At 63.0% G+C, this 42730-nt stretch carries 38 protein-coding genes, 2 tRNA genes and 1 pseudogene; 19 read left to right on the forward strand and 22 right to left on the reverse strand.

From position 1 onward, the window contains the following. Nucleotides 1–120, forward strand: a pseudogene (locus KLP40_RS21740) (IS701 family transposase); the annotation flags it as partial. Nucleotides 121–271: 151 nt separating this feature from the next. After that, nucleotides 272–1219, forward strand: coding sequence for an ADP-ribosylglycohydrolase family protein (locus KLP40_RS19480; RefSeq protein WP_215595513.1), 948 nt, complete (start codon nt 272–274; stop codon nt 1217–1219). Between the two features lie 21 nt (nt 1220–1240). Here KLP40_RS19480 and KLP40_RS19485 read toward each other — a convergent pair whose 3' ends face one another. The 3 genes from KLP40_RS19485 to KLP40_RS19495 all read right to left on the reverse strand — a co-directional run bounded on the left by KLP40_RS19485 (nt 1241) and on the right by KLP40_RS19495 (nt 2727). Then, nucleotides 1241–1960 carry a GAF domain-containing protein gene (locus KLP40_RS19485; RefSeq protein ID WP_215595514.1) on the reverse strand — a complete coding sequence of 240 codons (720 nt, stop codon included), beginning with the start codon at nt 1958–1960 and terminating at the stop codon, nt 1241–1243. 269 nt (nt 1961–2229) lie between these two features. Then, nucleotides 2230–2303: transfer RNA gene (locus KLP40_RS19490), tRNA-Asp, on the reverse strand. A gap of 350 nt (nt 2304–2653) precedes the next feature. Then, nucleotides 2654–2727: transfer RNA gene (locus tag KLP40_RS19495), tRNA-Asp, on the reverse strand. 260 nt (nt 2728–2987) lie between these two features. On the opposite strand from KLP40_RS19495, the gene KLP40_RS19500 reads away from it, so the two are divergent. From KLP40_RS19500 to KLP40_RS19520, 5 genes are all read left to right on the forward strand, one after another. Beyond that, the gene (locus KLP40_RS19500) at nt 2988–3935 is read left to right on the forward strand and encodes an acetyl-CoA carboxylase carboxyltransferase subunit alpha (protein ID WP_215595547.1); all 948 of its coding nucleotides are present in this window, start codon (nt 2988–2990) and stop codon (nt 3933–3935) included. A gap of 93 nt (nt 3936–4028) precedes the next feature. Beyond that, nucleotides 4029–4877, forward strand: a complete 849-nt coding sequence (locus KLP40_RS19505; RefSeq protein ID WP_215595515.1) for an MBL fold metallo-hydrolase — start codon at nt 4029–4031, stop codon at nt 4875–4877. A gap of 196 nt (nt 4878–5073) precedes the next feature. Beyond that, nucleotides 5074–5841: a patatin-like phospholipase family protein gene (locus KLP40_RS19510; protein WP_215595516.1), complete on the forward strand. Its 768-nt coding sequence runs from the start codon at nt 5074–5076 to the stop codon at nt 5839–5841. A 91-nt stretch (nt 5842–5932) separates the two neighbouring features. Beyond that, complete coding sequence (locus KLP40_RS19515; protein WP_215595517.1) at nt 5933–6502, forward strand: 1-acyl-sn-glycerol-3-phosphate acyltransferase; 570 nt, start codon at nt 5933–5935, stop codon at nt 6500–6502. A gap of 70 nt (nt 6503–6572) precedes the next feature. After that, a complete protein-coding gene (locus tag KLP40_RS19520) occupies nt 6573–7154 on the forward strand; it encodes a hypothetical protein (protein WP_215595518.1) in 582 nt (193 codons plus the stop codon). Nucleotides 7155–7413: 259 nt separating this feature from the next. Here the strand turns inward: KLP40_RS19520 and KLP40_RS19525 are convergent, their stop codons facing one another. Next, complete coding sequence (locus KLP40_RS19525) at nt 7414–8091, reverse strand: DUF4159 domain-containing protein (RefSeq protein WP_215595519.1); 678 nt, start codon at nt 8089–8091, stop codon at nt 7414–7416. 133 nt (nt 8092–8224) lie between these two features. On the opposite strand from KLP40_RS19525, the gene KLP40_RS19530 reads away from it, so the two are divergent. Both KLP40_RS19530 and KLP40_RS19535 read left to right on the forward strand, forming a co-directional pair. Next, nucleotides 8225–8923, forward strand: a complete 699-nt coding sequence (locus KLP40_RS19530; RefSeq protein WP_215595520.1) for a hypothetical protein — start codon at nt 8225–8227, stop codon at nt 8921–8923. 77 nt (nt 8924–9000) lie between these two features. Continuing rightward, on the forward strand, nt 9001–10434 hold the full coding sequence (locus tag KLP40_RS19535) for an RtcB family protein (RefSeq protein ID WP_215595521.1): 1434 nt from the start codon (nt 9001–9003) through the stop codon (nt 10432–10434). Here KLP40_RS19535 and KLP40_RS19540 read toward each other — a convergent pair. Next, on the reverse strand, nt 10431–11150 hold the full coding sequence (locus KLP40_RS19540) for a 16S rRNA (uracil(1498)-N(3))-methyltransferase (protein WP_215595522.1): 720 nt from the start codon (nt 11148–11150) through the stop codon (nt 10431–10433). The genes KLP40_RS19535 and KLP40_RS19540 overlap by 4 nt on opposite strands. Before the next feature lie 131 nt (nt 11151–11281). Between KLP40_RS19540 and KLP40_RS19545 the strand changes: the two genes are divergently transcribed. Continuing rightward, the gene (locus KLP40_RS19545) at nt 11282–12382 is read left to right on the forward strand and encodes an SDR family oxidoreductase (protein WP_215595523.1); all 1101 of its coding nucleotides are present in this window, start codon (nt 11282–11284) and stop codon (nt 12380–12382) included. Between the two features lie 80 nt (nt 12383–12462). Here the strand turns inward: KLP40_RS19545 and KLP40_RS19550 are convergent, their stop codons facing one another. Then, complete coding sequence (locus tag KLP40_RS19550) at nt 12463–13248, reverse strand: S1/P1 nuclease (RefSeq protein WP_215595524.1); 786 nt, start codon at nt 13246–13248, stop codon at nt 12463–12465. Nucleotides 13249–13399: 151 nt separating this feature from the next. After that, the gene (gene pckA, locus KLP40_RS19555; RefSeq protein WP_215595525.1) at nt 13400–15016 is read right to left on the reverse strand and encodes a phosphoenolpyruvate carboxykinase (ATP); all 1617 of its coding nucleotides are present in this window, start codon (nt 15014–15016) and stop codon (nt 13400–13402) included. 255 nt (nt 15017–15271) lie between these two features. Here pckA and KLP40_RS19560 point away from each other — a divergent pair, with 255 nt between their 5' ends. Then, nucleotides 15272–16894 (forward strand): peptide MFS transporter, encoded by a 1623-nt coding sequence (locus KLP40_RS19560; RefSeq protein ID WP_215595526.1) that lies wholly within the window; start codon nt 15272–15274, stop codon nt 16892–16894. Between the two features lie 107 nt (nt 16895–17001). On the opposite strand, the gene KLP40_RS19565 is transcribed toward KLP40_RS19560, so the two are convergent. From KLP40_RS19565 to KLP40_RS19625, 13 genes are all read right to left on the reverse strand, one after another. Continuing rightward, a complete protein-coding gene (locus KLP40_RS19565; RefSeq protein ID WP_215595527.1) occupies nt 17002–17841 on the reverse strand; it encodes an aldo/keto reductase in 840 nt (279 codons plus the stop codon). 151 nt (nt 17842–17992) lie between these two features. Then, a complete protein-coding gene (gene groL, locus KLP40_RS19570) occupies nt 17993–19639 on the reverse strand; it encodes a chaperonin GroEL (protein WP_215595528.1) in 1647 nt (548 codons plus the stop codon). A 51-nt stretch (nt 19640–19690) separates the two neighbouring features. Next, nucleotides 19691–19981, reverse strand: coding sequence for a co-chaperone GroES (gene groES / locus KLP40_RS19575; RefSeq protein WP_119656410.1), 291 nt, complete (start codon nt 19979–19981; stop codon nt 19691–19693). A 360-nt stretch (nt 19982–20341) separates the two neighbouring features. Beyond that, nucleotides 20342–20749, reverse strand: a complete 408-nt coding sequence (gene secG / locus KLP40_RS19580; RefSeq protein ID WP_215595529.1) for a preprotein translocase subunit SecG — start codon at nt 20747–20749, stop codon at nt 20342–20344. Then, nucleotides 20750–22351, reverse strand: coding sequence for a hypothetical protein (locus KLP40_RS19585; RefSeq protein ID WP_215595530.1), 1602 nt, complete (start codon nt 22349–22351; stop codon nt 20750–20752). It lies immediately after the preceding gene. Between the two features lie 161 nt (nt 22352–22512). Beyond that, nucleotides 22513–22989, reverse strand: a complete 477-nt coding sequence (locus tag KLP40_RS19590; RefSeq protein ID WP_246559042.1) for an LptE family protein — start codon at nt 22987–22989, stop codon at nt 22513–22515. 127 nt (nt 22990–23116) lie between these two features. Then, on the reverse strand, nt 23117–24442 hold the full coding sequence (locus KLP40_RS19595) for a sigma-54 interaction domain-containing protein (protein WP_215595531.1): 1326 nt from the start codon (nt 24440–24442) through the stop codon (nt 23117–23119). A 1-nt stretch (nt 24443) separates the two neighbouring features. Then, nucleotides 24444–24887 carry a four helix bundle protein gene (locus KLP40_RS19600; RefSeq protein WP_215595532.1) on the reverse strand — a complete coding sequence of 148 codons (444 nt, stop codon included), beginning with the start codon at nt 24885–24887 and terminating at the stop codon, nt 24444–24446. A 40-nt stretch (nt 24888–24927) separates the two neighbouring features. Beyond that, nucleotides 24928–26391: a tRNA (N6-isopentenyl adenosine(37)-C2)-methylthiotransferase MiaB gene (gene miaB / locus KLP40_RS19605; RefSeq protein WP_215595533.1), complete on the reverse strand. Its 1464-nt coding sequence runs from the start codon at nt 26389–26391 to the stop codon at nt 24928–24930. Nucleotides 26392–26609: 218 nt separating this feature from the next. Continuing rightward, nucleotides 26610–27884 (reverse strand): anthranilate synthase component I family protein, encoded by a 1275-nt coding sequence (locus tag KLP40_RS19610; protein ID WP_215595534.1) that lies wholly within the window; start codon nt 27882–27884, stop codon nt 26610–26612. Between the two features lie 218 nt (nt 27885–28102). Next, on the reverse strand, nt 28103–29608 hold the full coding sequence (locus KLP40_RS19615) for a tetratricopeptide repeat protein (RefSeq protein ID WP_215595535.1): 1506 nt from the start codon (nt 29606–29608) through the stop codon (nt 28103–28105). A 64-nt stretch (nt 29609–29672) separates the two neighbouring features. Then, nucleotides 29673–30422 carry a zinc ribbon domain-containing protein gene (locus KLP40_RS19620; RefSeq protein ID WP_215595536.1) on the reverse strand — a complete coding sequence of 250 codons (750 nt, stop codon included), beginning with the start codon at nt 30420–30422 and terminating at the stop codon, nt 29673–29675. Beyond that, nucleotides 30412–31512: a Nif3-like dinuclear metal center hexameric protein gene (locus KLP40_RS19625; RefSeq protein ID WP_246559043.1), complete on the reverse strand. Its 1101-nt coding sequence runs from the start codon at nt 31510–31512 to the stop codon at nt 30412–30414. The genes KLP40_RS19620 and KLP40_RS19625 overlap by 11 nt, the downstream gene beginning before the upstream one ends. A gap of 319 nt (nt 31513–31831) precedes the next feature. On the opposite strand from KLP40_RS19625, the gene lpxK reads away from it, so the two are divergent. The 4 genes from lpxK to KLP40_RS19645 all read left to right on the forward strand — a co-directional run bounded on the left by lpxK (nt 31832) and on the right by KLP40_RS19645 (nt 36210). Beyond that, nucleotides 31832–32896: a tetraacyldisaccharide 4'-kinase gene (lpxK, locus tag KLP40_RS19630; RefSeq protein WP_215595537.1), complete on the forward strand. Its 1065-nt coding sequence runs from the start codon at nt 31832–31834 to the stop codon at nt 32894–32896. Next, nucleotides 32889–34925 (forward strand): putative porin, encoded by a 2037-nt coding sequence (locus KLP40_RS19635; RefSeq protein WP_215595538.1) that lies wholly within the window; start codon nt 32889–32891, stop codon nt 34923–34925. Before lpxK ends, KLP40_RS19635 begins: the two co-directional genes overlap by 8 nt. Before the next feature lie 131 nt (nt 34926–35056). Continuing rightward, nucleotides 35057–35647 carry a tRNA-(ms[2]io[6]A)-hydroxylase gene (miaE, locus tag KLP40_RS19640; RefSeq protein WP_215595539.1) on the forward strand — a complete coding sequence of 197 codons (591 nt, stop codon included), beginning with the start codon at nt 35057–35059 and terminating at the stop codon, nt 35645–35647. A 95-nt stretch (nt 35648–35742) separates the two neighbouring features. Next, nucleotides 35743–36210 (forward strand): hypothetical protein, encoded by a 468-nt coding sequence (locus KLP40_RS19645; RefSeq protein ID WP_215595540.1) that lies wholly within the window; start codon nt 35743–35745, stop codon nt 36208–36210. 162 nt (nt 36211–36372) lie between these two features. Here the strand turns inward: KLP40_RS19645 and KLP40_RS19650 are convergent, their stop codons facing one another. After that, nucleotides 36373–37644: an asparagine synthetase B gene (locus KLP40_RS19650; protein WP_215595541.1), complete on the reverse strand. Its 1272-nt coding sequence runs from the start codon at nt 37642–37644 to the stop codon at nt 36373–36375. 205 nt (nt 37645–37849) lie between these two features. Here KLP40_RS19650 and KLP40_RS19655 point away from each other — a divergent pair, with 205 nt between their 5' ends. The 4 genes from KLP40_RS19655 (at nt 37850) to KLP40_RS19670 (ending at nt 40916) form a co-directional block, all read left to right on the forward strand. Continuing rightward, nucleotides 37850–39088 (forward strand): ABC transporter permease, encoded by a 1239-nt coding sequence (locus tag KLP40_RS19655; RefSeq protein WP_215595542.1) that lies wholly within the window; start codon nt 37850–37852, stop codon nt 39086–39088. A 37-nt stretch (nt 39089–39125) separates the two neighbouring features. After that, entirely contained in the window at nt 39126–39473 is a 348-nt protein-coding gene (locus KLP40_RS19660; protein WP_215595543.1) for a hypothetical protein, read from the forward strand. Nucleotides 39474–39816: 343 nt separating this feature from the next. Further along, a complete protein-coding gene (locus KLP40_RS19665) occupies nt 39817–40047 on the forward strand; it encodes a hypothetical protein (RefSeq protein WP_215595544.1) in 231 nt (76 codons plus the stop codon). Between the two features lie 278 nt (nt 40048–40325). Then, nucleotides 40326–40916, forward strand: a complete 591-nt coding sequence (locus KLP40_RS19670; RefSeq protein ID WP_215595545.1) for a hypothetical protein — start codon at nt 40326–40328, stop codon at nt 40914–40916. 251 nt (nt 40917–41167) lie between these two features. Here the strand turns inward: KLP40_RS19670 and mtaB are convergent, their stop codons facing one another. Beyond that, nucleotides 41168–42514: a tRNA (N(6)-L-threonylcarbamoyladenosine(37)-C(2))-methylthiotransferase MtaB gene (gene mtaB, locus KLP40_RS19675; protein WP_215595546.1), complete on the reverse strand. Its 1347-nt coding sequence runs from the start codon at nt 42512–42514 to the stop codon at nt 41168–41170. Nucleotides 42515–42730 lie beyond the last annotated feature (216 nt).

Genomic DNA, 42730 nt, shown 5'->3' on the forward strand with positions numbered 1-42730 from the left:
TGGGCCCGCCTCAAGCACCTGGCCTACCAAGCCAACACCACCGTCTACCAACTCAAGCAAGGACTGCTCGACGACTACCTGCGCCGCGAGCTGGCTCAGCCCACACTCCGGTTTGCGTAAGTCCTATCTACGTGTAGCGTTTTGGTTATTTTTGCCGAGCCTGCTGCCGGGGCCTACAGCTGTTCTGGCGCAGCGGCGGCTGTTGCTGCCGATTAGCCATTGGATCTTTACCTTGCCGCCCACATTATCCCGGTATCCCAACCCACTATATATGTCCGATTCCTCCCCCGAAGCCCAGTTTCGCGCCGCCCTGCTGGGCCTGGCCGTGGGCGACGCCTTGGGCGTGCCCGTGGAGTTCCAGAGCCGCGCCGCCCGCCGCCTCGACCCCGTGGCAGCCATGCGCGCCTACGGCACCCATAACCAGCCCGCCGGCACCTGGTCCGACGACGCCTCGCTCACGTTCTGCCTGGCCCAGGCCCTGGCCGATGGATTCACGGTGGGGCTGACCGCCGAATACTGCCGCCGCTGGTACTACGAAAACCTCTGGACGCCCCACGGCTCGGTGTTCGATATCGGCATCACCACCCGCGAGGCCCTGAACCGCCTGCAAGCCGACCCCGACCTCATTCTGGCCGGCGGTACTGACGAATATAGCAACGGCAACGGCGCCCTGATGCGGATTCTGCCCCTGGCTTTCTATCAGGCCGAGGCCCCGCTGGCGGAGCGTTTTCAGCTCATCCGGGAGGTGTCGGCCATCACCCACGGGCACATTCGCTCGGCGGTGGCCTGCCTGCTGTATCTGGAAGTGGCCCGCCACCTGCGGGCCGGTCGGCCGCCGGCCGCCGCCTACGCCGCCATGCGCGAGCAGGCCCCGGCCCAGCTCCATAAGCTGAAGATTCCGACCCACGAGACCGACCATTTCGAGCGCATCCTCAGCGGCCGTCTGCCCGACGTGGCCGTCACCGCCATCGACAGCGGGGGCTACGTGCTGCACACCCTGGAAGCAGCGCTCTGGTGCCTGCTGCGCCACGAAACCTACGCCGAAACCGTGCTGGCCGCCGTCAACCTCGGCGACGATACCGACACCACCGGCGCCGTCACCGGCGGCCTGGCCGGGCTGTACTACGGCGAGGCCGCCATACCGCCCGAGTGGTTGGCCGTGCTGGCCCGCCGCGCCGACATTGAGGAACTGGCCGCCCGGGCGGCGGCGGCCGTCTGAGGAGGGGAGTACGGAGCGCGGCTAGTTGTGACGCATCTGCAGGGAGCCGCCCACAAACTGGTCAACGTAGTCGATGATTTCGTTGACCACCCGGTACTCGAAGTTCTGGTCGCCGCCGCGGGCGACCGGACCTTCGCCGGCCCGCGGCCGCCGCAGCAGTTCCGTGATGCGGTCAATGGCGTACTGCAGCGACTGAAACGCCAGCTGCAGCTGCAGGTTGGTGGGGCTGGGGTCCTTGATGGAGGCCAGGCGCAGCTCCACCGTGCGCATCACCACCGAGGCCAGCCGCTGCAACAGGTCCTTTTCCTGGGCGGTGAACGTGCGGGGCTGGTGGTCAATCACGCAAAGGGCCCCGATGGCCTGGCCGTTTTCGTCGAGCAACGGCGAGCCGGCGTAGAAGCGCAGCTCCAGGGCCTGGGCCACTTCCGGGTTGACGAGGGCGCAGGGAGACTTCTGCAGGTTTTCGAACACCACCGTATCGCTCTTGAGTACTACCACCGAGCACAGGCTGTCTTCGCGGGGCACGGCCGTGGCGCCGGGCAGCCCGGCCTGGGCTTTAAAGTGCACTTGGTCGCGGCTGACGAGGGAAATCAGGCTGATGGGGGTGCCGAAAAGTTTGGCAACCAGGGCGGCCAGATCATCAAAAAGTTTTTCCGGGGCAGTACCGGCAATATAAAAGCCGTGCAGGGCTTGTTGCCGCCGGGATTCGTCGGCGGTGAAAAGAGAGGTGCGGTCAACCATTGCAGGAGGCAGAAACTACGGAGGAGCTTACGAGAGAGCGGAAAACCGGCCGCAGCCCCAATGGTTCGGGGGCCGGACCAGCGGCAGCGCAGGGCGGCCAAAGTCCCCGAAGATACGAAAAGGCCGCCAGCAGGCGCGGCGACCAAGCTCGGCCGTAGGGCAGAGGGTAAGCCGGAGCCGCCAGCAGTTTACTGGCCTGCGTTCGGGGGGGAGTAGGGAACAGGCTGGAAAAAGCAAAAGGCCCCTCAGCCGAAGCTGAGGGGCCTTTGCGGTCCGGACGGGACTCGAACCCGCGACCTCCGCCGTGACAGGGCGGCATTCTAACCAACTGAACTACCGAACCAGTTCTCAAACCGGGGCTGACCGTGCGTCGTTTCCGTTTTGATGATGCAAATATAGGAGGCCGATTTGGGCTGTGCAAACAAAAACCTGCCCTATCTGCCCATGAAGGCGGTTTTTGAAGTGATATACCGCTGTCAGTAAATAGGATAGCTCCGAAAAAAAATACTTGAAAAATAATGGCCGCGCTCCGCAAAGGCCGGATTTGGGGGTGGGCGGAAGGTGGAATTGACGCCTGATCACCCCACCTCAGCGTAACTGCTTCCCGGCACTGACCGGCGCGGGTGAATCCGCCAGCGGCACCAAATGCCGGAAAAAGCAAAAGGCCCCTCAGCCGAAGCTAAGGGGCCTTTGCGGTCCGGACGGGACTCGAACCCGCGACCTCCGCCGTGACAGGGCGGCATTCTAACCAACTGAACTACCGAACCAGTTCTCAAACCGGGGCTGACCGTGCGTCGTTTTCCGTTTTGATGATGCAAAAGTAGAGGGCCGAACCGAGCTGCGCAATACCCAACCCGAAAATAAATGCCGAAAACGCCCCGAAAATTCGTGGAGGGCTGTTTATCAGGCAGAAAGTTTTTCTCTGCAATCGGCGGGGGCGGGCTGTGGGCGGTATCGGCCCCGTCGCTTACCTTTGCCAGTATCTCAATTCCCCTTCGCACCCCCCTGAAGCTCTTTAGTTGTGGCCCTGCTCCTCGATTTTGAACAACCCATTGCCGCGCTCGAAGGCAAGCTCCGCGAAATGCAACAACTGGCCCTCGACAGCCAGGTGGACGTATCGGAAGCGGTAGCGGCGCTCGAAGCCAAAATCAAAACCCTTAAGAAGGAAACCTACGCCAACCTCACCCGCTGGCAGCGCGTGCAGCTCTCGCGCCACCCCGAGCGCCCCTACACCCTCGACTACATTCAGGGCATGACCCAGAAGTTCGTGGAGCTGCACGGCGACCGGACCGTGGCCGACGACAAGGCCATGGTGGGCGGTTTTGCCGAAATCGACGGCCGTTCGGTGATGTTTATCGGGCAGCAGAAGGGCCGCAACACCAAGCAGCGCCAGTTCCGCAACTTCGGCATGCCCAACCCCGAGGGCTACCGCAAGGCCCTGCGCCTGATGAAGCTGGCCGAAAAATTCGGCAAACCCATCGTCACGCTCATCGACACGCCCGGCGCGTTTCCGGGCCTGGAGGCCGAGGAGCGGGGGCAGGGCGAGGCCATTGCCCGCAACCTGAAGGAGATGTTTCTGCTCAAGGTGCCCGTTATCTGCATCATCATCGGCGAGGGCGCCTCGGGCGGGGCCCTGGGCATTGCCATCGGCGACCGGGTGCTGATGCTGGAAAACACCTGGTACTCCGTGATTTCGCCCGAGTCGTGCAGCAGCATCCTGTGGCGCAGCTGGGATTACAAGGAGCAGGCCGCCGAAGCCCTCAAGCTCACGGCCACCGACATGCTGGGCAACCAGCTCGTGGACGCCATCGTGAAGGAGCCCCTCGGCGGGGCCCACACCGACGCGGCCACCATGATCAGTACCCTTAAAAAGACCATCCTCGACACCCTCGACGAACTCGAAGCCCTGCCCGCCGAGGAGCGCATCAGCCAGCGCATCGATAAGTTCTCGGCCATGGGCGTGGTGCTGGAGTAATATTTTTTAAGCTGTTCGCTTTTGGCTGTTCGCTGATCGTTTTTTCAGTTGACGGGAGCCAATAGCTGACAGCCAAAAGCGAACAGCCAAAAAATGAAAGTTCACGCGCTCGATACCGGATTGTTCAAGCTCGATGGCGGGGCCATGTTTGGGGTGGTGCCCAAGAGCATGTGGCAGAAGCTCAACCCCGCCGACGAGCACAACATGTGCACCTGGGCCCTGCGCTGCCTGTTGATTGAGGACGCGGGCCGGCTGGTGCTGGTGGATACCGGCATCGGCGACAAGCAGGACGCGAAGTTCCGGGGCCATTTTTACCTGCACGGCAACGATACGCTGGAAAAGTCCCTGCGCCGTCTGGGCTACACGGCCTCCGACATCACCGACGTACTGCTGACCCACCTGCACTTCGACCACTGCGGCGGGGCCGTGGTGCGCACCCCCGACGACAAGCTCCACCTGGCCTTCCCCAACGCCACCTACTGGAGCAACGAAGCCCACTGGAACTGGGCCCTGACGCCCAACCCCCGCGAAAAAGCCAGCTTCCTGACCGAGAACATCCGACCCATCCAGGAAAGCGGCCACCTGCAGTTCATCGACCCCGCGGCGGGCGTGCCCAACGCGTTGCCCGCCCTGCAGAACCTGCTTTTCGTGGATGGGCACACCGAGAAGATGATGCTGCCCCAGCTGGCCTACCAGGGCCGCACGGTGGTCTTTGCCGCCGACCTGCTGCCCAGCGCCCACCACGTGGGCCTGCCCTACGTGATGAGCTACGACGTGCGCCCCCTGCTCACAATGGACGAAAAAGCCCGCCTCCTCCAGCAGGCCGCCGACGAGAACTGGGTGCTGGTGCTCGAGCATGACCATCAGACCGAGTGCATCACGGTGGAGCACACCGAGCGCGGCATCAAAGTAGCCGAGCGGTTCCGCCTCTCGGAGCTGTAGGAATGTGAGGTGGTGAAATGGTGAGTGGAGGTTTGGCTGGCCCTGATGGCGCAACTGGCGCTGGAATGCCAGGTGGATGCGCATGTTCAGCAGTTCATCAGGGAACCACGGCGTACTCACTCAGTCGTACCCAGGCTACGCCATCAGGCTCCCGAAACATCCACTCACCATTTCACCATCTCACCATCTCACCTCCATGTTAGGACTGGCACTTTCCGGGGGTGGGGCGCGGGGTATTGCCCATTTGGGGGTGCTGGCGGCCCTGGATGAGTTGGGGCTGCCGGTGGTGCGGCTGGCGGGGGTATCGTCGGGGGCCATTGCGGCTACATTCTACGCGTCCGGGGTGCCGCCCCGCGAAATCATGCGCCGGTTGCAGGGCGTGAGCATTCCGCGCCTGACGCGGGTGGCCCTGAGCCGCTCCGGGCTGCTGCACATGGACGCCGTGGGCCGGCTCTTTGAGCAACACCTGGGCCCTGACGCCACGTTCGAGCAGCTGCGGCTGCCCCTCACGCTGGTGGCCACCGATATTGTGGCGGGCGAATCGGTGCGGTTTTCCAGCGGCCCGCTGGTGCCGCCGCTGCTGGCCTCCTCGGCCGTGCCCGTGCTCTACCGACCGGTGCAGTACCAGGGCCGGCAGCTGGTGGATGGCGGCCTGCTCAACAACCTGCCCGTGGACGTGCTGCTGGAGGCCGACCACCCGGGGCTGCGGGTGGTGGGGGTGCACTGCAATCCGCCCAACCCGCAGGCCCAGGTGCACAACCTGCGCAGCCTGCTGGAGCGCACGCTCAACCTGGCCATTGCCGGCAACACGGTCCTCAGCAAGCAGCGCTGCCACCTGCTGCTCGAGCCGCCCGAACTGCGCCAGTACCGCACCATGAGCTTCCGCCAGGCCCCCGAACTATTCGACATTGGCTACCGCTACACGCTGAGCCGGGCCGCCGAGCTGCGGGCCCTGCTGGCCTGAGGCCCGGCCCCGGGTGCTTACGAGGCAATTTTCTAGCTTTGGGTTTCGGTAGCACCCTGCAATTTCCACCCGGCTACCTTTTCTTCTGCTTATGGCGCGCAAGACTTCTACTTTCTGGTACTACATCTCCAAAGCCATTTTTGCGCTGGCTGGCTGGCACCTGGGCCCGCGCGTGCCGGCCAACATCAGGAAAAGCATGATGATTGCCGCGCCCCACACCAGCAACTGGGACTTCATTTTTGCCCGGGCTGCCTTCTTTCTGATGGACGTGGACGTGAAGCTCACCATCAAAAAGGAGTGGACCACCATTCCGGTGCTGGGGGCGCTGGTGCGCAGTCTGGGTGGGTTGGCCGTGGACCGCAGCAGAAACAACAGCCTCGTCGACGGCATGGTGCAGCTGTTTCAGGAGCGGGAGGAGCTGGTCATTCTTATTACCCCGGAAGGAACCCGCAGCTACCAGCCCAAGTGGCGCAAGGGCTTCTACCACGCCGCCCTCGGCGCCGGCGTGCCCATTCAGCTCGGCTACCTCGATTACGAAAAGAAGGAGGCCGGCGTGGGCCCGGCTTTCTGGCCCACCGGCGACTACGAAAAAGACCTGGAGGAAATCAAGGCTTTCTACCGCACTAAAAAGGGCCGCTTCCCCGAAAAAGGCGTACGTTAGGGTTCCTCCGTGCACCGGTCCGCTTTCTCTGCGGCGAAATACGGCCGCGCCACACACCTCGTCCCCGCTCATGGAAAACGTCAAAGTAATTATCTGGGTGCTGGTAGCCCTTGGGGTGTTCATCTGGCAGCTGGTGCAGAAATTCAGGCAGCAGGCCGAGGAAGCGCGCCGCAGGCAGCCGCCGCAAACGGCCCGACAGAACGTCGGCACCAGTACCCGACCTGAGCCCCGGCCGGCGGCCCCGGCGCCGAACCTGTCGTTTGAGGAACTGCTGGCCCGGATGCAGCGCCAGAACCAGGAGGCCGCCGCCCCATCCGACCCGACCTCAACCGCCGAGCGCCTGGCCGAAGAAAGAACCATAACCGAACCCCGGGGCCGCTTTGCCCGCACTCAGGAAAGAACGGAGGTCGAAAGCCGTTCCCTGGAAGACGCCGCCCCCGAGGCCCGTTCCCTCGAAGCCCCCTGGCGCGCCCCGCGCCGCGCCGATACTGCGCCCCGCGCCAGCACCCAGCACGGCCAGGAAGACTACTGGAGCCTGCCTAAACCGGCCCCGGCCCAGCAAACCCGCCGCACCCTCAACGACCTGCTGAAAACCCCCGCCGACCTGCGCGCCGCCTTCGTGCTCAGCGAAATCCTGGGGCGGAAATGGTGAAGCGGTGAAGTAGTGAATGAGTGAAGTGGTGAGTGAGTGAATGTCATTGCGAGGAGGTACAACGAAGCAATCCGTCCTTCACGTAGTCCAAAGCCCAGATAAACGCAAAGCCCCTGACGTGCGGACGCCAGGGGCTTCGTGCTGAAAAAAGGTTGTATCCCCTGAGAAGAACGGATTGCTTCGCGGACACTGGCTTGATACGCCACATGCCTTGCCATGACAGAACAGTTCACTCATTCACTCATTCACTCATTCACCGCTAGTCCTGGGTCAGGGCGTAGGTGACCAGGTTGGCGCCCATTTTCAGGGCCGCTTCGTGGGTGGCGGGGGTGTCTTCGGGGTAGGTACCCAGGTCTTCCCAGCCGTTGCCCAGGTCGCACTCGAAGCTGTAGAAGCACACCAGCCGGCCCTTGTAAAGCAGCCCGAAGCCCTGGGGGCGCTTGCCGTCGTGCTCGTGAATTTTGGGCAGGCCCCGCGGAAACTGGAATTTCTGGTGGTAGATGGGGTGGGTGAAGGGCAGTTCCACGAAGTCCAGCTCGGGGAATACCTTCTTCATCTCGGGCCGGATGAACTTGTCGAGGCCGTAGTTGTCGTCGATGTGCAGGAACCCACCGCCCAGCAGGTAGCGGCGCAGGTTGCGGGCGTCGGCGTCGGAAAACGTGACGTTGCCGTGGCCGGTCATGTGCACGAAGGGGTAGGTGAGCAGCTCCGGCGAATCGAGCTCCACGGTGGCTTCGTCGGGGCCGATGTTGGTGCCCAGCGCCTGGTTGCAGAAGCGGATGAGGTTGGGCAGACTGGTTTTGTTGGCGTACCAGTCGCCGCCGCCGCCGTAGTGCAGCTTGGCAATGCGGAAGCTGGGCGCGGCCGGCGTTACGGGCGCGGCGGCCGTGAGGCTGAGCAGCAGGAGCAGAGCCAGGGCGAAAAAGGATTTGGGCATGGAAGCAGGAGCCTGGGGCAAACGGGATTTACCTATAATTGCGCACCAGCCGGGAAAGTTCGGCTTGCCCCGCAAGGTAAGCACTCCGTACAGGCTGCTCACTATCTATCTACTGATCCGCTATATCCCAACTATGCCCCCGGTTCCCTTCGCGCTCGACTTGGCCTTCGTTCTGACTACCGCCCTGACGCTGGGCCTGCTGTTGTGGGCCGGGGCCCGCAGTCGGCTCCTGCTACTGATCCTGCTGCTGTGGCTGCCAGGGCAGGCGTTGCTGGCCGGCCGCGGCTTCTATACCGTCACTAACACGCTGCCGCCCCGGTTTGCGCTGGTGGTGGGGCCGCCGCTACTGCTGCTGGCGGGGGTGCTGGCCACCGCCCGGGGCCGCCGCTTCCTGGATGCCCTGCGCCCCGACCGCCTGACGCTGCTGCACGTGGTGCGGGTGCCGGTGGAGCTAGTGCTGTTCGGGCTCTACCACTACCAGGCCGTACCCCGGCTCATGACCTTCGAAGGCCGCAACTGGGATATTCTCGTGGGCCTCACGGCGCCGCTGGTGTACTACGCCGCCTACCGCCGCCGGGCGCTGGGCCGGGCCGGGTTGCTTTTTTGGCACGCGGCGGGGCTGGTTTTGCTGGGCAACATCGTGCGGTTGGGGCTGCTGTCGGCACCGGGGCCGTTCCAGCAGTTTGCCTTTGAGCAGCCCAACGTGGCGCTGGCACGCTTTCCTTACGTGTGGCTGCCCGCCTTCGTGGTGCCCGTGGTGCTGCTGGCGCATCTGGCGGCGTTGCGGCAGTTGCTGAAGCCGGCGGGTGCGGGAAATGTCGTTCAACGGTAGCCGATTGGGCTTTTGCGGGCCGAATCCGCGGTAAATTCCGTTTCTTACCAACCGAATTATACGAGTAACTACCAACGATGCTGACAGGTAAGGATTTAGTAGCAAGGGGGCTCCGGCCCGGTAAGTGGTTCAAAGAAGCGCTGGAATATCTCAATACCCACGATCTGAGTGAAGAGGAACTGGAGGCCTACCTCGACGCCCACCGGCCCGCTCCGCAACTGCCGCTGCTGGCCCAGCCCGTGCCATTTCACGAGAATATCCGCGCCGATACGCCGGTGGAGCAGGATAACATCGACTACGTGCGGCAGTCGATGCAGCAGCTCATGCGCACGCCCACGGTGGTGGCGGGCGCCATCATGCCCGATGCCTGTCCGGCCGGCCCGCTCGGCACCATTCCGGTGGGGGGCATTGTGGTGGCGCGCAATGCCATTCACCCCGGCATGCACAGCGCCGATATCTGCTGCTCGGTGATGCTCACCAACCTGGGCCGGGTGGAGCCCAGGCAGGTGCTTGATCTGGCCCAGCAAATTACCCACTTTGGTCCCGGTGGCCGCTCCGAAGACCGGCAGTTTATCCTGCCCGCCGATATTGAGGCCGAATTCCGCAACAACCCGTTCCTGAATTCCCGGCGTAGCCTCAGCGCGGCCCGCGAGCACCTGGGCACCCAGGGCGACGGCAACCACTTCCTCTACGTGGGCGTCTCGCGCAATACCGGCGACACCATGCTCGTGACCCACCACGGCTCCCGGGGACCGGGCGCCCAGCTCTACAAGCAGGGCATGCAGGTAGCCGAGCGGTTCCGCCAGGCCCTCTCGCCCGAAACTTCGCCCCACAACGCCTGGATTCCCGCCGGGTCGGAGGAGGGGCAGCAGTATTGGGCGGCCCTGCAAACCATCCGCAAGTGGACCAAGCAAAACCACCTGTGCCTGCACGAGGCCGTGGCGGCGGCGCTGGGCGCGCCAGTGCAGCAGCGGTACTGGAACGAGCACAACTTCGTGTTCCGCGACGGCGACCTGTACTACCACGCCAAAGGCGCCACCCCGCTCGACCCCAAGTTTATGCCCGACATTACCGGGCCGCGCATCATTCCGCTGAACATGGCCGAGCCCATTCTGATTGTGGAAGGCACTACCACCGCCACCAACCTGGGCTTTGCGCCCCACGGGGCCGGCCGCAACCTGAGCCGCACCGGCCACAAGCGCAGCAAGCTGGGCCAGACCAGGGAAGCGCTTTTCGCGGAAGAAACTCAGGGCATCGACGCCCGCTTCTTCTTCAACCGCATCGATATTTCTGAGCTGCCCAGTGCCTACAAAAACGCCGCCGACGTGCAGCAACAAATTGGGGAGTTCAACCTGGCCACCGTTATCGACGAAATCCGGCCCTACGGTTGCCTCATGGCCGGCGACTGGGAGCAGGACGCACCCTGGCGCAAGAAGAGGCTGGCCAGAGAAGCTGCCCGGCTCGCCGCCGAGGACTCCCAGGCCGATGAATCGGCGCTGGCGGACGGCTAAAGTCCGGCCAGTTCCCGCGCCACGTGCACGGTGTGTACGGCCGCCAGGGCCGCCGTTTCGGTGCGGAGGCGGGAACTGCCCAGCGTAACGGGCCGGATGCCCCGGGCAAAGGCGGCCTCGATTTCCTGGGGCGTGAAGTCGCCTTCCGGGCCGATGAGGATGCAGCAGCCGGCTTCGGCGGCGGCTACCCGGGAGAGGGGCGTGCGCTCCCCGTCTTCAAGGTGGGCAATGAAGGTGGTGGCGGGCGCCGTGGTGGGCAGGAAGCGGGCGTAATCGGTGAGTTCGGTGAGCCGGGGCAGCCAGGCCTGGCCCGACTGCTTGAGGGCGCTGACGGCAATTTTCTCCAGGCGCTCCAGCTTTAGGTCGCGGCGCTCGGAGCGGGCGCAGCGCAGGAACGTGAGGGTATCGACGCCAATTTCGGTGGCTTTTTCCACCAGCCACTCCATGCGGTCGAGGTTTTTGGTGGGCGCCACGGCCAGGTGCACCTGAAAGGAGCGGGGCGGCACCTGCTCCTCGCTCACTACTCGCAACTGGCAGCGTTTGGGGCTGGCGTCGCTCACTTCGGCCCCGAACACGCCGCCTTGGCCATTGACCAGCGTCACCGCATCGCCCTCCTGCAGGCGCAGCACCCGCACGGCGTGCTTGCTTTCGTCCTCGGGCAGGGTGTAAGTGGGAGTGGCGGGCGTGAGGTCGGGGGCGAAGAAGGTGTGGGGCATGAGGCAAAGGTAGGATGAAACCGCCCTTCGGAATCACCAGACTAGTAGGCCCAACATAACGGAAAGGCGGCGCGGGTCGTAGATACAGGTATTCATCTTCTGATTATTACGTTTCTTTTCCGCCCTTTCTTATGAAAACCAACCTCAAAAAACTTTCCCAGCAAACCATTGTCATCACCGGCGCTTCTTCGGGTATCGGCCTAGTAACGGCCCGGTTGGCCGCCAAGGCCGGGGCCAAACTGGTGCTGGCCGCCCGCAGCGAAGACGCCCTGCGCCAGCTCACCAATGAAATCAAGCAGGCTGGTGGTCAGGCCACCTACGTGGTCACCGACGTGAGCCGGCCCGAGCAGGTGCAGCACCTGGCGGAAGTAGCCACCAGCACCTTCGGCGGCTTCGATACCTGGATTAACAACGCCGGCGTAAGCATCTACGGCAAGCTGGAAGAAGTACCCGTGGAGGACATGCGCCAACTGTTCGAAGTGAACTTCTGGGGCCTCGTGAACGGCTCGCTCGAAGCCGTGAAACACCTGAAAAAGAACGGCGGGGCCCTCATCAACGTGGGCAGCGTGCTCTCCGACATCACGGCCATCCTGCAAACCATGTACTCGGCCAGCAAGCACGCTGTGAAGGGCTTCACCGACGGCCTGCGCATGGAATTGGAGATGGAAGATGCCCCGGTTTCGGTGACGCTGATCCAGCCCGCGGCCATTGATACGCCTTACCCGCTGCACGCCAAGAATTACCTGGAGCGCGTACCCAAGCACGCCCCGCCCGTGTACGCGCCCGAAACCGTGGCCCGCGCCATTCTGCACTGCGCCGCCACGGCCGAGCGCGACGTGGTAGTGGGCGGCGGCGGTAAGGCCATGATTGGCCTGAGCCACTGGACACCCGCCCTGCTCGATACGTTCATGGAAAAAGGCTTCGCCAAGCAGTCGAAGTCCGACGCTCCGGCCCGGCCGCTGGAACAAAACGGCCTCGACCGGCCCATGGGCAACCTCCAGGAGCGCGGCAACTACCCCGGCACCACCCGCGAAACCAGCTACTACACCGAAACCGTAACGACCGGCAGCCCCCGGCTGCGCACGGCCCTGCTGGTAGGAGCCGCCGGTGCCGGCGTGGCCGCCCTGGCCACCTGGCTCGGCACCCAGAAGGAAACCACCGGCCCGACGCCCACTGATACGCAGCCGGCCCGCAACGGCCAGCCCCAGGCCCCGGGCTACTCCGATAATTAATCCAGCCCCATCGGCCCACAAAAATCCCCCGGCAGCCTGGCTGTCGGGGGATTTTTGTGTTAAGCGGGAAATAGCCGGAATCAGCCAAACACCTCGTTAAGCAGGCCGGCCAGCCGGATACCGGCATCTTTAATACGCTGCTGCATCAGTTGGGCGTGGGCGGGATAGTAGGCGTAGTTCACGTCGGAACCGGTAGGTACTTCCCGGTAAATCTGCTCACTGGCCTGGTAAGATTCCCACAGCCACTCGGCCGGGGCGGTGCCTTGCAGGCGGCGAACGGTCCGGCGGGGAATCTTGCAGTCGTACTGCCGGGCCATTTCAGTGTAAGTCAGGCCCTGGTAGTCGAGCAGGCCGCTGTCCCAGAGGCTGTGCAGGTTGGTGTCGCGGCCCCGGTACTTGATTTTGATGTCGTTACCGCCCTTATCCTCAGCGTGTCCCGCGTGCATGGGCTGGTGAATGTCGCCCACAATGTGAACCACGTATTTGAGGGCCTCCAGGCGCTGAGTCTGGGTGGCACCGCTGTCGGTGAGCAGACGAAGCTGGGTTTGCAAAGCCTGGTAGGCGTTGGGCCCAGTCTGGGCGTTAAGGTCCTGCACGTACTGGTCGTGGTTCAGGCCCGAGGGCGTGTTCACGTAGTGCCAGGGGCCGGTTTCCTTGCCCTCGGGGTAGTAGCGAATTTCGTCGGGCCAGGTGCTGATGAGCGGGAAGCTTTCGGGGCCCAGCAGCTGCCTGATTTCGCGGCGGGCGGCGCGGGTTAGGTGCTGTTCGGCAATTTTGGCGATGGCGCGGTGACCATCCACCCCCCAGGCCCACAGGTGCAGGGGAGTGAGCAACAGCAACAGGAGCGGGAACAAAAGTTTGCGCATAGGGCAGGTAAGAAGGAAAACGAAAGGGGGTGGCAAATTAGAGGAAATACCGACCACTGACGCTATAAACGCCCGTTTAAACGCACCGGGCTCAACAAAAAAAGCCCCGCCGGTGCAAAACCGGCGGGGCTTTTCACTCAACGAACAGCATCTACACGCCCGCCGTAACGGCCGTGGCCGGAGCGCCGGCCAGAATTTCCTCGTTGGCGTAGTCGGCGTACTTCTGGAAGTTCTTCACGAACTTCTCGGCCAGGCTGCCGGCCGTTTTGTCGTACTCTTCCTGGTCGGCCCAGGTATTGCGCGGGTCCAGGATGTCGGTGGGCACGCCGGGCACGGCGGCGGGCACGGCCACCCCAAAGATGGGGTGCTTGGTGAACTGCACGTCGTCGAGCTGGCCGTTGAGGGCGGCCGTAATCATGGCCCGGGTAAAGCTCAGCTTCATGCGCGAGCCCGTGCCGTAGGAGCCGCCCGTCCAGCCCGTGTTGATGAGCCACACGTTCACGTCGGGGTTTTCGTCCATCTTCTGGCCCAGCATCTCGGCGTACCTGGTGGGGTGCAGGGGCAGGAATACGGCGCCGAAACAGGCCGAGAACGTGGTCTGGGGCTCGGTAACGCCCATTTCGGTGCCCGCCACCTTGGCCGTGTAGCCGCTCATGAAGTGGTACATGGCGTGGCTCTTGTCGAGCTTGCTGATGGGGGGCAGCACCCCGAAGGCATCGGCCGTCAGGAAGAAGATGTTCTTGGGCGCCTCGGCCACCGAGGGCTCAATGGCGTTGTCGATGTAGTGGATGGGGTAGGCCGTGCGCGTGTTCTCGGTCACGCTCTTGTTGGCGTAGTCCACCGTGTGGGTGCCGGGCACGAAGCGCGTGTTCTCCACGATGGAGCCGAAGCGGATGGCGTCCCAGATCTGGGGCTCCTTCTCGCGGCTCAGGTCAATTACCTTGGCGTAGCAGCCGCCCTCGAAGTTGAAGATGCCCGCGTCCGGGGTCCAGCCGTGCTCGTCGTCGCCGATGAGGCCGCGGTTCGGGTCGGCGGAGAGGGTGGTTTTGCCGGTGCCCGAGAGGCCGAAGAACACGGCCGTATCACCTTTCTCGCCCACGTTGGCCGAGCAGTGCATGCTGAGCGTGTTCTGCTCGTGGGGCAGCAGGTAGTTGAGCACCCCGAAAATGCCCTTCTTCATCTCGCCGGCGTAGCCCGTGCCGCCAATCAGAATCATCTTCTTGGTGAAGTTGAGGATGGCGAAGTTCTTCTGGCGGGTGCCGTCCACGGCCGGGTCGGCCTCGAAGCCGGGGGCGCAGATGATGCTGAAATCGGGCGTCCAGCTGGTATCCGCGCCAGCCTCGGGGCGCAGGAACATGTTGTAGCAGAATAGGTTGTGCCAGGCCAACTCATTCACTACGCGCAGCTTGAGCTCGTAGGCGGGGTTGGCCCCGGCGTAGGCGTCGCGCACGTAAATTTCCTTGTCTGCCAGGTACTGCACCATCTTGGCGTGCAACTGGTCGAACTTATCGGCCTCGAAGGGAATGTTGATGTCGCCCCACCAGACGCTGTCCTGGGTGTTGGCGTCCTTCACCACGAAGCGGTCCTTGGGGGAGCGGCCGGTGAAGGCACCGGTATCGGCCATCAGGGCGCCGGTGTCGGTGAGCGTGCCTTCGCCGCGGCGCAGGGCTTCTTCGACCAGGGCGGCGGGCGTGAGGTTGAGGTGCACCTGAGCAGCGTGGGAAATGCCCAGGGGGGCGAGGCGGGCGTTGGCGGCAGAATCTAGCATAACGGGCCGAAAACGGGGTTGGGGGTGGGTGGGAAATTCGTGGGGAATCTGAGGGCAAAAATAGGCAAAAAGCCGTAGCAAAAGCGGAGAATGCTAAAAAATAGCGAAAATTCGCTGTCGATTATCGATTTATCGGGTCGAACCCGGCTAACGCAGCCTATTTCGCAAGGGTTGGGAAACTTTTGTAGTTTTACCAACCCCCGCTGGTTGCAGCTGGCGGGATTTCCCCTTTCCATTTCCTCATTCACCTTTTTCATGCAAACAACCTCCGCTGTCCAGCAGCCAGTACCCCCCACGTCCCAGAGTCACCCGACGGGCCTGTACGTCCTGTTCGCCACCGAAATGTGGGAACGGTTCAGTTATTACGGCATGCGGGCGCTGCTTATTCTGTATATGACGCAGGCGCTGGTATTTGATAAGGAGTACTCCTCCCTCATCTACGGCAACTATACCAGCCTGGTGTACCTGACCCCGCTGCTGGGGGGCTACGTAGCCGACCGCTACTGGGGCAACCGCCGTTCCATTCTGGTAGGCGGCCTGATGATGGCGTTAGGCCAGTTTGCGCTCTTCTTCTCGGCTTCCATGTACTCGGCCGGCCAGGCCACCGCCCCGCAAACTCAGCTGCTGCTGTTCATGCTGGGCCTGGGCCTGCTGATTTTCGGCAACGGCTTCTTCAAACCCAACATCTCCTCGATGGTGGGCTCGCTGTACCCGGCCGGTGACAGCCGCATCGACTCTGCCTACACCATCTTCTACATGGGCATCAACCTGGGTGCGTTTTTCTCGCCCCTGGTGTGCGGCACGCTGGGCAACACCGGTAACCCCGAAGATTTCAAGTGGGGTTTCCTAGCCGCCGGCATCGGCATGCTCATTGGCTCACTCACTTTCGAGCTGTTCAAGAACAAGTACGTGATAACGGCCACCGGTGAAGCCCTGGGAGCAAAGCCCGAGCAGGCCGTGGCCAACTCGCCCGTAGTGCCCGTGAACACCGACGCCCCCGTGCGGGCCCAAACCATCGACCAGCCGGTTGCCAAGAGCTTCGCCAGCAAGCTGCCCATGCTCATTGGCATTTTCGTGGTGGTGTACGCCGCCATTGCCTGGCTCATGAGCTACGACTGGGTCGGGGCCTTCGTGTTCGCGGCCATGATTGTGACGCCGATTGCCGTACTGGCCGATGATTCGCTCACGTCCCGGGAACGGCAGAAAATCTACGTTATCCTGATTCTGAGCTTCTTCGTAATCTTCTTCTGGGGCGCATTCGAGCAGGCCGGCGCGTCGCTGACCTTCTTCGCCGACGAGCAGACGGACCGCCAGCTGGGCTCCTACACGGTGCCGGCTTCCTACTTCCAGTCGGCTAACGCCCTGTTCATCATCCTATTCGCCCCGGTATTTGCGGTGATCTGGACGTTTATGGGCAAGCGCGGCATCGAGCCCTCCTCGCCCCTGAAAATGTCCATCGGCCTCATGTTCCTGGCCGTGGGCTACCTTATCATTGCCTTCGGCGTGAAGGGCGTGGATGCCAGCACCAAAGTGAGCATGTTCTGGCTCATCACGATGTACCTGATGCACACCTTCGGGGAGCTGTGCCTGTCGCCGATTGGTCTGGCTCTGGTGAACAAGCTGGCCCCGCTGCGCTTTGCGTCCCTGCTGATGGCCGTGTGGTTCCTGGCTACCGCCGCCGGCAACAAGTTCGCTGGCGTGCTGAGCGCCCTCTACCCCGAGCCCGGCAAGCCGGCTCCGCACTTCGTGGGCTTCGAAATCACGGGCCTCTACGAGTTCTTCATGATTTTCGTATTCCTCTCGGCCGCCGCTTCGCTGGTACTGTTCCTCATCTACCGCAAGCTCACCCAAATGATGAGCGAGCCGGTAAATAGCTAATTGCCGCTTATTAACCGTGATTTCGCTAATGCGGACATCACGGTTAAGGTCAGCAAAGAGCCCCGCCGGACCCAGGTCTGGCGGGGCTCTTTATGTCTGGGCAACTGCTACTTCGGAAACGTATCCGGGTCGGGGCCGAGACGCTCGTGACGGTCCAGGCCATCGATATAGGCCAGCTCATCCGCGGTCAGCTCGAAGTCGAACACGTCTGCGTTGCTGATGATGTGGGCCTGTTTCACCGACTTGGGAATCGTGACCACGCCGCGCTGCAAGTCCCAGCGCACCAGAATCTGGGCCGGCGACTTGCCGTACTTACGGGCCAGATCGTTCACGATGTCCTGCTCGAATATTTTGCCCTGCATAAGCGGCGACCAGGCCTGGTACTGAATGCCGTGCTGCCGGCAGTAGGCCTGCAACTCCGGCTGCACCAGCCACGGATGAAACTCCAGCTGGTTGACCATCGGCTTCACGGTGGCCGTCGTCAGCAGTTCCTCAAGGTGGTGCTGGAGGAAGTTGCTGACGCCAATAGCGCGCACCCGGCCGTCGGCGTACAGCTTCTCCAGTGCCCGCCACGTATCCGCCGACTTCCCGGCCACGGGCCAGTGAATCAGGTAGAGGTCGAGCGTTTCCAGGCCAAGACGGGCCAGACTGGCATCGAAGGCCCGCAGCGTGGCGTCGTAGCCCTGGTCGGTATTCCAGACTTTGCTGGTAACAAACACTTCCGCCCGCGGCACCCCGCTCTCCCGGATGGCCTGCCCGACGCCCTCCTCATTCTTATATATGGAGGCCGTGTCAATGTGCCGGTAACCGGCTTCCAGCGCCCATTTTACCGCCTGCTGCACTTCCGCGCCGTCTTCGGCCTGCCACACGCCCAGGCCCAGGTAGGGAATGTCTACGCCATTGGCCAGGGGCCAGGTACCGGCAATGTCGGTGATGTTCTTGTCCATTTTATACGCGTAAGTAGATTGAAACCCGCCACTCTCTACGCGCAAAAAGCCCCGCCGGACCGAAATCCAGCGGGGCTTTTTTACTAAACTGGCAGAACGGAGGACGTTCGAAGCAGCCTAGTCAGCGCAAATAGCGGCGCTGATTTGTGCCTTACATCATGCCGCCCATGCCGCCGCCCATGCCGCCCATGCCGCCGCCGGCAGCTGCGCCGCCTTTGTCTTCTTCGGGCTCATCGGAAATCACGCACTCGGTGGTCAGGAGCAGGCCGGCAATCGAAGCGGCATTCTCCAGGGCCAGGCGCGTTACCTTGGTCGGGTCCAGAATACCGGCCGACATCAGGTTCTCGTAGCGGTCCTCGCGGGCGTTGTAGCCGTAGTCGGCTTTGCCTTCGCGCACTTTCTGCACCACTACCGAGCCTTCGCCACCGGCGTTGGCCACAATGGTGCGCAGGGGAGCCTCCAGGGCCGTGCGGATAATGTTGACACCGGTCCGCTCGTCGCCGTTGAGGGTATCTACGGCTTCCAGGGCATCGAGGGCGCGCACCAGGGCCACGCCGCCGCCGGGTACCACGCCTTCCTCTACGGCGGCGCGGGTGGCGTGCAGGGCATCATCTACGCGGTCTTTCTTCTCCTTCATCTCTACTTCCGTCGAAGCGCCGATGTAGAGGATGGCCACGCCGCCCGAGAGCTTGGCGAGGCGCTCCTGGAGCTTCTCCTTGTCGTAGTCGGAAGTGGTAGTACCGATCTGGGCCTTAATCTCGTTGATGCGGGCCGTGATGGTTTCCTTCTCGCCCTTGCCATTGACAATCGTGGTGTTGTCCTTGTCAATGATGATTTTTTCGGCCTGGCCGAGGTATTCGAGCGTTGCGGCGTCGAGCTTGTAGCCGCGCTCTTCCGAAATCACGGTACCGCCGGTCAGCACGGCAATGTCTTCCAGCATGGCTTTGCGACGGTCGCCGAAGCCGGGGGCTTTCACGGCGGCAATTTTGAGCGAGCCGCGCAGCTTGTTTACCACCAGCGTGGCCAGGGCCTCGCCGTCCACGTCCTCGGAGATGATAACCAGGGCTTTGCCGGTCTGCACCACCTGCTCCAGTACGGGCAGCAACTCCTTCATGGTGCTCACTTTCTTGTCGTAGATGAGCACGTAGGGGTTGTCGAACTCGGCCTCCATCTTCTCCGGGTTGGTCACGAAGTAAGGGGAGAGGTAGCCGCGGTCGAACTGCATGCCTTCCACCGTTTTTACTTCGGTTTCGGTGCCGCGGGCTTCTTCCACGGTAATCACGCCTTCCTTGCCCACTTTGTCCATGGCGTCGGCAATCATTTTGCCGATTTCCATGTCGTTGTTGGCCGAAATAGCGCCTACCTGGGCAATTTCCGAGGAGTTCTCAATCTTCTTCGACTGCGACTTCAGGTTGGCAACAACAGCTTGTACAGCCTTGTCGATGCCGCGCTTGAGGTCCATGGGGTTGGCGCCGGCGGCTACGTTCTTGGAGCCGGCCGCGTAGATGGCCTGGGCCAGTACCGTAGCCGTGGTGGTGCCGTCACCGGCCTGGTCGGCGGTTTTGCTGGCTACTTCCTTCACCAGCTGGGCGCCCATGTTCTCTACGGGGTCCTTGAGCTCAATTTCCTTGGCCACGGTCACGCCGTCCTTGGTAATGCTCGGGGCGCCGAATTTCTTGTCGATAACCACGTTGCGGCCTTTGGGGCCCAGGGTTACCTTCACGGCATTGGCCAGTTTATCAACGCCGCGCTTGAGTTTGTCGCGGCCTTCAGTATCGAATTGGATGTTCTTAGCCATCTTAGAAGAGGGTATTAAAAGAAGTCAGAAAGAAAGGGCAGCCGGGGCGGCTTAGAGCACGGCGAAAATGTCCGACTCCTTCATAATGAGGTAGTCCTGACCGTCCACGGTGATTTCGGTGCCGGCGTATTTGCCGTAGAGCACCTGGTCGCCGGTTTTCACCTGAGGCTTGATGGTCGTGCCGTTGTCGGCTACTTTCCCTTCGCCCACGGCAACTACTTCGCCGCGCTGGGGCTTTTCCTTGGCCGTATCGGGAATGATGATACCCGATTTGGTTTTTTCCTCGGCGGCGGCAGGCGCGATGATAACGCGGTCAGCCAGCGGTTTGATGCTAAGCGACATATTGTACGTTTTGGTTGAAAGGTTTACTTGAAACTAGAAAACTAGGTGGTAGCGGCTGCGCTACAGCTTCTGTGCCAGCCCGCCTAAACCTGACAGAATGGACAGTTTTAGGGCGTTTTCGGTCAGGTTTGCACCATGAGGCTGTCAGCCGTGGCAGAGAATGAGGATCCGTGGCATGGGATGGGGGAGTCCGGCACCCGTCCGGTGCTTCCGGCCACCACCAATCGGTACTCAACGGGTAAGCGGGCTGCCAACAAGCGGGCTGCCAGACGGGAGGTTGTGCCACGGGCTGCTCCGAACGTAAAAAAGCCGGTGGCTCCGTTCAGGAACCACCGGCTTTGCAAGCCTAAACGGGTAAAGCTAGTTGGCAGGTGCCGGGGCAGGCGCGGCTGCGGGAGCCGTAGCCGGGGCCGCGGGGGCCGTAGCTGGCGCGGCCGTTGGGGCACCCACGCCGGGAGCAGCGGCCGGGGCGGGCTGGGCTGGGAGGCGGCTTTCAAGGGCCTTCTGCTGATTAATGCTGCGAACGGGGCCGGCCTGCGAAGGGCCACCCACCACGTAGGAGCCCAGGCTCAGCACCATCAGGCCAATGGCGAAGCCCCAGGTGAGTTTCTCCAGCAGGTCGCCAGTGCGCTTCACGCCCATCATCTGGGCGGCGCCGCCCGAGCCGAACTGGCTGGAAATGCCGCCGCCTTTGGGGTTTTGGGCCAGTACTACCAACGAAAGCAGCAGGCAAACAAGAAGAATGAGGGCAATCAGAACGTAATACATCTACTCCGGGGGTTGTTGCAGTTGTTGAATTTGCTCGGCAAAGTACGCCTTTTTTTCGGGCTGGCGCGCCATCAGGCGCTCATATATTTCAACGGCTTTCTCCACTTTACCCTGCCGGATCATGATTTTGGCCAGACTTTCCGATGCCAGGGCCGGGGCGGCACTGGTGCTGGGTACCGATAAATCAGCCTGCTCAGCGGCGGGCAGAGGGACGCCGGGCGTCTTGATGCGGGGCTGCACCTTGAGGAAGCGGTTGATCAGGTCGAGCGACGAGGTTTTGGGTTTGTACTGGTGGGCCCGGGCATGAGCCAGCAGCAGGGCGTCGGGCTCGAAAAACGATTCCAGGGGCAAATCCAGGGTGAAGCCGTCGTGGGGCTGCAAATCGTAGCCCAGGCGGCTGCCCGCACCCAGGGCGTAGCCCAGGTCGGCATCGGCCCGGAACGGGGCCGTGACGGCCGGGGCGGCCACGGAGCTCAGCGTCGGCAGCTCCGCCGATTCCTCGTCGTTGTCGTCCGCGTCCGGGAGCTGGTAGCCCGAGGGTTCCGGCAGTCGGGAGCCACCCAGCCCGAACTCAAACCGGGAAATGCCCGCTTCCACCGGCGGCCGGATGGGCGGGGCCACGGCCGGCAGCAGGTCGTCGGCGGCAGCTGGCTCGGACGCTTCGGCAGCCTCGGGCTCCAACTCCGCTGTAACGGCAGCTGGCTCAACGGCCGGTTCTACCGTTTCCGGGACCATTGCTAAAGCCGTATCGTCGGCCGGTTTGGCAGTAACTGTCGCCCCATCCGGTTCCGGTGCGGCAACCGGTTCCGTTGCGGCAACCGGTTCCGTTGCGGCAACCGGCGCAGCCTCGGTGGCCACTTCTTCCGCCGCAACGGCCGGTTCAGGAGCAATTTCAGACTCCGGTTCGGCAACGGCAACTGGAATAGGCTCGGGCTCAGAGTCAGCTGTTTCCTCTGCAGCAGGTGTGTCCTCCAGGGCGGGCGGTACTGCGGCGTCCAAATCGGCTGCTTCCGGCTCCGTTGCGGCCTCTGGCTCAGAAGTATCGGCGGCTACATCCATCGTTTCCGGCTGGGCTGCCCCGGTGCCGGTAATGGCCTCTGCGTCGGCTTCCTGGAGCTCTGCGGGAGTGCTGACTTCCACTACCGGTGTCTTCTCCGCAACGACTGGCTCTTCAAGAGCCGTATCAGCCATTCCGGCCTCGGAAGCGGGCTGTTCGATGGCTTCTGCATTATCTGAAGCGCCCGAAAGCCCGGGTGCTGCTACCGCGAACAGGTCGGTTTCGGGCGCCGCCGGCTCATCCGTAACCCGGATTTTTTCGGTGGGGGGAGCCTTTTGTGCTACGGCAGCTGAAGCCGGGGCCGGCGCGGTGGCGGGCCGCTCCAGCAGCTGGCGCAGCAATTCCCGGTCGGCGGCGTAGGTGGCCGCCCGGCGCAGGCGCTGGCCGGCCAGCATGCTGCCCCGGTCGTGGGCAGCCTTGGCCAGCAGCACGTGGGCCGTCTGGCAGTAGGGAAACGCGGCCGCCAGCTGTTCCAACTCGCGGATTTCGGCGTCCGAAATCCCGGTTACGTGGTCGAGAAGGTGCAGGAGCGACGCGCGGGTCATGCGATACGAAGGGCTAGGTGACACCCCGCCGGGCCCGGCCGCAGCAGCCGGACGAAAGCGGGAAACAGGAGGGGAGAAACAGGCTGCCGGCTGCGGCTGGGCCGGTAGCGCGGGGCGCAACAATACGCCAATTTAGGCATTAAACCTCACCAGCGGGGTAATTACCAGTTGGCCACCGACTTGTTGAAGGCGTCGGTGATGATGTTGCGGAACAGCTCCCGCAGGGCCGTGGCGTCGTTGTTGATGCTGGTAATGTCGCGGGTGGCGGGGAAGGGCCGGGTGGTTTGCAGGGTCTGCTCGAAATCCTGCTTGGGGTCCTGGGTATTGGTGAATTTCACCCGCACCTGAATAGTGAGCTGGTTGGCCCCGGCCTGGTCCTGGCCGTTCTGCTGCTGAATGGCGGCCGGCGCGAAATCGTAGGCAATGATCTGGCCCTCAAACTGTAAGTCCCCATCGCGCGGCACCAGTTTGAGGGTGGTATTGCGCTGGAAGTAGTCCTTGAAATCCTCCGTAAACCGCTGGGCCAGAAACGACGGGCCGTTGCTGGCGTTGTTGGCGAAGGTGGAAATCGATACCGTCTTCACCTTGGGGTCGATGTTGGTCCCGCTGAACGAGTAAATCCCGCAGCCGCTGAGCAAGAACAGGAATGGCAGTAGCAGCTGACAGCTGATAGCCAGTGTGCTTTTTGTGCGAGTGATTAGCTTTCGGGCTGCATCTGAACAGAAAGCGAACAGCCAATAGCCAACCGCTAACAGCTCAAGACTATTACGCTTGTTCCAGGTCATACTGCTTGAGTTTGCGGTAGAGGGTGCGCTCGGAGATGCCCAGGTCGTGGGCGGCGTACTTGCGCTTGTTGTTGTGCTTTTTGAGGGCCTTGATAATCATTTCCTTCTCCTTGGCCTCCAGACTCAGGGTTTCCTCCTCCGTTTCGTGCGGAATGTCTTCCACCCGCTGGGGTTCCTCCTCGTAGTCGGTGGCGTCCTCTACGTGCAGGTCGCGGGGGTGCAGGATGTAGTCGTTGCCGGTATTTTCAGCCCGTAGCGGGCGGCCGTTCGGGCCTTCGTAGGAGGCCACGGCCATGCTGTTGCCGCTGAACAGGTGGCTGTTCTGGCGCAGCAGCTCCTGGGTTTCGTGGGGGCGCTGCCCGCCGGCCAAATCCAGCACCAGCTTCTTGAGGTCGGTCATGTCGCGGCGCATGTCGAAGAGCACCTTGTAGAGCAGGTCGCGCTCGGAGTAGTTGTTGCCGGCTCCGTCGGTGGCCGTGCCGGCGGCGTGCACCAGCATGGGCAGGCGGCTGGCCTGGTCGGCGGGCAGGTAGCCGCGCAGGCGGCGGGCATCCACCTCGCGGTCCGTCTCCAGCACCGACATCTGCTCGGCCACGTTCTTGAGCTGGCGGATGTTGCCGGGGAAGCGGAAGCGCTGCAATTCCTGCACCGCCTCGGTCGTCAGGCTGATGGGCTTCACCCGGTAGCGGTCAGAAAAATCAGTGGCGAACTTTCTGAACAGTAGGTAAATGTCATCGCCCCGCTCACGCAACGGTGGAACCGTGATGGGCACCGTGTTGAGGCGGTAGTACAGGTCCTCGCGGAAACGGCCTTCGCGCACGGCATCGAGCAGGTTCACGTTGGTGGCGGCCACCACGCGCACGTCGGTCTTCTGCACCTTGCTGGAGCCCACGCGGATAAACTCGCCGTTTTCGAGCACCCGCAGCAGGCGGGCCTGGGTGCCCAGCGGCATCTCCCCGATTTCGTCGAGGAAGATGGTGCCGCCGTTGGTCACCTCGAAGTAGCCCTTGCGGGCCTCCTGGGCGCCGGTAAACGAGCCCTTCTCGTGGCCAAACAGCTCCGAGTCGATGGTGCCCTCGGGAATGGCGCCGCAGTTGATGGCAATGAACTGCCCGTGCTTGCGGGGCGAAAGGGCGTGGATAATCTTGGAAAACGACTCCTTGCCGGAGCCGCTTTCGCCCGTTATCAGCACCGTCATATCGGTCGGGGCCACCTGCGCCGCCACCTGAATGGCGTAATTAAGCGAAGGCGCATTCCCAATAATGCCGAAGCGCTGCTTGATGGATTGTATTTCGGAGGGTGTCAAATTAGTTGTCGGTTGTTAGTTGTCCGTTGTCAGTTTGGTATGGAGCAGCATCCTCATGTGCTTGTGACGACGGTGCGAGCGAGCGGTAATAACGAATGAATCCCTGCAGTAACTTTTTACACTCCTGAATGGTGGTTAAAATAAGAGTCAACTGGTCAGGAGAGATATACTCCTGATCAGTTGCCAGATAACATTGGGTTTCAACTTCGAATAATGAGCCTCGGGCTATAAATAAAAACTGAAGGGTGTCACGCGTATGCTGGCGGCCGCAGCCTTCGGCAATGTTAGAAGGAATGGAAACGGCTGCCCGGCGCATCTGATTGCTCAAGCCAAAAAGCTCTTCCTTTGGAAAGCATCTCGTCAATTCATAGACGGTGCTAACCAAGGCTCTGCACTTCTGCCAGACAACTAGCTCGGTGTAAGACTTCTCAGTGCCGTTTTCCATATTTGACGAGTGCCAACAACTGACAACCAGTAACTGACAACTACTCCACCGCTTCCCCCAGCAAGGTATTTGTGGTCGACTCGTGCACCAGCACATCAACGTAGTCGCCTTTTTTATAGTGTTTCCTGGGGAAGATGACGACCTGGTTCTGGCTGTTGCGGCCGCTCAGGTGCTCGTCGCTGCGCTTGGAGAAGTTCTCGACCAGCACGCGGTGCACGCGGCCCACGCCGCGCAGGTTGCGCTCCTTGCTGTGCTGCTGCTGCAGGGCAATGACTTCGGCCAGGCGGCGCTTTTTTACCTCCAGGGGCACGTCGTCTTCGAGCTTGCGGGCGGCCAGGGTGCCGGGGCGCTCCGAGTAGAAGAACATGTAGGCCATATCGTAGCGCACGTACTCCATCAGGCTCAGCGTGTCCTGGTGCTCCTGTTCGGTTTCGGAGCAGAAGCCCGAAATCATGTCGGTGCTGATGGCGCAGTCCTCGCCCAGAATGCGGCGGATGGCCTGCACGCGCTCCTCGTACCAGGGCCGGTCGTAGGTGCGGTTCATCAGGGCCAGCACCCGCGAGTTGCCACTTTGGGCCGGCAGGTGGATGTATTTGCAGATGTTCTCGTAGCGGGCCATGGTGTGGAGCACCTCGTCGGTGATGTCCTTGGGGTGGGAGGTGGAGAAGCGCACCCGCAGCTCGGGGCTCACCAGGGCCACCCGCTCCAGCAGTTGGGCGAAATTCACGTGCTCCTGGCCGTCTTCACTAGCCCACTTGTAGGAGTCTACGTTCTGGCCCAGCAGGGTCACTTCCTTGTAGCCGGCCGCCACCAAATCCCGGGCCTCGCGCACGATGCTGTGGGCGTCGCGGCTCCGCTCGCGGCCCCGGGTGAAGGGCACCACGCAGAAGGAGCACATGTTGTCGCAGCCGCGCATGATGCTGATAAAGGCCGTGATGCCGTTGGAGTTCAGGCGCACCGGCGTGATGTCGGCGTAGGTTTCCTCCCGGCTCAGCAGCACGTTCACGGCTTTCTGGCCGCCATCAACCTGGGCAATGAGCTGGGGCAGGTCGCGGTAGGCATCGGGACCCACCACGAGGTCTACGATTTTTTCTTCCTCCAGAAATTTGGTTTTCAGGCGCTCGGCCATGCAGCCGAGCACGCCCACCAGCAGGCCCGGGTTGCGCTTCTTGTGGCCGTTGATCTGGGAGAGGCGCATGCGCACGGTCTGCTCGGCCTTCTCGCGGATGGAGCAGGTATTGAGCAGCACCAGGTCGGCGCCCTCCAGGGTTTCAATCGTGTCGAAGCCTTCGTCAAAGAGGATGCTGGACACGATTTCGGAGTCGGAGAAGTTCATCTGGCAGCCGTAGCTCTCCATGTAGAGCTTGCGCTTGCGGCCGGTGCTGGTGGCCGGGTTCACGCGCACCGCGCCCGAGGGCTCGTGCGCGTGGGTGGTAGCGTCCACGGCGGGCGTGGGCAGGGCGGGCGTATCGAGAAAATCGAGGGTAATCAGCGGTTGGGACATGGGGGGACGCCTGAGAGCAGGCAGCAGCTTCACAGTTCAGAGAACGGCAAAGGTAGCAGGTTTAGGGTGAAAATGACAGAATGGCAGGACTGGTGAGGTGGTGAAATAGTGAAATTGTGAGTGGATGTTCAGGCGGTGCAGTTGGCGTGACTGGCCTGACGTGAGCCATTCGCGCCACACACGCCGCTTGAACGTCAACTCACCATTTCACCACCTCACTATTTCACCGTTGCTCCCAGTACTTCCAGCATCGCCCGGGCCTTCAACAAGCATTCGGCGTACTCGCGCTCGGGCACCGAGTCGAAGGTGATGGCGGAGCCGACCTGGAAGCTGAGGTGGCCGGTGTCGGGGCGGTAATGGAGGCTGCGGATGACGACGTTGAAATCGAAGTCGCCGGAGGGCCAGATGAGGCCGAGGCTGCCGCTGTAGAGGCCGCGGCGGCTGCGCTCGTAATGCTCAATGAGCTGCATGGCCCGGATTTTCGGGGCCCCGGTCATGGAGCCCATCGGGAAGGCGGCGCGCAGCACGTCCACCACGTCGAGGCCGGGCTGCAGGTCGGCCGTTACGCTGGAAATCATCTGCCAGACGTGGCGGAAAGGGTAGAGGCCGAAGAGCTCGGGCACCCGCACGGTGCCGGTCTGGGCCACCCGGGCCAGGTCGTTGCGGACCAGGTCCACAATCATCAGGTTCTCGGCGCGCTCCTTTTCGTCGTGCAGCAGCGTGTGGCGCAGGGCGTCATCCTCGGCGGGCGAAGCGCCGCGCCGGATGGTGCCCTTGATGGGTTGGGAAAGCAGTTCGGGGCCGGTGCGGCGCAGAAACCGTTCGGGGGAGGCGCAGAGCAGGAAGTGGCTTGCGTGGCGCAGAAATCCCGCGAACGGGGCCGGGGAGGCCGCGTTTAGGCGCTCAAACACGTCGGCCGGGTCCAGCTGCACGTTCTCGGCGTAGAATTCCTGGCAGAGGTTGAGCTCGTAGACCTCGCCGTTGAGAATGTCCTCGCGCACCGCTTCCACGGCCCGCAAATAATCGGCCTTGGGCAGACGGGCGTGCAGGGCGGGCACGTTGGGCGGGGGCAGCGCGGGCAGGGGCGTGGCTTCGATGGCGGCCAGCACCCCGGCCGTAGCTCCGTGGATTTCCAGCGTTTCCACCTGCCAGAGCAGCCAGGTCTGGGGCCGGAAAAAGTGCAGATTCGGCCAGGATAACCCGCTAGGGTTGCTGCTGCTCAAGGCTTCTACTTCATCCTTTACTTCATAGGTCAGAAACCCGCAGGCCGGAGCTGCCGACGTACCCGTATCCGCCAGCCATTCCCGCAGCTCGGCCAGGGTGCGCGGGGCGTTGGGAGCCGCCTCGGCCACGGCCAGCAGCTGGCGGAACGGGCCCGCCGGGTAACTCAGTCCATTCGGCTCGAAGTAGGCGCAGTGGGGAAACCCAGCGGCCCAGCGCAGGGCGCGGGCGTGGAAATCGGGAGGCAGTTGGGCAAGCGGAACGGACAGCACGGGGTAAAAGTACGATGGTAATGGGCCGGCGCGGTATTCCAGGGGTGAAACCCTGGGCTAGTGAGCGGGGATAAACGACGGCATACGGGCCGGCGCGGTGTCCCAGGGTTGAAACCCTGGGCTATTGAGCGGGGAAACGGCGTTGCCTGTCCGGCTCGCTACGTAGCCCAGGGCTTCAGCCCTGGGAAATCGGGGCCTGGAAAAGGGGGAGCCGCACCCTACTCCAGCTCCGCCAGAGCCAGCTTGGCTTTGGTGTCGGTGCTGTTCTTGTACTCGTGCCTGGAGTAGCTCAGGGCCTTATGGAAGTAGGCTTTGGCGGTGCTGAGCTGGCCGGCGGCCTGGTAGAGGTAGCCCAGCTGCAGGGCCGACTGGGGCGCGTAGTAGTAAGGCGCGGTGCCGGCCCGGGCTACCGTCTGGGCGTAGAGGGCGCGGGCCGAATCGGGGCGGCCGAGCAGGTGCAGGGCCCGGGCGCGGCGGTAGGTGCTTTCCAGCTGGTCGCGCAGGGGCGTGGTGGCGGTGGTCCGGAACCGGGCCAGGGTAGCCAGGGCGGGCCGGTAGTAGCCGCCGTCGATTTGCAGGCGGGCCCGGGTGAGGGTGGCGTTGAGCGGCAGGCGGTCTTCCAGGAAACGCTGGGCGTAGTTGTCCTCCTCCAGCACGGTGCGGCCCCCGGTTCCGATGCGGCGGCGGTACTGGGCGGCGGCGGCCGCATCGCCGCCCAGCCAGGCGGCCAGGTAGAGCTTAAACCAGGCGTCCTTGCGGTAGTGCTGGCCGGCGTATTCCTGCAGGAAAAGGGTGTTTTCGTGGCGGGAGGCGGCGTACTGGCCCTGGTAGAGCAGCAGGTCGGCGGCCATGTGGTGGAGGTAGGGCAGCGGCAGGTAGCCCGGACCGGCGGGGCGGGCGCGGAAGGCGGCCAGGGCCTCGTCGGTGCGGTGCTGCTTCTTGAGCTGGCTGATGAGCAGGTAGCGCAGCAACAGGTTATCGGGCTGCTGGCGGCCCAGGCTTTCCACCAGGCCCAGGGCTGCCGCGGGCTTCTTGTAGTAGGTTTCTTCCAGCAGGGCCAGAATCAGGCGGGCTTCGAGCTGGAAGTCGTTGGGCTGGGTGGCGGCCCGGCGCAGGTTGCGCAGGCCCACGTCCACCGAGCCGGGCAACCCCAGCAACTTCAGAAACCAGCGGTACGACTCGGGCAGGGAGCCGATGAAAAACTGCAGCATGCCCAGCGTTTTGCGGGCCGGCAGAAAATCAGGGTAGCGCGCCACCACCTGCTGCATAGCCCCGTAGCTGCGGCGCAGACTCCAGGCGCCCTGCACTTCGTGACCGAACACGACCTGGGCGGCGGCCTGGTGCAGACGGATTTCGGCGGCGGCGTACTCGGCCAGCGGCCCGGTCTGGTCTTCCAGGGCCTCCAGGCGGGCGTCCTGGGCATCCACGGTGGCGGCGTAGCGGGTGGCGTCCTGGCTCACCAGCAGCTCCGTGATGCCCAGGCAGTCCTGGACCAGCAGCGTGCCGGCGTCGGAGCCCGGGCCGAGCAGGGTGCGGGCGGCGGCGGGGCGCATGTTGAGCACCTCGGCGTAGGCCCTCACCTGGGGGGGAGTGAGGGCCGCCAACGGTTGTCGCAACGGAGCGCCAAGGATGTTGCCGGGGTGGGCGAAGACGAGCAGCCCCAGCCAGAACAGCTTCTGCGGGCCTCGGCGAAACCCTCTGCGCACCTCGGCGGAAATTCTCATAGCACAAAAAAAAGAACGGCCCCGCAAAGAGGCCGTTCTTCTTAAACGTAAAACAGCGAAATCGTTAGACGTTACGCGCCTCCACATCGGCCAGAACGCGGCCGCAGTGCTCGCACACGATGATTTTCTTGTGGGCGATGATGTCGGCCTGGCGCTGGGGGGGCACCGTGTTGAAGCAGCCGCCGCAGGCGTCGCGCTTCACTTCCACCACGGCCAGGCCGTTGCGCACGTTGCCGCGGATGCGGGTGTAGGCCGTCAGCAGGCGCTCCTCAATGGGCTGCACGGCCTTGGCGCGCTCCTCCAGGAGTTTCTGCTCGTCGGCTTCGCTTTCGCCCACGATGGTCTGCAGTTCGGTGTTCTTGTTGTCAAGATCCTTCTTGCGCTCTTCCAGGCGCGCCTTGGTACCGCTGATGTCGTTGTTTTTCTGCTCGATCTGGTACTGGGCCTCCTTCATCTTCTTCTCCGAAATCTGGATTTCCAGCTTCTGAAGTTCGATTTCCTTGGCAATGGCCTCGTACTCGCGGTTGTTGCGCACGTTCTGCTGCTGCTCCTCGTAGCGCTTGATGAGGCCATCGGCGTCCTTGGCCGCCTGCTTGCGCTGCTTGATCTGGTCGTTGAGGGACGAAATTTCCTCGTCGAACTTGCTTACACGCACCTCGTAACCGGCAATTTCGTCCTCCAGATCCTGCACCTCTTCGGGCAAATCGCCGCGCACGCGCCGGATTTCATCCAGTTGCGAGTCGATACGCTGCAGATTCAGAAGGGCTTCCAGCTTACTGGCAACGGTAGTTTCCGTGGACGGGTTAGAAATCATAACGGACGGGGTTGGTGAGGGTCTCAGCAATTAAGAGCGCAAAAGTACTTCCAAAGTTGGCGGCAAGCAAATCCCGGAAGATTTCGCCCGTGAATTGCTCGCTCTCAAAATGGCCTACGTCGCAGAGCATCAGCCGGCCTTCGGCCCCGAAATATTCGTGGTACTTCAAATCCCCGGTCACGTAGGCGTCGGCCCCCGCGGCGCGGGCCTTGCCGATCAGAAAACTGCCCGCCCCGCCGCACAAAGCCACTTTCCGGATCGGCCGTTCGAAGTCGGTGTACTTGACCACGGGTACGCCCAGGGCCGCGCGCAGCCGCTGCCGGAACTCGGCCGGGCTGAGCGGTTCGGGCAACTCGCCCACCATGCCGGAACCGACTTCCTGATGGGTGTTTTCGAGCTTTACTACCTCGTAGGCCACTTCTTCATAAGGATGAGCCCGGCGCAAAGCGGCCAGGGCGGCGTGTTGGCGGTGCAGGGGCAGCAGTACTTCCACCCGGTCCTCGGGGCCGGTGTGGGGCTGGCCGGGCGTGCCCAGGAAGGGGTTGGTGCCCGCCCCGGGCGTGAACGTGAACGTGCCCTCCGAGCGGAAGCTGCACCCCGCATACTGCCCGATCTGGCCCGCCCCGGCCGCGTAGAGGGCTTCCAGCACGGCGTCGGTGTGGGAAGCGGGCACGTAGGTAATGAGCTTGGCCAGCAGGCCGGGCTTGGGGTCGAGGATGCGCACGTGCTGCAGGCCCAGCGTGTCGGCCAGCTTGCGGTTGACGCCGTGGGCCACGTTGTCGAGGTTGGTGTGGGCGGCGTAGAGGGCCACGTCGTGGCGGATGGCCTGGAGCAGGGTCTGCTCCACCTCGTTGGCCCCGGTGAGCCGTTTGAGAGGCTTGAAGATGAGCGGGTGGTGGGCCACCACCACGTTGCATCCGCGCCGGACGGCCTCGGCCACCACGGCCGGGGTGCAGTCGAGGGCAATGAGCACGCCCCTAATTTCCAGCTGCGGGTCGCCGCACTGCAGGCCGGCGTTGTCGTAGCTTTCCTGGTAGGCCAGCGGGGCGGCGGCTTCCAGCACGCGCATCAGGTCGTGGAGCTGGGGCATGGGGGAGGAATTAAAAATGAAAAGTGAAAAATTAAAAATGACCGGTCGGCACAAACCTAGGGGTTCTTCCCTGATGGGTGATAAAAGAACGTCATTCCGAGCCTGCCGAGGAATCTCGCGTGCTGACGTTGAATTTAACCCGCGTTGGGAAGAAGCTGGTGGGAGTGCCCGTGCCAAGTAGCCGCGCCACGGTCCAGGCGAAGTAAGCTCGAAAATTATCAGGTTCGGCCCACCAACCCGCCGCAACCCCTACTTTTGCGCCCTGCAACGGCTGTTAGCAGGCCCACTACCACCCCTTCAAAACCACCTCACCCGCCCCATGGCCCGGCTCCTGACGTACCTGCTGCTGCCCCTGAGCTGGCTCTACGCCGGGGTGCTGGCGGGGCGCAACTGGCTCTACGACCGGGGCTGGAAGCCGAGCGCGGCTTTTGAAACAGTGCCCGTACTCAGCGTGGGTAACCTGCGGGTGGGCGGCACCGGCAAAACGCCCCACGTGGCCTGGCTGGTGGCCTGGCTGCGGGCCCGGGGGCAGCAGCCGGCCCTGTTGAGCCGGGGCTACGGCCGCCGCACCCGGGGCTACCGCCGCGCCACCGCCGCCGACACGGCCGCCACCATCGGCGACGAGCCCCTCCAGCAGTTCCGGCAGTTCGGGGGGGCGGTGCCCGTCGTCGTGAGCGAGGACCGGGTGGCCGGCATCGGGCGGCTGCTGCTGCAGGAGCCCGCCGTTACGGCCGTGGTGCTCGATGATGCCTACCAGCACCGCCGGGTGCGGCCCGCCTTCAATATCCTGCTCACGGAGCAGCAGCGGCCCTTTTACCAGGATTTCGTACTGCCCGCCGGCCGCCTGCGCGAGAGTAGGGCGGGGGCGCAGCGGGCCGACGTGGTTATCGTGACCAAGTGCGACCCGGCCCTGAGCGCGGCCGCCCGCACCACCATCACCGAAAACGTGCGGCGCTACGCCCGCCCCGAAGTGCCGGTGCTGTTTTCCTGCTACGACTACGGCCCGCCGGTGCCCGCGGCGGGCCCGGCCGCCGGGGCTGCGCCCGGACCGGAAGTGGTGGTGCTCACCGGCATTGCCCAGCCCGGTCCGCTGCTGGAGCACCTGGCCGCCGCCGGCTACCGGGTGGCCGCCCACCACCGCTACCCCGACCACCACGCCTTCACGCCCGCCGAAATCGGGGCCCTGGCCGCACAATTACGGCCCGGTCAGGTCGTTCTGACCACCCAGAAGGACGCGGCCCGCCTGCGGGAGCCGGCCCTGGCGGCAAGTGTGGCCGATTTGCCCGTATTTTACATTCCGATTACCGTTCGGTTCCTGGCCGCTGGCGACACCCGGCTGGCCGCCCTGCTGAACCCGTATTTTCCGCCCCACGCTGTTGTCTGACTCGTTGTTGATTTCACTTTTTGAGGCCCTGCGGGGCTGGTTGGCCGCTGCCGGACACCCGGTGCGCGGACTGGCAACGGCCGTATCGGTGCTGCTGCTGGCGGTGCTGCTGCCCGGGCGCGCCCAGGCCCAGATCCTCGACGACTCGACCCAGAACCGCTACGGGGCCCGCACTACCTTCATCCTCCAGGAGCGCGACCTGCTGCGCGAGGATACCGTGGGGCGTATGATTGACACCACCCTCACCCGCCTGCCCCAGTCGCGCTACTGGACCTACGATACCACGTTTCAGCAGGACCTGGGCAACTTCGGGACGGCCTCGCGGCCCCTGCTCTGGGAGCCGAACCGGCAGCTGGGCGCCCGTTTGGGTCGCAACGTGTTCGATAAGTACGCCCGCGACGCGGCCGACGTGAAGTACTACGATACCCGCTCGCCCTACACCTTCTTCCGCTTTCACCAGGGCAACCCCTACGAGCAGATTTTCGAGTTCTCCTACGCCCGCAGCCTCAAAAAGCGCTTCAACGCGGGCTTCGACTACGAGCGGTTCGGCTCCAACAAGGCGGTGGCCGTCACCAACACCAAAACCGGCCTGGCCGAGCACAGCAACTTCCTGTTCTTCGTGCGCTACCAGTCGCTCAACGACCGGTACCGGGCCATGGCCAACTTCAGCACGGCCCGGCACACGGTGGCCGAGCAGGGCCCCATTGTGCCCCAGCCCGCCCAGCTCGATACGCTGCCCGACGGCACGATATACCCGGACCTGAGTCTGCTTTTCAACTATCAGCGGGAAACCGTGAGCCTGACTCAGGCCAGGAACCGCGACAGCCGGGACCGGGTGCGCCTGCTGCATTCCTACCGCCTGCTGGGCCGGGGCCTCACCGCCTTCCACATCTTCGACTGGAGCCGCCAGCTCAACAAGTACACCGATACGGAGCTCCTGCTGCCTTCCGGCGAGCGGAACCCCTTTTACCCGGAGCTGCGCCTGAGTACGGCCGCCACCGACGACCGGGCCGAGTTCCGCCAGTGGGAAAATACGGTGGGCCTGATGGGCAACTCGAAGACGGTGGAATATCGCCTCTACGCCCGGCAGCGCTACTATTCACTCGCTACGCGCGTGGCCTTCGGCGAGCCGGCCGTCCTCCAGGATTCATTGGGCGACCGAAGCGGCTCCCAGCTGTTTCTGGGCGGCACGGCCGCGTTTCGCTACCGGCAGTATGCCATCGAAACGGCCGGCGAAATCAAGCCCGACCTCCAGGATCCCACCCAAACCGAATACTGGCTGCGGGGCCGGGCCGTGCTGGATTTCCTGAGCGCGGAACTGCTGCTGACCAGCGTATCGCCCACGCTCACTGAGCAGCAGTTTGAGGGTAACCACTACGCCTGGAACAAGTCGTTCAGCAACACCCAGGTGCAGCAGCTGCGGGTGCGGGCGGCCCGGCAGCTGGGCCGGCACTACCTGGAAGCCGTGGGCACGGGCGCCAACATCGCCAACTACATCTACTACTCCATCGACCCCAACTCCCAAACCGACCGGGTGCACATGGCAAGGAGCGGGCCTTTCCAGCAAGGCGAAACCTTCCGGCTGGTCACGCTCATGGGCCGCTACCGCCTGAATGTGGGCCACCTGTTCTTCGATAACCAGGCCACCTATACCTACGGGGCCGGCGCCGATAACCCGGCCCTGCGCATTCCGAAGCTGGTGGGCGAGTCGCGGCTGTATTACCAGGGCTCCGTGTTCCGCAATGCCCTGTTCGGGCAGGTGGGCGTACAGGGCTACTTCCAGTCGCGCTGGAAAGCCTACGATTACAGCCCCAGCACCCAGCAGTTCTTCGTTCAGGACCACTTCACCATCCGCAACACGCCCGTCGTGGACGTGTTCCTGAGCGCCGACATCAAGACGGTGAGCATCTTCTTCAAGATGGCCTACGTCAACCAGTTTCTGCCCCAGAACGGCTACTTCGCCACGCCCTACTACGCCGCCCTGCCCCGCCGCCTGCAATTCGGCCTGCGCTGGCAGTTCTTTAATTAGGGACCGGATTGATGAGGTACTGAGGGACTGGGTTGATGTTTTATTCGTATCAGCTTCCGATTAATCCGGTTCCGGGTCTTTCAGCCCTCTATCAACTCAGTATCCCGGTCCCCCATTAACTCAGACCCCCAATGAAAACTATCCTCAAGCTGAAGCTCAATACCGACCCGCGGTGGGTGGACATTGCCAGCAAAAACATCGAAGACATTCTGGTCGACCACGCCTACTGCGAGCAGAAGGCGGCCAGCACCGGCATTTCGCTTATCGTGAAGTATCCCGAAAAAACGCGCCTCGTGGAGGAGCTCACGGCCCTGGTAGCCGAGGAGTGGGAACACTTTGCCCGGGTGCTCCAGGAGTTGCGCAAGCGCGGCCACGAACTGGGCCGTCCCCGCCGCGACGAGTACGTGGTGCAGCTGCTGTCCCACGTGCGCAAGGGCGGGCCCCGGGAGCGGCAGCTTATGGATCAGCTGCTGGTAAGCGCTCTGATAGAGGCCCGTAGCTGCGAACGGTTCAAGCTTTTGTGGAAGAACATTCCCGACCCCGAGCTGAGCCAGTTCTACTACGAGCTGATGGCCTCCGAGGCGGGCCACTTCGTGAGCTACATCGACTTGGCCAAGGAATACTGCGACCACCGGCAGGTAGAGGAGCGCCTCCAGGAACTGCTCAAAATTGAAGGCGACATCGTGACCAGCCTGCCCGTGCGCGACGACCGGATGCACTAACCGCCGCCGGTAGCCGTGCCAGAATTGTTGGAAGCGGAGTTGGAGGAGCCCGCTGCGCAGTTGTAGCTTAGGCGTTAGCATAAACTATCGCACCTATGAAAACCCTGCTCTCAGTTCTCTGGCTCCTGCTGCTCCTGCCGCTGTCGTCGGCCACCGGTCCGGCCGGCCCGCCTTCACTCAACTTCTGCGGTGTGGAGCTACCCGTGGAAAGCGGGTGTGCCCCTGCCTCTTCTACGGAACTGGCCTGCACCAACTACCGGCTGTCGTGGGCGTATCTGGATTACAAGCTGATGACGGCCTACCCCCCGGAGTACATCCGCCTGGCTAAAAAGGCCCATAAAGGGGCCGAAACCCAGCCTTTTACCTGCTCCCTGCTCGATGGCCCCCCGGCCCAGGGTACCCGCCTGGCCTACGTTACCGACAATGGCATGGCCTATCAGTACATTGTGTGCGCCGCCGTCAAAGGCCAACCCGTCCTGCTGGACCTGACCCTGTCCCTGGAACCCGAAAAAACCGAAGACCTGCCCGAAGTAGTGCGGCAGATTATGCGTCTGGAGAAGTGATGGGGTGAAAAAGAACGTCATGCTGAGCGGCGCGAAGGATCCTGTCGCGTCATAACGAGTCGTCAAAACGATTATCGTTCTACGGTGATAAGGTCCTTCGCTTCGCTCAGGATGACGTTCCTTTTCTCACTTCTCACTTCTCACTTCTCACTTCTCACAGAATCACGTTTTCTGTTTCTTCTTTTTGGCGGCGGGGAAGAGGATGTTGTTGAGGATGAGGCGGTAGCCGGGGGAATTGGGGTGCAGGGCCAGGTCGGTGGGCTCTTCCTCTACTAAGTGCTGGTAGTCTTCGGGGTCGTGGCCGCCATAAAAGGTCCAGGTGCCTTTGCCGAGGGTGCCGTGCATGTAGCGCACTTCGCCGGAGGCCTTGTTTTCGCCCATTACCACCACGTCGGGCTTCACCAGGCTCTTGCGGAAGGCCGTCGTCTGGCCCATGAAGCCCTTGAGGGTGCGCTCGTGGTTTTGGGTGAGCATGGTGGGCACGGGGTCGTACTTGGCCGAGAAGTTGAAGAGCTGGAAGTAGTCGTTGTCCTCGTACACGCCCCGTTCGCGCGGATCCATGTCGATGTTGGAGTACTCGTACTCGTAGGGGTTCATGCGCAGCTGGAAGTTCTGGAAGGCCAGGGTGCGGTTGAAGTTGAGCTTGCTCTGGGCCTGGGGGTCGGCCGGGTCGCCGTCGTACATGCTCTCTACCATGTCCACGCCCAGGCCGGCCAGGGCAATGTCGTAGGAGTCGGTGGCCGAGCACATGGCGAACAGAAAGCCCCCGCCGGCAATGAATTCCTGCATTTTCACGGCTACCGCGCCCTTCATCTGGCTGACTTTGGCAAAGCCGTTGCGCTTGGCCGCGGCCTCCGCGTCGCGCTGCTGCTGCTGGTACCAGGGGCGCGAGCGGTAGGAGGCGTAGAACTTACCGTACTCGCCCGTAAAATCCTCGTGGTGCAGGTGCAGCCAGTCGTACTTAGGCAGGTCGCCGCGCAGCACTTCGTCGTCGTAGAGCTGAGTGAAGGGAATTTCAGCGTAGGTGAGCACCATGGTCACGGCATCGTCCCAGGGCTGCTTGCCCTTGGGCGTATACACCGCAATTTTGGGCACCTTCTCCAGCTTCATCACGTCCATGTTGGCGTTGGGGTCGGCAATTTCCGAGAGCACGCCGGTGTACTGGGCCTCGGAAATCACCTGGTAGCTCACGCCCCGGACGGCCAGCTCGTTTTCCAGGCCCGGGGCCACGGGGCAGGCGAAGGCCCCGCCCCGGTAGTTGAGCAGCCAGTCCACTTCCACCTGCTTGCCCAGCAGCCAGTAGGCGGCCCCGTAGGCTTTCAGGTGCTCCTTCTGGGAGTTGTCCATGGGGATGAGAATATGGTTGGCCCAGGCGGCCAGGGGCCGGCCCAGGCTGGCGGCCAGCACCAGCAGCAGGCTCAGAACAGTTTTCATAGGCAGGAGCTAAAAAGGCGGGGAAAAGCGGGCGGAAAAGGCCGTCAACCCGGACAATCCCCGATTCGAAAGGTAACGAATCCGGGTGGGAGTTTCGCCGAAAACGCGCTACCTTGCGCGGGCTGTCGTTATGGAAATGGGGTGAGGGGAAGTCGACGCAGGAGTTGAAAGAAGTTTTGGTCGCACTCGTTTCGTTGTCGTCGCTATGCACTTGCTGGAAAACATCAAAGAGGCGTTTCGTTCCATCAACAGCAACCTGCTGCGCACGATTCTGACGGCCCTGATTGTGAGCATCGGCATTATGTCGCTGGTGGGCATCCTCACGGCCATCGATGCCATCAAGGCCTCGCTCAACTCCACCTTCGCCAGCCTGGGCGCCAACTCCTTTGAAATCAAGGCCAAGGGCTACACCAACCGCTTCCGGCGGGGCGGCGTGCAGGGTAAAACCTACCCGGCCATCACCTACCTGCAGGCCCGCCAGTACAAGGAGCAGGTGGGCGAGCAGGCCAAGGTGGGCGTTTCGGCCTTTATTGCGGGCGCGGTGGAAGTGAAGGCCAACGGGGAGAAAACCAACCCCAACATGCAGGTCATTGCCGGCGACGAAAACTACCTGCTCATCCAGAGCTACAACCTCAAGGCCGGCCGGGCCTTTTCGCCCGCCGAGCTCGATAACGGCACCAACGTGGTGATTGTGGGCGCCGAAATCAAGGACAAGCTCTTCCCCAGCCAGAGCCCGATCAACCAGTACATTTATATGCTGGGGCGGCGGTTTCAGGTGGTAGGCGAGCTGGAAAAAAGCGGCAGCAGCATGGGCGGCGGCGGGGCCGACCGCCTGATGCTCGTGCCCCTGGAAACCGGCAACCAGCTCCCGCGCCAGCGCGCCCTCACCTACGACGTGAAAACGGCCACCCTCGACCCCACCCAGCTTACTTACCTCACCGGCGAGGCCACCGGCATCATGCGCGCCGTGCGCCACGACGCCCTGGGCCAGGAAGACAGCTTCGAACTGGAGCGCTCCGACTCGCTGGCCGGCAAGCTCGATGCGCTGTCGGACAACCTGCGCATCGGGGGCTTTCTGGTGGGCTTCATTACCCTGCTCGGGGCCAGCATCGCCCTGATGAACATCATGATGGTGTCGGTGACGGAGCGCACCCGCGAAATCGGCATTCGCAAGGCCATGGGCGCCACGGCCCTCAACATCCGCCAGCAGTTTCTCATCGAGGCCATCGTGATTTGCGTGATGGGCGGCACGCTGGGCATCCTGCTGGGCGTGGGCATGGGCAACGCCATTTCCCTGTTCGTGGGCGACGGGGGCTTCATCGTGCCCTGGCTCTGGATGAGCGTCGGCCTGATTATCTGCGTGACGGTGGGCCTGGCCTCGGGCTACTACCCGGCCAGCAAAGCCGCCGGCCTCGACCCCATTGAGAGCCTGCGCTTCGAGTAGGAGCGGGGGCGTGAAGTGGCTTCCGGCTATTGTGCTGTTGGCCGTCATGCTGCCAACAGTAGGCCAGCCGGCGTTGGCTGTGGAGCTGATTCCGCCCGCCCGCGTGGTCACCTTTCGTCTGGCGGAAGCGGCCGGGTTCGAGGTGCCGCAGGTGGCGCTGCCAAACCCGGTGGCGGCCCGGCGTATCAACCGTGCTATCGTGCAGCAGGTGCTGGTTGGAGCCGGCAAAGCTGGACACGCCGGATGGGAGCCCGGCCCGGCCTTGCGCCGGATCCGGGGTGCGTGCTGCCGCGAGGAGAACGGCCACCGGCAACCCGGACAGAGCCTGATGGGCGAGGGCTACCGGGTGCTGCGAAGTGGCCGCAGAGCGGCCGTCGGTTTGTAGAAAAAAACGTGACGGGTTTCAGCGCCGCGTAGCGGTGCCCGAAATGGCGGGTGTTCCGAGCACCGCTACGCGGCGCGGCCGTTCGGTAGGCTTACCATGCTTCAAACCGACAGCCGCTACGCGGACTTCGCAACTTGAGTCGAATGCCGTGAGCTTCGTAACGACAATCGGTTGCTGAGTTTCGGGTATCATTTTGAGTTTAAGGGAGCTTTATCGAACAACTCATGCGGTCAGCCAATAAAGCAACCGCCGCCAGCTTCAGCCGCGTCTGTGAGCCGCCATTAACCAGCGAATACAGGCGAAGCTGGCTGCCGCGCTCAGCGAGCATGCGGCCCCGGACGAGATGAACAACCTGACCGAACGGTTTAACTGGGACACCAAGAGCCGGCAGGTTCGTTTTCAGGACGCAACCGAACCCGCAACCGACAACTTTGCCGTCTCGGCGAAAGGAGTGGCGCTGTTCTACGCTCTTTGGTTACCGCCCACCCTGTGGTCCTATGCTCCCGATGCTGCGTATCTGTTCCCCTTCGGGCAACTCCGGCTGCAACCCGCCTGGCAGCAGCTGCAACCGTAGCCCTGTCAATGCGCCCCGTATCTGTATTCCGATTGGCAGGCGTTGCGGGCCCCGTTATGCGGCGCGGCCGGGCTTCGGGTTAATCGTGCTACAAACCGAAGCCGCTGCGCGGCTCCGCCGCCGTTTAGTCCGTAACGGCTCGGGCGTACCGGAGTAGTTCGGTTTTCTGGATACTTTACTCATTTGGTATTACATTGCGGTGTATTAACGATTACCACCTTTTGGATATGGCGGCGGAAACTACGGTCGGACAGCGGTTTACTCAATTGATTAGCCATTTGGGCCTGTCGAAAAATGCCTTTGCCACCTCGCTGGAGAAGACGGCTACCGTCATTCAGCACCTGGTGGATGAGCGCAACAAGCCGGGTTTCGACCTGCTTTGCAAAGTTTTTGAGGTGTATCCAAATGTGTCGAAAGACTGGTTACTCCAGGGCGAAGGCCCTATGCTGACCGATGGCACCGAGGACGCCACTACTCCGCCGCCCGCGCTGCAATCCGCCGCCCAGCTCGTGGAGGCTGCCGCCGCTGCCGCGCCCGTGGCTACGCGGGTAGCTGTACCAGTAGCAGCCCCCGAGCCCATCGCCGCGCCGGTGGCCCCGGCTCCCGAGCCGGTGGCTGCGGCGGCACCGGAACCAGCTCCCGCCGCCGCGCCGGCCGCTGCTCCGCAGCCAACAGCTCCGGTAGCCGCTGCGCCCGCCGCCGTTGCCCCGGCACCCGCCGCTGCCGCGGACCTGAGCTGGCAGACGGCTCTCTACACCCAGCAGATGGCCCACCAGCTTGCTATGGCTGAGCTGCGCAACCAGCACCTCCAGGATCAGCAACGCATGATGCAGCAGATGATGGACCTGATGCAACGTCAGCTGGCGTAACTGCCCGCGCTGTCATAGCGAGACGGAGCCGAAGTAATCCGTCCTTCACGCAGTCCAAAGCCCTAAGCAAACACAAAGCCCCTGACGTGCACACGTCAGGGGCTTTTGAATTAGTGGTGTAGATAAATCCGAACGTCATTCCGAGCGGAGCCGAGGAATCTCGCGTGCTGGCGTTGCAATGGTAATCCAACGTCAGCACCCGAGATTCCTCGGCTTCGCTCGGAATGACGTTCTCCTTTACTCCTTACCTGCTAGTGCTGGAACACCTCGATGCCCATTTCCTCGGCTTCCATCAGGTTCTGGGGGTTCACGGCGGTCAGGCGCAGGGGCTTCAGCTCGCCTACCAGCAGCGGGTCGTACTTGGCCGTTACGCGAATGTAGTTGGGCGTGAAGCCTTCCATCTGGCCGTTCGTGACGTCGTCCTCGAACAGCACCCGCGTTTCCAGGCCCACGTGCTGCTCGTAAAAGAAGCGCTTCTTCTTTTCCGAGAGGCCGCGCAGCTGGGTGGTGCGCTCGTGGCGGTGGCGGTCCTGGACGCGGCCGGGCAGGGTGGGCGCCAGCGTGTTGTCGCGCTCCGAGTAGGGGAACACGTGCAGGTAACTCACGTCGAGCTCGTTCAGGAACTGGTAGGTTTCGAGGAAATCGGCCTCGGTTTCGCCGGGAAATCCCACAATCACGTCCACGCCGATGCAGGCGTGGGGCATCACCTCCTTGATGAGGGCCACGCGCTCTTGGTACAGCTCGCGGCGGTAGCGGCGGCGCATCAGGCCCAGAATCTTGTTCGAGCCCGATTGCAGCGGAATGTGGAAGTGGGGCATAAACCGCTTCGACTGGGCCACGAACCGGATAATCTCATCCGAGAGCAGGTTGGGCTCGCAGCTGCTGATGCGGAACCGCTCAATGCCGGCCACCTCGTCGAGGGCGCGCACGAGGTCGTGGAAGTTCTCCCGCCGCTCCCGGTCGGGTCCCTGGAGGCCGAAGTCGCCGAGGTTGACGCCGGTGAGCACGATTTCCTTCACGCCGGATTCGGCCAGTTTCTCTACGCGCTCCACCACGCTCTGCACCGAGCCCGAGCGGCTCGCGCCCCGGGCCAGCGGAATGGTGCAGAAGGAGCAGGAGTAGTCGCAGCCGTCCTGCACCTTCAGGAAGGTGCGGGTCCGGTCGCCGTAGCTGTGGGCGGCGTGGAACTCGGTGGCGGCGGCAATGGGCGAGGCGAACACCTGGCCCGGCTGGCCGGGCGCGGGCTTGCGGAAGCCGGCCAGCGTTTCCACCAGCTGAAATTTCTCGGCGGCCCCCAGCACGGCGTGCACGCCGGGGATTTCGGCAATTTCCCGGGGCTTGAGCTGGGCGTAGCAGCCCACAATGGCCACGAAGGCCTCGGGGTTGTGCTTGAGAGCCTCCTTCACCACCTTCCGGCACTTGCGGTCGGCGTGGTCCGTGACGGAGCAGGTGTTGATGACGTAAATGTCGGCCGCGTCCTCGAAGGCGGTTTTCACGAAGCCGTGCTCCTCAAACTGCCGCCCGATGGCGGACGTCTCGGAGAAGTTGAGCTTGCAGCCCAACGTGTAAAAGGCGACTTTCTTGGTTTCCATGTCCATAAGCAAGGCCGCAAAGATACGGCAGAAGCGGCAAGCTTCCGGCAGTGGGGTGGCAGGCTTGGAGGACGGAAGTGGAAATCTATACTTTTGACTAGAGTGTGTGGACAGTCATGTTTAAATTTGCGGGATGCGACGCCACGAACTTACGGAACGTGAATGGCAACTGATTCAGCCACACACGCTTGGGCAGGCCGGTACGGCAGGCGGCACCGGCCG

The organism is Hymenobacter piscis (genome assembly GCF_018760735.1).
GTDB classification, from domain to species: domain Bacteria; phylum Bacteroidota; class Bacteroidia; order Cytophagales; family Hymenobacteraceae; genus Hymenobacter; species Hymenobacter piscis.

Coding starts and splice junctions, on each gene's coding strand:
- mtaB (WP_215595546.1), bottom strand. CDS start 42,514: ATGGACATGGAAACCAAGAAAGTCGCCTTTTACACGTTGGGCTGCAAG.
- miaB (WP_215595533.1), bottom strand. CDS start 26,391: ATGTCCCAACCGCTGATTACCCTCGATTTTCTCGATACGCCCGCCCTG.
- KLP40_RS19650 (WP_215595541.1), bottom strand. CDS start 37,644: ATGAAAACTGTTCTGAGCCTGCTGCTGGTGCTGGCCGCCAGCCTGGGC.
- KLP40_RS19540 (WP_215595522.1), bottom strand. CDS start 11,150: ATGCCCCACACCTTCTTCGCCCCCGACCTCACGCCCGCCACTCCCACT.
- KLP40_RS19485 (WP_215595514.1), bottom strand. CDS start 1,960: ATGGTTGACCGCACCTCTCTTTTCACCGCCGACGAATCCCGGCGGCAA.
- KLP40_RS19615 (WP_215595535.1), bottom strand. CDS start 29,608: ATGAGAATTTCCGCCGAGGTGCGCAGAGGGTTTCGCCGAGGCCCGCAG.
- secG (WP_215595529.1), bottom strand. CDS start 20,749: ATGTATTACGTTCTGATTGCCCTCATTCTTCTTGTTTGCCTGCTGCTT.
- KLP40_RS19565 (WP_215595527.1), bottom strand. CDS start 17,841: ATGGACAAGAACATCACCGACATTGCCGGTACCTGGCCCCTGGCCAAT.
- KLP40_RS19620 (WP_215595536.1), bottom strand. CDS start 30,422: ATGATTTCTAACCCGTCCACGGAAACTACCGTTGCCAGTAAGCTGGAA.
- KLP40_RS19515 (WP_215595517.1), top strand. CDS start 5,933: ATGGCGCGCAAGACTTCTACTTTCTGGTACTACATCTCCAAAGCCATT.
- KLP40_RS19550 (WP_215595524.1), bottom strand. CDS start 13,248: ATGCGCAAACTTTTGTTCCCGCTCCTGTTGCTGTTGCTCACTCCCCTG.
- KLP40_RS19525 (WP_215595519.1), bottom strand. CDS start 8,091: ATGCCCAAATCCTTTTTCGCCCTGGCTCTGCTCCTGCTGCTCAGCCTC.
- KLP40_RS19665 (WP_215595544.1), top strand. CDS start 39,817: ATGAACAACCTGACCGAACGGTTTAACTGGGACACCAAGAGCCGGCAG.
- miaE (WP_215595539.1), top strand. CDS start 35,057: ATGAAAACTATCCTCAAGCTGAAGCTCAATACCGACCCGCGGTGGGTG.
- lpxK (WP_215595537.1), top strand. CDS start 31,832: ATGGCCCGGCTCCTGACGTACCTGCTGCTGCCCCTGAGCTGGCTCTAC.
- KLP40_RS19655 (WP_215595542.1), top strand. CDS start 37,850: ATGCACTTGCTGGAAAACATCAAAGAGGCGTTTCGTTCCATCAACAGC.
- KLP40_RS19510 (WP_215595516.1), top strand. CDS start 5,074: ATGTTAGGACTGGCACTTTCCGGGGGTGGGGCGCGGGGTATTGCCCAT.
- KLP40_RS19505 (WP_215595515.1), top strand. CDS start 4,029: ATGAAAGTTCACGCGCTCGATACCGGATTGTTCAAGCTCGATGGCGGG.
- KLP40_RS19585 (WP_215595530.1), bottom strand. CDS start 22,351: ATGACCCGCGCGTCGCTCCTGCACCTTCTCGACCACGTAACCGGGATT.
- groES (WP_119656410.1), bottom strand. CDS start 19,981: ATGTCGCTTAGCATCAAACCGCTGGCTGACCGCGTTATCATCGCGCCT.
- groL (WP_215595528.1), bottom strand. CDS start 19,639: ATGGCTAAGAACATCCAATTCGATACTGAAGGCCGCGACAAACTCAAG.
- KLP40_RS19625 (WP_246559043.1), bottom strand. CDS start 31,512: ATGCCCCAGCTCCACGACCTGATGCGCGTGCTGGAAGCCGCCGCCCCG.
- KLP40_RS19560 (WP_215595526.1), top strand. CDS start 15,272: ATGCAAACAACCTCCGCTGTCCAGCAGCCAGTACCCCCCACGTCCCAG.
- KLP40_RS19600 (WP_215595532.1), bottom strand. CDS start 24,887: ATGGAAAACGGCACTGAGAAGTCTTACACCGAGCTAGTTGTCTGGCAG.
- KLP40_RS19480 (WP_215595513.1), top strand. CDS start 272: ATGTCCGATTCCTCCCCCGAAGCCCAGTTTCGCGCCGCCCTGCTGGGC.
- pckA (WP_215595525.1), bottom strand. CDS start 15,016: ATGCTAGATTCTGCCGCCAACGCCCGCCTCGCCCCCCTGGGCATTTCC.
- KLP40_RS19535 (WP_215595521.1), top strand. CDS start 9,001: ATGCTGACAGGTAAGGATTTAGTAGCAAGGGGGCTCCGGCCCGGTAAG.
- KLP40_RS19530 (WP_215595520.1), top strand. CDS start 8,225: ATGCCCCCGGTTCCCTTCGCGCTCGACTTGGCCTTCGTTCTGACTACC.
- KLP40_RS19520 (WP_215595518.1), top strand. CDS start 6,573: ATGGAAAACGTCAAAGTAATTATCTGGGTGCTGGTAGCCCTTGGGGTG.
- KLP40_RS19645 (WP_215595540.1), top strand. CDS start 35,743: ATGAAAACCCTGCTCTCAGTTCTCTGGCTCCTGCTGCTCCTGCCGCTG.
- KLP40_RS19545 (WP_215595523.1), top strand. CDS start 11,282: ATGAAAACCAACCTCAAAAAACTTTCCCAGCAAACCATTGTCATCACC.